A 57671-nucleotide genomic window follows, 5' to 3' on the forward strand; every position below is an offset into this window, starting at 1 on the left:
TATTTATAATATCTTCAATAAAATTTTCTAAATCTACTATTTCTGTATCAAAAGTCTTTTTGTATGTGTCTATTCCTCTAGCTAATGTTATACTGTCTAATCCATAAAAGTTTGATATATTATTTATATCGCTTGCTTCTTTTTCGCTAAATCCGTATCCTTTTATTTTGCTCAAAGATGTATTTTTACAATTTAGACAACATCCATAACAAGTATTATTCTCATCATACCAATTAATATTTGACTTATTAGTTATTTTTCTAGCTATAGAATCATTATATTTTTTTAATGTTGATATATCGTATGGTATTAAATTTTCTTGTTTCTTTAGTACTATAGCTTTTATATTTTTATCTGCCATTAATTTTCCTAATCCATTTTTTCCACAAGATTTATTATTTCTAAATATTATTTTAGAGAAATCTATTTTTTTAACTGATGCCAATCCTATTGATGCTATTTCTAATTCATTAGTACTTAATTCTTCTTTTATAGACTCAACAACTTTATCATAATCTTTATCTATTAGGTGACTTGCTTCTTTTATTTTTACACTTTCCTTATCTATATATAAATATATAGGTGTATCACTTTCTCCTTCAAACACTAAAAAATCATACCCATTACATTTCATAAAATGTGCAAAATGACCTCCAGTTTGAGATAAAGAATTTTTATCATATACCTTAAGTTTGTTAAGTCCTACTACACCATAACCTGCTAAAGATGGAGCTTCAAATACTAAATTATTATTACTTAAATTTATTTTGTGTTCGTCATACTGATGCACTGACTTTACCTTTTCGTTTTTTAAGTTTATGTATAGAATTTTTCTCATCAGTTACCCCCTCCCCTAATGTTAATTATATCACTGTAGAATTAAATATTATGTCATTTTTTAGACTATATATTGTAAAATTCTATGTTTTATAAAAAAATATGGGTAAATATGATATTATATATAAATAGAGATTATTATAATTTCCTCTAGATTGGAGAACTAAAATGAAAGATAAATACATTATTTATTTTATTAGTAGAACAAAAGCTAATATGATAAAATTCATAGAAAATAAATTAAAAGAAAATGACTTAAATGACTTAATACCAACTCATGGCAATATACTAACTGCGCTTTATGAAAGTGATAAAAAGCTTACTATGAAAGAAATTTCAAAGAAAATTGGTAAAGATAAATCTACAGTTACTTCTTTAGTTAATAAACTTATAGATTTAGGATATGTAAAAAAAGAAAAATGTACTAAGGATAAGCGTGTTACTTATATAAGCTTGACTCAAAAAGCAAGAAATATTGAAGATAAATTTAACTTTATATCATCTCAAGTCAAAGAAACGGCTTATAAAAACTTTACTAAAGAAGAAAAGGAAGAATTTCTTAGATTGCTTAGAAAACTTAGCTCTAATTTTAAAATTGAAAATGATAAGTATATATAAAAAGTGCCTCTATAAGAGACACTTTTTTTAACTAGTCTATAAATGTAACTACTTCTTCAAGTGGTTTACGAGGTGGCTTAGGAGGTGTATTTTCTTCAGCTACACCTAAAGATATCATAGACATTAATTCAAATCCTGGTTTATCAAATCCTATTAACTTTTCTATTTCAGTTTTTGCATGAGTAGGTCCTGTCATATAGCAAGTTCCATATCCCATTTCTGTTGCTGCTAGTAAAAAGTTTTCAACTGCTGCACCTATTCCTTGAGCTGCTGATTGAGGAGATACTAAAACATCTAACACTTCTTGAGGTGCGTTATTTTCTTTTAATATCTTATATTCTATCATTTTGTATTCTGATCCATATACCATTATTACTACTGGAGCATTTTTAAAACATGTATAATATTTAATTACACTCATATGTATTTTTCTATCTTTTTCAGTTTTTGCTAATTCACCTATTTTTTCATGGCTTTTAGTTACTATATCGGCCATTTCATTTATTACTTCACGGTTAGTAAGTACTACAAAGTGCCAATTTTGTTGATGCTTTGGAGATGGGGCTTCTGTTGCTGCTTCTAGCATTTTTAATATATCTTCTTTTGGTACTTCTTCATCTTTGAATTTTCTTACACTCTTACGATTGTATATAAGGTCTAAATTTGCCATTTTACTTCTCCTTTTGATGTTTTATATAATTATACTATATACATATGCTATAGTATTATCACTAATTTAAATGTAATTGCTTATTATTCACAAATAGTTTGTCATCAAACTAATTGTATACTAAAAAATAGTTTTATGTCAAACTTTTTTATATTTTATATAAAAATATCCTATAAAATGAATTTTTTTAATTCAATTTACAGGATATTTTTTTCATTATTTAATTTTAATGATTATATTTACAAATACTTAAGCTAATATGTTTTATCCATTTCTATAATATTATATTCTCCATATAATAAGTCTATAAAAAGTACTTTGTTTCTTAATATTTCACCTTTGTTAAGTAGCACCTTTATAGTTTCACTAACTTGTATAGATGCCACTAGACCTGGAGTAAAAGAAGGATTACCTAATTTATTATCTATTTCTTTTTTATATTTATATATATCCTCTAGATTATTATCTCCTGGGTATATGGTGCTAACTTGACCGTACCATCCACTTATAGCACCATGAATTAGCGGTATATTTAAAGTTTCACAATACTTTTGAAGTACAAACCTAGTTTTTATATTATCTAATGCATCTATAACTACATGACAATTATTTATAATCTTTTCACAGTTATTACTATCTAGATGCTCACTAACTATATCTATGTTTACATTATTATTAATTAATTTGATTCTTTCTTTAGCCTCTATAACCTTATTTTGCCCAATATTATTTTCATTACACAATATTTGCCTATTTAAATTACTTACATCAAATATATCTTCATCTACTAATTTTAAATAACCTATACCTATTCTTGATAGCATTTCTATTACATATCCGCCTAACCCACCACATCCTACTATACAAACTTTAAAGTCTTTTAATTTATCATTTTCAGACTTAGTTAAAGTTCCTATATTTCTTTCATATCTTTTATCCATCATCCACCACCAACTGGTGGGAATATAGATAAAATATCTCCGTCCTTAATCTTTCTATCAAATCCTCCCTCCATACCATTTAGCAAAAGTATAGCGACTTCTTCTTTATTTATATTAAGGATTTTTAATATGCCAATTATATTTATATCTTCTGTAATTTCTAGTATTTGTTTTTTCTCTCTTCCCTCTCTAAAGGTTGCAAATAATCTTATTTCTATTTTCATACTATCTCCTTAGTAAATTTATATATTAATTTCTTGCAAATATATTTCCTATATACTCTTCAAGACCTAATGTTTTTAATGTTTCATCTAATGGTATTCCATCTTCATCCCAACCTCTAACTTCATAATATTTAGGAAGTAGTTCATCTAGTCTATGAACATGACCTTTAGTTGGTCCATTTGGAATTGGGTCATATATCAGTCTATCTGGTAAAGTATCTTGGCTACTATCTATTCCTGCTTTTAAATTAAATATTTTTTCTAAAGTCCATATTCTATCGCCTGCTTGAAGTAATGTTTCAGGTGTATATATCTCTCCACATACTGCATTATACATATCTACATAATCATTAAGTCCTAGCCCAAAAGTAGTAAATACACAAATTCCTAGGGAGTCTATAACAGCAGTCAAGTCATGAAATACTTTTGCATAAGCTGGTTTACCTTCTACTTCTAGTTTATCTAATTTTTCAGGTACTCCTAGTATTTCTGGATTTATCATATATCCTTTTATATGACACCCTCCTCTGTTATTAACTGCATAAGTTATACCGTGACCTTGTATTCCTCTTGGGTCATATGCTGGCAATTCTTGTTTTTTAACAGTCATAGAGTACTGTGTTGCATCATACTTTTCACACAATCTATATGAACCATCTGCTAATAAATCTCCAAACCCTTCTCTTTTAGCCATTTTTTCAGTCCACTTAACTACTGCTTCAACATCTCCCCAATTAAGAGATAATTTATCATCTTCAATATCTTCATCTTTTATATATCCTCTTTGATAAAGTTCCATAGCCGTTGCAATAGTTGCTCCTGCTGATATAGTATCTAGACCATATTCATTACAAAGCATATTTGCTTCATTTATAGCATGTAAATCATATACATCGCAATCTGATCCATAAGACCAAAGAGTTTCATATTCAGGCCCTCCTACCTCTTTTCCATTTCTTAACTTAACTACTCTACCACAAGCTATAGGACATCTATAACACGCATGCTTTTTAACTAAAGTATTTTCAGTCATTGTCTCTCCACTAATTAAATCTGCTTTATCAGTATACGACTCTTGGAAATTTTTAACTGGGTGTACTCCATTTTCATTTATTATATTAACTAAAACTGCGGTACCATAAGTTGGTAATCCACCTCCAGCAACTGGATCATTTCTAAGTATATTTACCTTTTCAGCATTTACTCTATTAGCTAATTCCTCATTAGCTACATTTACCTTTTTACTACCTTTTACAACAATAGCCTTTAAATTTTTAGAACCCATTACAGCTCCTACTCCACCTCTACCTGCTGCTCTATCTACATCGTTCATAATTGCTGATATAAGAGATAAATTTTCTCCCGCTGGTCCTATGCAAAGTACATTAGCTTTACTATGTTCTTTAGATAATTCCTCAGTTATTTCACTAGATACCATTCCCCAATAGTCACTAGCATCTTTTATCTCTACTTTATCATCTTCTATATATAAATATACTTTATCATCAGATTTACCTTCTATTATTAACATGTCATATCCTGCATTTTTAAGCTTAGTTCCCCACTTCCCACCTGAGTTTGATATAGCTATTGTTCCTGTAAGTGGAGATTTTGTTACTACCATATACCTTCCACTTGTAGGCATTTTGGATGCTGTTAATGGACCTGTAGCTATTATAAGCTTATTTTCAGAACTTAATGGTTCTACCATAGGATCTACTTCATCAATAAAAGTTTTTACTCCAAGACCTCTAGCTCCTATATATTTTTGAGCTAATTTTAAATCTAAGTTTTCTACACCTATAGTCTTTTCACTTAAATTTACCCTTAATACTTTTCCATTATATCCATACATAAATTTCTCCTCCTATTTTTACTTATAGTAACCAAAAAGCCTATCTAAAAGTAACCATACTTTTAGATAGGCTAAAAATCCACATAAAAAGGAAAGGTTACTACACTTTTCTCCTTTCCAACAGGAGGCATAAACATTTCTATTTATACCCTACCGTTTTATTAACCATAGCATAGCCTTAGGTTAATAAAATCGGAGAATTTATATTTAATTAAATAGTAGTATTTAAATTGGTAAATGTCAAATACAATCATATGCTAAACCATTTTTTTATTCCTTTTTCAACTGGCTTATAATATTGTTTTATTCCGCCTTCTAGTATCTTAGTATCTATACCTAAACACCTTGAATAAAAAGCTACTATTGGGCTTCTAAGTCTTCCTTGTGAACATCCTATAACTATTGTTTTTTCTTTATTATTAGATAACCTAAGTAAATCTTCTCTAATAATTCTTCTATTTTTTATAAGCCCTATTAATATTATAGGAAAAGCTATCATAATATATTTTTTTAATAACCTATGCTCTTTTTCATCTATAACAGGTATATTATATTTAAATAATGGCATTTTTTCAAATTCTTCTTTAGACCTAACATCAATTGTTACTTCATCTTTTATATTTTCTAATTTGATATACATTCCACCTCAACCACTTTTTTAAATTTTTCTGTATTATACCATAATAATATAGTTTAATCTTTATTATATACTATTATCTATTATAGACTATAGTGATTTTTTATTACACAAAAAAGCCGTAAAAATACTTTTTACGGCCTTTGTATTACCTATTTTTCATAAGCATACTTCATATTACTTGCTTCATATTTATTTAAGTTAGTTGAACTCATTTTTCTGTATATTATAATTAATATAGCACCTATTATTATCGTTCCTATAGCTAAAGTTATTATATTTGACAAATTAAATCCTACTGTAAATAATGTTCCTACTTGATATACATAAAATCCTCCTATCCACGCTACAAAGAATTGGTATAAAAATGATATTAAAGTCATCTTACCCCCATATTCTTTTTGCATAGTAGCAAGAGCTGCTATACAAGGAGTATATAATGATGTAAATACTAAGAATCCATATGCTGTTACTGATGTAAATAATGTTGGTAAAACTGTATTAACATCACCATATAGTATTTCCATAGTAGATACAACAACTTCTTTAGCCGTTAGCCCTGTTAATATAGATACGCCTGCTCTCCAATCTCCAAGACCAAGTGGTTCAAATATAGGAGATACTATATGTCCAAGAGATGATAAGAAACTTTCATTTATTTCAGGAGTAAATCCACTAAAGCTAAATGATGATAATACCCATATAACAACAGACATAGCAAACATTATAGTTGTTACTCTTACTAAAAATCCTTTTGACTTTTGCCATGTGTTTTTAAATAATTGGCCTATTGTTGGCAATGAATATCTTGGTAATTCCATTACAAATGGATAATCTTCTTGAGTTTTTTGAGTTTTGTTTATAAATAGTGCTACTAATATAGACACTATAATTCCTAAAATATATAATGAAGTAGTTACTAATGCTTCATTTTGTGTAAAAAATATTGATACAAACATTGCATATATAGGTAACTTCGCTCCACAAGTCATAAGAGGTGCTATAAGTGCTGTTATTTTTCTATCCTTTTCACTTTCTAATGTTCTAGTTGCCATTATTGCTGGAGATGAACACCCTATCCCCATAACCATTGGTATAAATGACTTTCCTGAAAGTCCAACTTTTTTCATAAGTGAATCCATTAAAAATGCAATTCTTGCCATATATCCGCTATCTTCAAATACTGACATTCCAAATGATAAAACAAATATTAACGGGAAAAATGATAATGCTCCCCCTAAACTATTTATAATACCATCTACTATTAATGATTTAAACCATTCGCTTGAATTAACTAACATATTAGATGCTGGATTTGCTATATTATTTTCTATAAATCCTCCTGTAAATTCCTGTAGTGGTCCACCAACCCAATTAAATGTAAACTTAAACAAAATATATAATAATCCTATAAATATTGGATATGCTAAAAATTTATTAAGTGCTATTGAATCTATTCTATCGCTAATACTTTGAGATTTTTTATTTTCACCTATAATACACTTATTTACTATTTTTTCTAGCTCTTTGTATGTACTAGATTCATCATACCAGTTATCTTCATATATTACTGGAGACTTGTGTACTTTTTCTATCTCATTTGCAATTAAATTTGTATCTATCTTTTTCTTAGCTACCATAGGTATTACACTTATACCTAGTTCTTTTGATAATTTATAACAATCTATCTCTACCCCCATATTTTTAGCTGTATCTATCATATTAACTACTAATATTATAGGCTTTTTATATTTCATAAGTTGAGTTGTTAAATAAAGATTTCTAGATAAATTCGATGCATCTACTATATTTACTATTACATTTGCATTATCATTTTCTAAATACTCTTTTGAAATGTTCTCTTCATTAGAAAATGTATCCATTGCATAAATTCCAGGTAAGTCAACAATTTTTATATTATCATTTATATTACCTTCTTTTTTTTCTATAGTTACTCCTGGCCAGTTACCTACACGTTGCTTAAGACCTGTTAAGCCATTAAATAAAGTAGTCTTACCAACATTAGGATTTCCTAATAATGCCACACTAATCATAATTTTCCCCCTAAATACACCTTGTTATTTTGATACGAATATAGATTTAGCATCCTCTATTCTTATAGCTAAATCAAATCCTCTAAAGTTTATTACTATTGTGTCTTTAAATGGTGAAATCTTCTTAACACATATCTCTGTACCTTTAGTACATCCCAATGCTAACAATCGTTTGCCTAAAACATCTTGGTATTTAACATTTTTAATATAGGCTTTCTCTCCTATATTTAACATTGCTACATTCATATGTTTCCCCCTTTATTGATTTTAATATTTATTATCATTTAATTAATATTATTTAATACTTAAAGTTATTAATTTATAATATATAATTAAAATTACCTAAGTTTTATTTTGTTTTAGTAACTTATTACACTTACATTCATTACAGTTTCCTAAGCATTCATCAACCATCTCTAAACATTCTAAAAATGCACACTTACTACTATTTTTATGCCTAATTATAGGTATATTTTTCTTTTTGGCATGCTTTTGCACTACATCTATCATTTTATGAGATACTACTGATGTAAATATCACAAGAGCATCTGGGCTTCCTATTGATTTATTTAACTTGCTTGACATGTTCAAGTAAACTTTAGTTTTATGCCCTTTTTCTTTTGCTAAATTTATGTAATCTTTTTTTAACTTTTCATTACCTCCAACTATTACTAAGTTCACAATATTTCACCTCTCATACTTCTATATTTAAATAATAGTACTTTAGTTATTGATAGTCAATACTTATTGATATTTATTTTCATTTATTAAATATTTTTTTTGACTTAAACTATATAACAACTATTTAATTAAATATAATAAGAAAAGCTATAAAATATAGACTTAAATCTATATTTTATAGCTTTCTTATTAATGCTTATTTCTAGAACTTTATTATTATAAAATACTACCTATTTTTTTATACTGTCCTTTACTGCTTTACCTACATTCTTTCCAGTATTTAATGTTTCTTTTCCTACATTATATCCTGTTTTAATAGCTTCTTTTCCTACATTTAAAGTTCCACCAACAGCTTCTTTAGCAACATTTCCTACACCATTTATAACTTCTTTACCTATATCTCCAACTGGCTTTGTTACTTTCTTTACGGTCTTATCTAATTTATTTGCCAATCTTCTCAACTCCATAAAATATATTAAGGGAATTCCCTTAATATATTTTATGACTTATATTTGCACATTGTTACAACCCTATATTAGGGTATAATATAAAATTTCCATTTGATTATTTAAAATATATAGTTACTTAAATTATATAAATTTTAAATAAAATATAATTGCTTTTATCAAATGTAAGTACAATTAAACCTATAAATACTACTATAGCTAATAAGCTCATATTATCAACTTTGTTCAATTACCCTTATCACTAACATTATTATAAGTATTGCACTAAATTCAACCATATACATGAAGTTTTTAATAACCAATCCAACTATGTAATATAAACCATTTGAATAAGTTTTTGCTACTACTCAAAAAGTTACTAGTACTGCTGATACTTTTATATCCATCCTTATTTTTTAGTTTTAAAAAGGTATTTTTTTATATTTCTATATTTTAAATAAAAATACCTTGTATTTAATAAATACAAGGTATTTTTATTTAAATTTTTATAAATAGCTTACTTCTCATATTTTATATATTTTCATATTAAAAATTAGAATTTATCTTTTCTATTATCTGCTCTTTTGGCATAAAACCTACCATCTTATCAACTGGCTTTCCATCTTTAAATATCATAACTGTAGGTACAGTACTTACACTATATTTTCTTGCAAGTTCTAAGCTTTGATCTATATCTACTTTACTAAAACTAGCTTTATCTCCTATATCTTTTGCAGCTTCTTCAAAAACTGGTGCTAGCATCTTGCATGGCCCACACCAAGTGGCAAAAAAATCAACTACAGCTATACCTGATCCATTTTCTATTTTAGAGTTAAATTCTTCATCATTTATTATTTTCACTAATTCTTCCATATTGATTTATACCTAACTTAATTAAGTATATCTCCTTTCTATTTTTATTATAATTTTATTTAAATTTTGTATTATATGGTTGCATTTCATCATATGTCAAAGCTTTAGGCTTTTGTTTATAATGTATTTTCTTACTAACTGATTCATTTTCATTTTCTATAGCATTTCTTATATCTGTATATGTTTGTGCATGATTAACTAAATCAGTTAACTGTGGATTTTCATCTAATATTCTTTTGCTATTATTTACTTTTCTCATATAAACATCCCTTTCTTTTCTTTTTATTAGATTTCCACCTATGTTTTTTTTAATACATACTTTAAGCTAATTATAACTTAGCAATAAATGTATTAAAAAAACGCATAAATCTAAATGAATAGATTTATGCGTTTTAATTTTTTATATCCCAAAATTATTGATATCTATTGTATACATAAGTTATCAGTAATTTTATACTTACTATAAGATTCATATATAAAAAAACATCTAGTATATAGATGTTTTACTGGTGCCCAGAGGCGGAATCGAACCACCGACACGGGGATTTTCAGTCCCCTGCTCTACCGACTGAGCTATCTGGGCATTTGGCGGAGAGGGTGGGATTCGAACCCACGGTGCCGTTAAGCATCACTGGTTTTCAAGACCAGCTCCTTAAACCACTCGGACACCTCTCCAACAATTTTTTCCTTTTCACATTTATTAATATACCATGTTTTTTTACATTTTTCAATAGTTTTATATATTTTTTCTCTGTATTACAAAATTATGTAAAATAGAAATAATCATTTCAAATGCTTATTTCTATTTTACATAATAATTTTTTAATAATATTATTTTATACATAATATGGTATATTATAAACTAAAAATCTTTCATTAACATCTTTCTTGTATAACTTATCTAACTTTACTTCTTCTTTTAATATAAATGGAGTTTCATTTTCTAGATAATATATATAATCATCACTAGGATAATAAAGTATTAACTCAACATACCTTTCATGTTTATACACTGAGTCTAATATATTTTCTACTATCTTTCTAAATATTTGTACTGAAAATGGATTAAAAAAGTAAAATTTATTATCTTTACTATTTATTTCATAATCTTGTGCATAACAACATTTAAAATCTATTTTTTCTTTACCTCTCTTATGTTTGCTTATGTATGATTCTTTATTTTTAATACATTTATTATAGTAAGTTTCATCCATTTCTATTCCAACTACATTAGAATTAAATCTATAATTTATATAAAAGTTTAGACGACCTTTCCCACACCCAAAATCAACTATAAAATCTTCTTCATTTAAGCTGTATATTTTAAATAACTCATCTAAGCATTCATATGATGTAGCTTGATATGGATGATAATGCCTTATTTTTTCACTCCATAACTCTTCTCCTAAGGTATCTATATTTAATAATTTTTCATATTCTTTTTCTGTCATTTAATTCATTTCCTATCTAAACATGTTATTTTGTAAAAACCCTATTCAAATTAGTAATTCCATCTAGATATAACCTTTATACTTTCCTTTGATGGATAAAAATATTTATCTTTTCCCTTTTTTCCTACTGCAAATACAGAAAATCCTTTTATATAGTTTTTATCTTCAAATACAATTTTATAGGCTTCAAAACATCTAGCTTGTTCTTTTGTATTTTCTACATTGGATACTTCACTATTCCATGGATGTGTTGCTGCGTTATCTTTTCTTGGAAATCCTAATTCAGCGAAGTAAATCTGCTTATTATATTTTTCATAGAATTTATGTATTTCTTCTACCACATTTTGATTTCTATTATATATAGTAGTAGAGTTTAATGCCTTTACTAATTCTTTTACTGTATTTTCTTTTTTATCACTAAGTTCAAAGTAGGCTGCTATGGATATAAAATCTACTTTAGAAAATACTTTATTATTTAATTTTTTATAATAATCCTCATTGCTTTTTTTATCCCAACTAGCTGTATACCACCATGTAGTCTTATATGTTACCTCCCCCCTAAATCTTTCTCTAACAAAATTAACTATATCACACCAGTTATCCTCATATATTTCTAACTTTGAGAAATTTGATGCTATAATCATTATATCTACACCGTACTTATTTGCTATATCCTCAATTAAGATATTTAATATATTTTTCCAATCTTTAAAGAATTTTTCCTTATTTTCTGGATTATAATCGGTTTCATATTTACTTCCATTAGCTATCCATGGGTATGCTTCTAGTATAACATTTATATCTTTTGATTTTAGTGTTTTTATTAATCTTATGGCCTTTTCTTTACTATAATTATTTATTTTCATATTATTTGAGTTTAAATCTGGTATTTCTATAACTATAGGTACATTAACAGTATTCACTTTCAAATCATCTATGTCTTTTAAAGCTTGTTCTATTTCATAATCAGTTGATAAGTTAACAGATTTTATCTTTTCAGTTATAGTGTTGTTTTTATTAGTATTTTTCATAACAAAAAAAATGCTTAATATTACTAATAAAGTAATTATTATTAATATATTTTTTTTCATAGTTCTCCTATCTTTTTTAATATAAAATACTAAGCATTAGTTCTAAAGCTTAGTATCTTATATTTATATATTATTTTTTATATTTTAAAGCTAATAAAATTGTTGCTGCTATAACCATTAAAAGTAATACTGCTGCAACTATTAGAAACTGTTTGCTTTCATTATCTAATTCATTTACTTCTTTTAGCTCTTTATTTTCATCTACATCATCTAACTTATAATTTAAATCTTTTATATTTCCTTCTCTATCAATTACTATAGTATCACCTTTTAATGACTTTATAAGATCTAAATCACTTAAATATTTAGTACTTAATGCTAAATCCTTCATTTCTGTTGATGCAATAACCATCATAGCCTTATCTTTATTATATGGTGATTTTGTAAGTTGTATAGATGATAGTTGTTTTGAATACTCTCCTATAAATTTTATCTTTTCATTGCTTTCAAATCCTACATAATCTTTATTAAATTTTAAATTTAGATATTTATTAACATCTTTTATAGTTAAATTATTAGTTGGGGTTCCTATTATTATTAAATTTCTTTTTCTATCATCTGATTTTAAATCACTTGATTTTATAAATCTTATATCCCCATTATTATATTTAATACTATGACTTATATAAGATATTATACTACCTATTTGCGTTAATTCTGTTGAATCTAATTTATCTGGTACTACAACTGATATATCATTAAATTTATCATCCTTAACAAATGGATAAGGATAATTTTTCATAGTTAAATTATCAGTATCCTTATAATCAAATTCTATAAATGATTCATTTGATATATATGCAAATGGGTTATCAGTATCTCTAGTTACACAAGCTAAATCTAATAGTTCTAAATTAAATACAATTTTGATTTGATAATAATTTTGATTTAAAGTTTCTTTTGGAAGATTAAGCTCTACAGTATCATTATTAGCATTTTCTTTTGTTAGTTTCTTACTTCCTATAGGTATATTATTTACATATACAGTTACTAAAGATCTTTCAAAGTCTAAATTTTGACCATATCTAATATTTAAATTAATTTTACTACCTTCTTTTACTTCTTTACTTTTAGGTATACTTACATCTATTGTTGATTCTTGTGTAAATGGTCCTTTCAATATAATATTTTCATAACCTAAATTTTTAAAATTCAATCTATTTTCATTTTTATAATTATCTATATCATCTACCTCTGTATTTTCACTTATAATTATGCTATCTTTATTCAATTCATTTACTAAATCTTTGCTATTTATAAGTTTGCTAGCTTTTTTAAGTAATCCTTCATTATTTGATATTATAATAAGCATTTTTTTATTTTTATCAAATATTGAGTTTGTATTTTTTATAACACAATTTTTATCTAAATTTTCCTTTTCTTTTGATGTTAATAAATTAAGTATCTCACTTGAAGTATTCCTTTCACTACCTATATATATAACATTTTTATCCTTATTTTTAAATTGAGAGTATAGATTTATATCAAAATTTACATTATCATTTGTTATTTTTTCTCCAAAACCACTACTAAATATCATAGCAGAAGTTAGTTCTTCACTTGAATAATTATCTGGTATTAATATGCTAGTTTCTAATTCATTTCTTCCATTTTCATTTATATAAGTGTCTTTATACTCACTTATTAAATTAGATGCTATCTTATAATTGTAAGATACACTTATATTTGATTCCTTATGTACTACTAACCAGTTAGCTGTATTTGAATCATCCCTACAAATCTTATCAGAAATGGTTTTATAGGCTTTTATCTCTACTTTATTATATCCTGACTTTATTAAATCTTTTGGTATGTCTATATTTATTTCTTTTTTATATTCTTTATTTCCATTTAATCGCTCTGAATGGATTGGCACATCATTTACAATTATTGTTATTGTAGAATAATTTACATCTAATAGTTCACTCTTTGTAAATACTAAGTTAATCTTCGCATTTTCAACTAAAGCATTTTTAGAAACTTCAAAATATTTATTAGTACTACTAATAACTCCACTCATAGTTATATCATTTTTAAATTTAAAATTGTTTACATTTGGCTGTGCAAAAACTATATCACAGCTTGTAAAACTAATAATTAGTGATATCATTATTGCTATTAATCTCATTTTATTTTCTCCTAAAATCGTTCTGTCTTATACCACTTAACTTCCCTTTTGTGTATGGCGTCAGAGAAGTAGCCAATCATTCCTTTTATAGCTACAAATAGCCACATTTGAGAGTATGTAAAATACATAAGTCCAACTAAAAATATATTGCTTAAATTACTCTCTCCTTTTTCCATACTAAGCGTTATAGATACCTGTATTATAAATAGTATGTATGATAATATCCATATAGTAAGAAAATCAAATGGAATATTTATAGTTACTATTTTAAATATTCCTAGAATAAATATTATATCTGATAATACAACAGATGTTAAAAATAGAAAGTATACTGAAAAGAAGTATAGTATATCAAATAGCACTCTATTTTGTTTACCCTTAAATAAATTAGTAATATACTTGACTAATACATATATATTTCCCTTTACCCATCTTGTTCGTTGCTTCACCCACACATTTACAGTTTCTGGTTCTTGCTCCCAGGTTACTGCTTGAGGAACATATGTTATTCTTTGTCCCATTTTATAAATCCTAAAACTTATTTCTGTATCCTCTGCTATTGCTTTTGTATCCCATCCCCCTAATTTTTCCATAGTACTTTTTCTAAGTACAAAATTAGTTCCTGGTATAGTACAAAGACCTAATAGTTGCTTTCTACCTGCCTGTGCTATCCATTGAAAGCTTAGAGTTTCTATGTTTATAAACTTAGTTAATATGTTTTTATGCTTGTTTCTAGTTCTAAATTTTCCTATAACAGCCCCTAACTCTTCATCTTTAACAATAGTCTGTATCAAATATCTTAGTGCAGTTTTTTCTGGTGTATTGTCAGCATCATATATTGCAATATATTCTCCCTTAGATATTTGATATCCTATATTTAGTGCATTTGATTTTCCTTTACCACCTGTTATATTATCTGTATTTATGATTGTAAAATTATAATTTCTATATCTATTCTTTATGCTTTCTAATATTTCCTTGGAATTATCACTAGAATTATCATTTATAACTATAAGTTCCATTTTATCTATAGGATAATCTAGTAATAATAAAGATTCTACGGTTTTACCAATTACCTTCCCTTCATTATGTGCTGGTACTAATATTGATACAAATGGATAATCTTTTAATCTTTCATCTTTAAATTTAAGGCTCCTTAAATAATATGTATATCCACTTATAGCTAATATTATGTTTATTAGGAGTATCCCCCATATAGATGCTAAAGAAATTAAAAATATATAATCTACTAAACCTATCATCATTATCTCCTTGTAAAATTTCGTCTATTTATAATCTTAAATACTATAAATATTAATATAAATATTAACAATACTACAACAACAAACTCTATAACTATATCATTTAACTTATTTATAGACTTGTTAAATACTAAATTATTGTTATTTTTGCTTATGGATTTAGACTTATCATAACTTGTTATTATATTCTTGTTATTTGATTCTATTTTTATATCATCTATATTTATATAGTTGTTCTCTTTTTTTAAATCTAAAAAGCTTACATTTTTAGATTTAAAGTATTCTATACATTCTTTTAAATAGTTTGTGTCTACATTAGTATGGAAAAAAAATCCTCCACTATGACCTCTTACCATAGATAGTTTATAATAATTATATTTTATTTTATCTACTGCTAATTTGTCATCTTTAGCTATATATCCTAAATTTTCCGGTATTAGTGTATTAAAATTTTTGCTATCTTTTATTACATATGGAAATGTACTCATCTTAAAAACTTCACTATTGTTTTGATATCTACCTATATATGTAGATATATATTTTTTAATTTCTTTATAACCATCTTGAGTTATAGCATATTTTTGTGGTTCAAACCCTAGTGGATATATATCATTTTCTATACATAATCTTAATCCACTTAATAATCTATTTTTTATATATATGTTTACATCTTCATTTTTGCTGTTTAATATTTCTTTATTGAAAAATTCATACTCATCTTCATTTGATTTTTCTTTTCTACTATGAGAGTACCCATTTAATATAACGCTCCCACCTTTTTCTTGCATATACTTCATTGTATTTATAATATTTTCGTCTAAAGTTTTAGTACTTTTACCTAAATAAGCAGGCGTTAAAGATACTATAAATGGTACATTTTCTTTATATAAATAATTAGCTAAATCCTTTAACTTTTTTGTATCACTAAGAGGATTTACATCATCTATCTTTACAAATATTTTACTTTCATCAAAAGAAATTCTTTTAAAGAAATCATTTAAAGTATCTTCAAATATATAGGATTCATACATATCCCAATTAGATATATAATACAAATTTTTATCTTGCAATATATATGGGTATGTATTGTATCCATCACTCATAGTAGAGATAATTTTACTTTTATTATTTGGTTGTATTATGTTATAATCGCTTTCATTTTCTAATATTATATCGTCACCTTTATAGTTTAAGCTTGTTATATTATTATTTTTAGATATATACTTTATTGAATATTTATTATTATGTTCTAATAAATTTTCAATTTTATCTCCTATCCAATATATACTTTTATTGTAATTATTAATATCTTCTAAAAACACTTTATTCCCTATATCATTGTTTATATTTATAACAAATATATAGTCATAATTATTTAAGTATCCTTTTTTATAATCATCTATATTAATATTGTCTACTTTGTTATTGAATACATATAACAACTCACTAAGGTGATTTACTTTATCAATATTAGACTTAAAGTTTTTTCTAGTTTCATAAACTATAAGGGATTTTTTATTACTATTATCATCAGCATAAACTCTATTTGAACTTACTAAAATTATGTTAATTATAATAGTTATTCCTATTATAAGTTTTTTTTTAAACATCATATTGTAATTCCTCTTGTACACATGTTTTATATTCAATAGGAGACTTTATATTTTTTTTATACTCTACTACTGCTATTTTTGTATCTATATTTATGTAATTTTTATTATCTCTCAAGCTTAAACTAAGTTCATCTATGCCTGCTTTTATTCTTTCTTTTACTATATTAGCACCAAACTCATCTGTATTTGGCATTATGATAGCTATAGTGTCATTTTCTATTGCATATCTTTCATCTTCTATTCTTGTTGACTTTATAACTACATTGCTTATATCTTTCATCAATTTGTTAGTTTTAACTTCCCCAAGTATGTTCTTGATTTCTTTATAGTATGGTAGGTTTATAAGCATTAAAGTCAGTGCATTTTCATGCCTTTTAGCCTTACTCATCTCTCTTTCTAGATTCATGTAAAATGCTTTTATATTAAATAATCCCGTATCCTCATGTATAGTAACTAAATTTCTATATTCATTTTCTAGCTTAAGATTGGATTGTTGAAGATTGTTTACACTATTTGTAAACTTTCCTGTTGTATAAGATATTATTGGCATAAATATCATCCATATATAAGACATATATGTTATTTCTATATTGTTCATTAGATTCATATAAAATATATACGCTGCATATATAAATATAGATACAGATGTTGCTATAAGCCCTACTATGATTCCCCCTGTATAAGTCATGATTATAGTAAAAAATGTTATACAAAACATTATAAAGCTTAAACTTTGTGTTTGAAATTTAACATCAAACACAAATAACATGGTAATTATAAACAATTCTAATATTAGTCCTAAAAAATACCCATCTATCTTTTTAGAAATTCTATTCATATTTTCACTACTTTCTTTTATTCATTTTGCTACTTTGATTTAATTTTGATGTAGTTTTTTTCAATAGCATCAACGATATATTTGCTTGCAAGCCCGTCTCCATAAGGATTTGAAGCCTTCGACATCTCATTGTATAGCTTTTTATTAGTTAATAATTCCTTTGTGTATTTATATATATCATCTTCATTTGTACCTACTAATTTTAAAGTTTTAGCCTTAATCCCTTCTGGCCTTTCAGTAGTTTTTCTTAATACAAGAACTGGTTTGCCAAGAGATGGAGCTTCTTCTTGTATTCCTCCGCTATCTGTTAGTATTAAATATGACTTATTTAATAAATTATGAAATTCAACCACACTTAAAGGATCTATTATATGTACTTTTTTATTTCCTTTGAATTCTTCTTTGACTAAATCTCTTATTTGAGGATTTAAATGTATTGGATATACTATTTCTACATCATCAAACTCCATAGATATTTTATTTACTACTTTAAATATATTCTTCATGTTGTCACCTAGATTTTCTCTTCTGTGACATGTTAGAAGTATCATTCTGTTTTTTCCTATTTTATCAGTTATTTCACTTTTATATTCCTTATCTATAGTGATTTTTAATGCATCTATTGCAGTATTTCCAGTTATATATATAGTTTTAGGGTCTTTTCCTTCTTTTATCAAATTTTCCTTTGACTTTTCTGTTGGTGCAAAATGTATATCAGCTATAACAGATGTTAACTGTCTATTTAACTCTTCCGGAAAAGGAGAATATTTATTATAAGTTCTTAAACCTGCCTCAACATGTCCTACTTTAACTTGATTATAAAAAGCAACTAAAGATGATATAAACGTTGTAGTTGTATCTCCATGTACAAGTATTAGATCTGGTTTTACTTCTTTTATAACCTTGTCTAAACCCTTCATTATATTCATGCTTATTTGAGATAGAGATTGATTTGACTTCATAATATTTAGATCATAACTTGGCTTTATATTAAATGTGTCTAGAACTTGATCTAGCATTTCTCTATGCTGTGCTGTTACACAAACTATAGACTCTATATTGTCTCTAGATTCCAACTCTTTAACTAAAGGTGCCATTTTTATAGCTTCAGGCCTAGTTCCAAATATAGTCATTACTTTCATTTATTTCACCCCTTTATATTAGTAATAACTTGTCTTTACATTATTAGTATCTCTACTATATTACATTAACCATAATATTATGTCAAAGTTTACCGTTATTTATTATTTTTATAACATACTATTTATTTAATTTTTATACTTCTAAATTTTTTATCTATTATAAATTAAGCATACCCTTAAATTATTGATACATAAAAGAGTATGCTTATCTTATTTTTGTGATTCATATAGCTAAAATCATCTATCTACATAAATAAGTATTCCCATCAACCGATTGTATAGCACCTAATCTATTTGATTGATCAATTACGTATATAGTATATATTCTATCTGGGTTTAATTTAACCCTTAATGGAAGAACTACGTTTTTACTTTCACCTATTGCTATTTTTACATTATAAGTTCCTGGGCTTACATCTACATAACTAGTTCCTTCTCTAAATCCAATATCTTCAAAGAAAGTCTCTCCATTTACTAATAAATCTACCGCTGGTGTATTTGGTGATAAATGTATAACTCTAAATGTAGAATATTCGCTTGATGGTTGTTTTTCTGCATAGTCTTTTATAACTAATAAAGATAAATCATTTAAGTCTCCTGTCGCTGACACTGTATACATCTGTCCTTCATCTACTTCAAACATTTGATTTATAACTGGATTTTCACTAGTTCCAACTAAGTATATACCTACCGTATGTTCTCCTTCTTCTAACTCTACATACTCTGTAAATTCCATAAAATCTAAACCGCTAAATACAAGTGTTCCGTCAACATAAACATCTACTTCTCCTATTTGTGGAGCTGCATGAAGTACTCTAACTAAAGACTTTCCTTCTTTTATTTGTAAACAATCCATTTTAAATCCCCCTTGATGACAATATTCATTCTTTATATAATATGTGTCCATTATTTTATTTGTTACTGTATAAGTTGATTTCATATCTTCTCATTTTTTTAATGCAATATTTTTATAGATAAACTATTATTAAAATATAAAGATGCTACATTAAAACTTAATTAAATTGAGGTGATTGTTATAAAAACTTTAGTTATACAAATAGATGTTAATTCTAATAAGTTAAAGAATATATCTAATATAGAGAGATATATAAATTTAGCTATTAATAAATCTAAGATAGACTTGGTTATACTTCCTGAAATGTTTTGCTGTCCTTATGATAATGATAATTTCCCTGTTTATTGTGAAGTAGAAGGAGGAAATCTTTATAATATTTTATCTAATATAGCAAAAAAATATAATATATATTTGGTAGCTGGGTCCATTCCCGAAAAGGATAATAGTAAAATATATAATACCTCTTATGTTTTTGATCGATTTGGAAATAAGATAGCAAAACATAGAAAAATACATCTATTTGATATTTCTATAGATAAAGGTCAAAAATTTTTAGAATCCGATACATTATCCTCTGGAAATGATGTCACAGTATTTGATACTGAATTTGGAAAAATTGGTCTTTGTATTTGTTATGATTTTAGATTTTTTGAGATATGCAAAATAATGGTTGATAAAGGCGCTAAAGCTATAATAGTTCCTGCATCATTTAACATGACTACAGGACCTATTCATTGGGAACTGCTGTTTAAATCTAGAGCTGTTGATAATCAGGTTTACACAATAGGATGTTCTTCTTCTCGAAACAATAATTCTTCTTATATTTCTTACGGAAACTCTATTTTGGTTTCCCCATTTGGAGAAGTTTTAAATAGATTAGATGAAAAAGAAGGCTACTTTATAGCAGATATTGACTTTTCATATGTTGAAAAAATAAGAAATGAACTACCTTTATTAAAGCACCGTAGGAATGATTTGTATAATATATCATATAAAGATAATTCTAAATCATAAATTTATTTTAATATATTACCTTAATTAATCTTACCTATAATTATTATACTAAGCTTCTATCTTTGTAAAAATCTAATATATAGTTAATAATAGCTATCAACTTACTTCCTACTTCTATATCTTCATCACTTGCTAACCTTATATATATTCTTAACGCTTCCCAAAGCTTTTCTTTATCTAGATCTTCATTGCTTATATTATGAAGATCTCTTATTACTTCTATAAGATTTATTTTTTTACTTTTATCTATTGTGTCATGATTTTTAATATAATCTATTGAAGATCCTATTAATTTAGTTAATTTATTTTTATATTCTCTTATACTTAATTCTTTTTTGTATCCTACTAACTCTTTCATTAATTTTTCTAAATCAGATTTTGAGTAATTCCATACTCTCCCGTCATATTTTTTTATATTTTCTATATATGAATCATATTTATCTATTAGTTCTTCTAATCCTATAACTATTTCTAAATAGTTATTTTCTTCAATTAAGTTTTTACATCTATTTATATCCTTATCAATCTCTCTTATTGTTTTATTCACATTTAGTCCTCTTTTCTATTTTAATTATAATTTTTATTATTTATATAATATATCAATTTACTTAGTTAATAAACATCTTTTATTTTACTGTGATCACTTACCATTATAACTTTTTAATGTTTTAGTTTATATAATCTATTAATATACAAAAAAAATTACTTTTAACAAAAATAGCGTAGATAAAATATCTACGCTATTAAAAATATTTTGTACTTTAATTTTTTTCTTTATATTTATAAATATTATATAAATTATATATATTTATAATAATTATAAGTGCATTAGATATAGCTACTGGGTATGCTTTTACATATAATCCATAAACTACAAATAAAAAACATCCTATAGAATTTATAATTCTAAGCTTTACTATAGATGTCATCGTTAATGATATAACTATAAATAAAGATGCTGAATATCCAATCCATTCAATAGGGTCAAAGCTAATCATAAAATTATCTCCTTTTTATTTCTTATAATTATTATTTGATATTTATATTTTTATATAACTATTTTATTATTATAGTAGTGTTAGTAGGTATATTATCATACATCCATTTAGCATTTTCTGTAGCTAATCTTATGCATCCCATACTTATAGCTACTCCAAGCCTATCATCTATTACATAAAGTCCCTTAGGATCATATAGTATTGAGTGGTAATAGTAATCATCTACTATATTCATTGCATATTTTGCTGAACTTTTTCCTACAGTACTACTCCAAGTGTACAGTATCTTAAATCTATCATTCTCTTTTTTCAATATATAGGTAAGTTTATCCTTAGTAGATGTAATTATAATATAATCTGTATCGCTAGTTATATTATTCTCATTTACAAACTCTTCCATATTTATATCAAACTTGCTGTAATCTATTTGTCTATAGTATCTATTCATAAATAATATTTCACCTTCTCATAATAATATTTATTATAAATATGATAATTCTAAGCTTTATGTGATATTTCAGTAAGTATTCAAATAAAAAAGTGAAGCTTTAAACTTCACTTTTAAGTATTATTATGTTTCATATACTTATATGTTTTAACTATACATCTAGCTTGATTTATAGTATATACTGATATTTCATAGGATGATGTTATTATAAAAGTCGATACTACTCCTACTAAGAAATCATAGTCTCCTAATGCCATAATCTCCTCCAGTACTGCTTTTATTATATTATATGAAACTATAATTTTATAGTTACATTAAGCTGCTTCTTTTTTCCTTTTATTAGCTTTATTTAAGTTTGGTACACCAAATGTTATAGCTATTATTCCACAAGCTAACATTAACCAAGGATAATGTAGATATTTAATTAGTTCAACAGGAGATATTCCTACCATTCCTGCAGCTGTTAATACTTGTGCACCATATGGAACTATACCTTGCCAACAAGATGAGAATATATCTAGTATACTTGCAGTTTTTCTATTATCTATCTCAAACTTTGTAGCTATATCTTTTGCAAGTGGCCCTGCTGTTACTATTGCTATAGTGTTGTTTGCTGTACATAAATCCACTATACTTACTAATGCTGCTATACCAAACTCTGCACCTTTTTTAGTTTTTATTTTACTGCTTATAAAATTAAGTATAAAGTCTATTCCTCCATTTAATTTGATAAGCTCTACAAGTCCTCCAATGATTATAACAAGTAAACATAATTCATACATTCCTGCTATACCACCTGATATAGCTTCTATAAATCCAAATAATCCAAATGAATTTGTAAACACTCCTATACCACCTGCAAATACTACTCCAAAACTAAGTAAAACAAATACATTTACTCCACATAAAGCTCCTACTAAAACTCCTAAATATGGTAAAACTTTTATGAAATCATAACTATAATTTTCTCTACCACCTAAACTATACCCTGATGTTATAACAGCTAGTAATATAGCAGTTATAATAGCTGCTGGTAAAACTATTAAGAAATTTACTCTAAATTTATCTTTTAATTCACATCCTTGAGTTTTGGTTGCTGCTATTGTAGTGTCTGATATCATAGATAAATTATCTCCAAACATAGCTCCACCTACAACAGCTCCTATTACTAAGGGTGCTGGTATTCCTGTTTTAGCTGCAATTCCTATACCTATTGGCCCAAGTGCTGCTATTGTTCCCATTGATGTTCCCATAGATATAGATATAAAGCATCCTATTACAAATAACCCTGATACTAAAAGATTAGGAGGAAGAATTGATAAACTTAAATTAACAGTTGAGTCAACACCTCCCATTGCCTTAGCTACACTTGAAAAAGAACCTGCAAGTATAAATATCATAATCATAGATATTATATCTATATTACCTGCGCCTTTACAAAATACTTCTATCTTTTCTCCTAAGCTAACTTTTCTATTAAGAGAAAATCCTACTATAGTTGCTATTATAAATGCTACTATTGCTGGCATTTTATAAAAATCCCCAGTTATTACTCCGCTACCTAAAAATACTACTAAAAATACACCCAGTGGTAATAATCCTAATACACTACCTTTTTTTACTTCTTCTTTCATAACATACCTCCCTTTATATTAAAACTTCTAAAGAGTATAATTTTAATTAATTTAAATATAACTGATATTTTTTAATAAAAAAAACCTGAGATAACTCAGGCTTTGACAGCAAAAATTATACTCTCATCTTTCAGCTTACGCTGCAGGATTTAGCACCCGTATAATAATACTGGTTGCTGGGCTTCATCGGGCCAGTCCCTCCGCCACTCTTGATAAGAATTATTTAATTATTTATATAATAGTTAATTTTCACAATTTTGTCAATATTATTTTTAATTATTTTAATAAACTTTATTATAAATTATATATATTAATTTTTTATACATTTTAGTTTTCTATTATATGTTAGTAAATAAAAAAGTCATAATTAAATTATGATTTAATTATGACTTTTATGACTATTTATTAATAAATACAGATTTTAATATATTTAATATTTCGGTAAATATTTCAACATTAGATTTTACATTTTCTTTAGCTACTATTATATCTGCTGTTACATCTGTTGCAACTTCAGAAACGTCTTTTACATTTTCACTAATATCGCTGATATTATCAACTAAATTAGGTAATTTACCTACTACTGTATGTATGTTATCAGAATTTATTGATACTACTTTATTAATATTTTTAATAAATTCATTAATATTTTTTAAAGTTATTATTAAAAATATTAATGCCCCTATACCTAGTAATGCTAGTATTATATATATTACATTTAAATCTATGTACATAATGTTATTCTCCATAGCAATTATTCTTTATCCTTAGATTCTTCTGGAGCTTGTAATAATTCTACAACCTTTGTATCCACTACGTCTTCATTATCTTTCTTTTTATTATCTAAATACTCTTTTATTCTTCTCTTAGATTCATTTACATTTGTAGTAAACTTTTCTTTTGTTTTAGCAGCCTTTTCACTTACATTTTTATTTATATCTTTGGCTGTATTTTTTATATCTTCTCTAGTTTCTTTTCCTGACTTAGGAGCTAATAAAACTCCACCTAGTATTCCTGTTATAGCACCTGTTGCAACACCTAGTGTAGCTATTTTTACTTTTTTATTTCTTTCTTGTATTTTCTTAGCTCTCTTCTTTTCTTCTATCTTCTTTGCTAAACTCATGATCATCACTCCTATTGTTAATTTATTATATTGTAACATTTCTTACCATTTTTTTGAAGATACGATTTTTTTCAACAAAATATTGTTATCTTATAATACATATATACCTAAATTAGTAAACTTTAAAACAAAATAATTTATTTTTCTATTTATTTTTTAATATTTTATCTAAATTAAATTTTATAAATTAAATTTACATTTTATTTATACATATGCACATAATAATATAATAATTATGGAAGGTAGGAATTGCTATGAAATACAAAAATATTAAGAAATTTAATATATTACTTTACATTATTTATGTTTTCTCTATAATATTTTTTCTATTTAGCAAAGAATATGGAAAAAGCGGAATTAGCTTAATTTCACTTATAATTACTTTCGTACTTACTAAAGCTTATTTAAAAAACTTAGCTATACTTGATTACTCATTGTACATAATTGGAAACATTTTTATATTATCTTCTTTTTTGCTAGGTTCATGTTATAGACTTTATGATATAATCCCATTTTATGATGATTTTCTTCATTTTTGGTCTGGATTTATATCTGTTAAAATTGGTTTTAATATATTAAAAAATACTAGTTGTAAAATTAATAAATTTTTAATATGCATGATTCTGTTCTTCTTTGCTATGGGTATATCAGCAATTTGTGAAATATGTGAATACTTATTAGATGTTTTATTTAAGATGAGTACGCAATCTGGTGGTTTAAAAGATACCATGATGGATTTGATAGATGCTTCATGTGGTGCTTTTTTTATGATTATATATTATTATAGAAAATATTTAAGGTAATATATTATATTAAACCAAATACTCTCATCTAAAATAACAAAGCTACTTAACATATGTTAAGTAGCTTTGTTTATATTTAATATATCTTTTTGCAATAATCATTGTTGACTGTAAATAAACGATGAATTAATAGATATTATACTATAAAAAGCAAATTGCTTAACCTAGACTTTTAATAACTTCTTGGTTTACTTAAAAATTCTTGAACACGTAAATTTTCTTTTACAACTTTAGCTTCTTGTTCTTCTTGTTCTTGTTTTAATGCGTCTTCATATTTAATGTATTCTATTCCTGCTTCTTCAAATAGCTGTTGTCCTAAGCCTGTAGGATACTCCCCTTTAAATATTACTTTTTTTATTCCTGCTTGAATGATAGCTATTGAGCAAAATACACAAGGTTGAGTTGTAGCATACAGCGTGGCTCCTTCACAGCTTATTCCATGTTTAGCACATTGTATTATAGCATTTGCTTCAGCATGTCCAGCTCGACATAGTTCTAAGCCTTGCCCCGAAGGTATACCTCTTTTTTTTCTCTCACAATAGCCGATATCTGAACAGTGAATAGTTCCAGCAGGGCTTCCATTATAGCCTGTAGCTATAATTTGCTTTCCTTTTATAATTACAGCTCCTACTTGCCTTGAAACACACGTACTTCTAACTTTACTGTCTTCAGCTATATCCATTGCCCACTCTGTAAATAATTTTCTCATATGATATGCTCCTTTTGTTCATTTATTATTTATAAATACCTTTATGTGTCAAAAAATCCTATAACCTTAATTAAATCTAATAATTGTACCCGCATCTATGAAATTTTTTTATTTTCTTAAAATCATCTTAACTCACATGTCATTATTTTTTCAAGAGTTATTATAAATTTGTAATATTTAACTACTTATTTAACATAAATGTATATAATATATTTTTTTAGTAATAATATTACTATCCCTTTAATCATACTCCTTAGTCATTAATTTTATATAGCTTTATTTTTCAGTTTATTATCTAAAAAAGACAGAAATAAATTCTGTCTTTTTTAATGTAAAAATAGCCCTTAAGCATCTACTTAAAGGCATAATATATATTTATATAACATAAAGTTTTGAGATTATCTTATCGTATTTACCTCTAGCTAAGCAAATACCACCTGCATACTTTATATATTCTTCTTCGCTAAGTTTTCCTTCTTCAACTTCACTAAATCTATCAATAATATTAGAATTATCTAAAAGGTCTTCTACACTTTCTAATATACAAATTAGATTTATCTTAAACCCATCTGAGTTTAGCTTTCTTTCTTGTTTTTCTTCTTTTAAATACACTACTTCATGTTCTTTATCTAACGTAACTTTTACGAAATCTGAAAGTCTCTTTTCTGTTGGTAATAATACTGAATATTTTTCCATATCTAAAAATATTTCATACAATTCTTTTAGCCTTGCTAACTCTGAACTCATCCTTAATCTCCTTTATATAGCCTACCTATTGATCGTGGTTATACTTTGTAATTTCATTATAATTTCATCTACTTAATTCGTCAACTTTTTACACTAAAATGGTTTTAATTACTAAAAAAAGCATTGAGTTATTTACTGACTTTCAACTCAATGCCTATTAATTATTTATTTTTTTTATTATATTCTCTTAGTAATTGTTCTTCACCAATTTCTACTAATCTTCTACTCATTATACCACCTAAGTTTCCACCTATACGTCCATTTTTATATGATGTATCATTAGATCCATCTATATTACTACTTGATATTCCTAACTCATTTGCAACTTCTAATTTCATTTGATTTAAAGCCTGCTTAGCATTACTTATTACTGGTTTTTTAGACATTTTAATACCTCCTTAAACTTTCTTATATATTTTTATCAAATTTAATTGATATTATTATGTATTTTTTGATTTATAAGATTATTAAAATGCTCTTATCTAATATAAAAACATTGAACTAAAAAATCACTTGGTTTTATCCAAGTGATTTTTTTGCGCTTAAGGAAATTATGATACTTTAAAGATTGTGGATAATTATTGAAGTTAAGTAATACCAAGCAGTTTGCAAAGCTTAAAAAAGATATTTTGAAGTGCTTCGCCAACACGTCGCTCAAGCAACGGATGAAGTCGTTGGCGGCATGAAGTGTAGCGCCCACGCAGTGGCTTGAGTGAAGAAAATTTTTTATATTAAGAAATCTTCATCTTCTAACTCTTCATATACACCTTTTTGATATCCATTACCTTTAGTTGAGAAAAAGTCGTGATTTTTAGTTTCTGTGCTTAGCCCATTTAATACTATTGGGTTTATTTCACTTACTTTATAATATTCATTAAATCCTAAATTTTCTAACGCCCTATTAGCATTGTATTTTAAGAAATTTATAACTTCACCTTCAAGACCACTATCTTTATATATAGTATTTGTATAGTTTATTTCATTTTCCATTAAATCTGCAAGTATTTTATACATTCTATCTTTTAATTCTTCTTTTTTGACTTCATCAAACTTTTCATATATTTCTTGAGAAAGAAGCCCTATATACTTTCCATGTAATGATTCATCTCTAAGTATAAGAGATATTATTTCCCCACTTGCAACCATTTTACCTTGGCCTGCTAGATATAGTGGATAGAAAAATCCTGAGTAAAATAAAAAGCTTTCTAAAAATACACTTGTTACCATAGATAAATATAAACTTTCTTCATCTTTTGTATTTTCATATTGAGCTAGTACTAAGTCCGCCTTTTTCTGAAGTGTTTCTTCACTTTCTATCCATTTAAATAATTCTTCTATCTCTTCATTAGAAAGCAGCGTCATAAATATAGATGAGTAACTTTTAGCATGTATTTCTTCCATAGTTCCCATAAAAGATAATACTGCTTTTCTTTGAAGGTTATCTGTAAGACTCATCATAGATGGAACCCCATCATTTCCTTGTTTAGTATCTAGTAATGTAAGTCCACCTAATACTTTTTTATATAATTCTTTTTCTTTTTCATTTAGTTCATTAAATACTTTTAAATCTTTTGAAACTGATATTTCTTCTGGTAACCAAAATTGTTTTACATTTTGTTCCCAAAAGGCCTGAGTAAATCCATCATCTTCTTTATTCCAGTTTACTGCTTTGTGTATTTTTTCTAATTTAAATGTCATAATACTCCCCCTTATACTGAACACATAAGACACTCATTATTGTCTCTAGTCATTTTAGTTCTTGTATAGTAAAGACTTTTTAGTCCTTTTTTGTAAGCATATATATATAATCTAGCTATATCTCTAGTTGTTTTATCATCTGTTACGAATAATGTTGTTGATATACCTTGATCAACATGATTTTGAACTGTTGAAACTATATCTATAACTTTTCTCATATCCATTCTATATGCAGATTGATAATAAAGTATGTTTTCATTAGTTAAAAATGGCATAGGATATATAGTTGTAGAATCTCCATATGTTCTAACTTCAACTGGCTCTGTAATTGGCATTATGCTTGATGTTGCATTTTGAACATAACTAATACTTTGAGTTGGTGCTATTGCTGTTAAATATGCATTATATAATCCATATACTTTTACTTCATCTAATAAGGCTTCCCATTCTTTAGTTGTAGGTATATGTATACCTTCAAACAATTTTTTTACTTTATCTGTATTAGGTAAGTATGAATTTTTGTAGTATTTTTTTAATATATTACTATCTTTTCCTTTTGCATATTCTGATTTTTCAAACCCAATAAATGTTTTATTTCTTTCTTTAGCTATATTCATAGATGCTTTTATAGCAAAATATCTAACCATTGCAAAAAATACATTACAAAAGTCTATTGCTTCTTCTGATGTATATAGTATATTTTCTCTTACTAAGTATCCATGTAAATTCATAGCACCAAGACCTACTGCATGTGAAGAATCATTTCCATTTTTTATTGTTGGAACTTCATTTATACTAGTGTTATCAGAAACAAAAGTTAATGCTCTTATTGCAGTATCAATTGTACTTTCTATATCTTTATTGTCCATTACATTAGCAATATTTAAAGAACCTAAATTACAACTTATATCTTGGCCCCATATATTTTCACCAGCATATCCTTTTATATTTGATGGTGTTTGGTATTGGAATATTTCACAACATAAATTAGACATTTTAATTTTACCAACGTCTTTTAATATATGTTCTCTATTTGCAGTATCTAAAAATACAACATATGGGTATCCACTTTCTTGTTGCATCTGTGCTATCTTTGTTAACATCTTTCTAGGATTTATTTCTTTTTTTCGTATATCTTCATCATTTTTTAAAATATCGTACCATTTTTCCATATCCATCTCATCAAGATGTATATTATATTTTTTATAAACAGAATGAGGATAAAATGCATACGCTACCTCATTTTTTTCTGCTAATTCCATAAACTTATCTGGTATTAATGCCCCTAAGGATAATGATGCTAGTCTTATTTTTTCATCTGCATTTATCTTTTTGGTATCCATAAGTAATTCAAAATCTGGATGAAATACACTTAAATATACAGCCCCTGCACCTTGCCTTGCTCCCATCTGGTTAAAGTAGGTAAATGACTGTTCTAGCATTTTTGCAACCCCTACCACACCACCAGCTGCACCTTCTATATCCTTAATAGGGTCTCCCGAAGCTCTTAATCTTGATAAGTTAAGCGCTACTCCACCACCTATTTTTGATAGATGATTTGATGATGATATTGCATATGATATACCTTCTGTACTATCTTCTATAGATATCAAAAAGCACGATACCATTTCTCCTGCCCTAGCTCTACCTGCATTTAAAAATGTAGGTGTTGCTGGTTGAAATTCTTGTTTTATTAGCTTTTCTGCTAATTTTTTTACTAAGTTTTTATCACCATTTCCAAGTGCTAAAGATACTATTAGTACTTTATCATTATAGCTTTCTAATATTTCCTTATTATCATTTGTTTTAAGTGCATAGTTTTGATAAAACTTATTTGCACTCATATATGAGTTAAATTTAAATCCATAGTTTTTTATAATTCTTTCTATTTCTTTTATAAAGTCTATATCATATTTTTCTATTACTTCTTTAGAATAGTAATTATTTTCTATTAAATATTCTAACCGTTCTTCAAGACTATTAAATATCTTTGTTCTAGGTTTTATATATTCATTTATATAACTGTATAATGCTTCTTTATCTTTTTCTAATTGATATTTTCCTTCTTTATTTTTTATTATGACTTGATTATTTAGTTCTATCCAGTTCATTTTTCCCACCTTTTATTTAATGTTTTTCTAATCATTATCTACCACTTATAGATATAATATTTAAACCTAATACTATATATTGTATATACACCAATAAAAGTATTCTTAATCTATTATTATATTTTATTTTTTTTATTCTTTTTAATATATAGTTTTTTCAACACATATGGCATTGATTTTTTTATAATTACTATATATATTTACAAATAATATTTATTATGGTATTCTTAAATTAAGTGGGAACTTATATTTTATATAAGTATTACGCTAGCCCAAATAAAGGCACCTATCTTTTGATAGGTGCCTTTCCGTTTTTATAAGTATAAAAAATTTCTTTACAATACATAAATAAAGAACTACAATGTTTTTGAAAAGATATCTAACTAACTAGGGGTGCCTTTTGGGCTGAGAAATGATAAATTCATTAACCCTTCGAACCTGATGTAGTTTATACTACCGTAGGAAAGTTACTTTTGTGTTTATTAATAGCTATAAAACAAATATAGTCTATTTATTAATACATATTTTAAGAAGCTTTGCCTTATGGTAAGGCTTTTTTTATTTATTAAAATATAATAAGGGGGATTTTAATATTATGTATACTACTCAAATGGATGCTGCTAAAAAGGGGATAATTACTAAAGAAATGGAAATAGTAGCAAAAAAAGAAAATATGGATGTTAATATTTTGAGAGAGCTAATATCTAAAGGTAAAGTAGCAATACCTGCTAATAAAAATCATAAATCTTTAAATCCTGAAGGTGTAGGCGAAAAACTAAGAACTAAAATAAATGTAAATTTGGGTATATCAAAAGATTGTTGTGATATTGATGAAGAAATGAAAAAGGTTAATTTAGCATTAGATATGAAAGCTGAAGCTATAATGGACTTAAGTTCTTTTGGTAAAACCAAAGAATTTAGAAAAAAACTTATATCATCTTCTAATGCTATGATAGGAACTGTTCCTATATACGATGCTGTTGGTTTTTACGATAAAGAATTAAAAGATATAACTGCTAAAGAATTTTTAGATGTAGTAAGAAATCATGCAAATGATGGTGCAGACTTCGTTACTGTACATGCTGGTATAAACAAAGAAACTGCATCTGTTTTTAAAAGAAACAAAAGACTTACTAATATAGTATCTAGAGGTGGTTCTTTAATGTATGCTTGGATGGAGCTTAATCAACGTGAGAACCCTTTTTATGAATACTTTGATGAATTACTTGATATATGCGAAGAATATGACTTAACATTAAGCCTTGGAGATGCTCTAAGACCTGGGTCTATAAATGACTCTTCAGATGCTTGTCAAATAAAAGAATTGATGATATTAGGTGAACTTACTCTAAGAGCATGGAAACGAAATGTTCAAGTAATAATAGAAGGTCCTGGACATATGTCATTAGATGAAATCGAGGCTAATATGTTACTTGAAAAGAAACTTTGTCATGGTGCACCATTTTATGTGCTAGGTCCTATAGTTACAGATATAGCTCCTGGATATGATCATATAACAAGTGCTATTGGAGGTGCCTTAGCTGCTAGTTATGGAGCTGACTTTTTATGTTATGTAACTCCAGCAGAACATTTAAGGCTACCTAACTTAGATGATGTTAAAGAAGGTATTATAGCTACTAAAATAGCTGCTCATGCTGCAGATATCGCAAAGAAAATTCCTAAATCTAGAGATATAGATAATCAAATGAGTAAAGCTAGGCAAGAGCTTAATTGGGAGAAAATGTTTGAACTTGCTATTGACCCACAAAAAGCTAGAAGATATAGAAACGAGTCAACTCCTAAACATGATGATAGCTGTACAATGTGCGGTAAGATGTGTTCTATGAGAAATATGAATAAAATAATGAGTGGTAAAGACTTAAATTTATTAAGAGAAGATAATTAGTTACATACTTAATTTAATATTATAAATATCTATTATATTCTTTGCATAACTAAGTTTCATCATATTTTAATGATTTACAAAAGAATACATAAAGTGGTATACTGTCCTTTATAAATATATATTTTGGGAGGAATATTAATGGCATTTATAATATTAATATTAGGTTTTATTTTCCTTATAAAGGGTGCTGACATATTTGTCGATGGTGCTGCTTCAATTGCTAGAAAATTTAATGTTCCAGCTATGGTTATAGGTCTTACTATAGTAGCTATGGGTACATCTGCACCTGAAGCCGCAGTAAGTATTACATCATCATTAGCAGGACAAAATGATATGAGTGTTGCTAACATCGTAGGCTCTAACTTTTTTAACATACTTGTAGTGTTAGGTGTATCTGCAGTAATTGCAAAGTTACCAGTTCAAAAAGATACTATAAAAAAAGATACTCCATTTTTAATAGGTATAAGCTTTATGTTGTTACTATTTTCACTTGATTTACATATAAATAGATTTGAAGGTATTTTTTTCTTAATAGTATTTGCCTACTTCTTAATAAATACTGTAAAAAGTGCTAAAAACTCTAATAATGAAGAAGACTTATCTGGTGGTGAAAGTGCTATAGCTATAGAAGCTGAAGTAAGTGAAGATGTTCCTATGTTTAAAACAATTATATTAAGTTTAATTGGTATAGCAGGAATTATCGTTGGTGGAGATATGGTTGTTGACTCTGCTACAACGATTGCAACATCATTTGGTATGAGTGCAAACTTAGTTGGACTTACAATAGTTGCAGTTGGTACTTCACTTCCTGAATTTGTTACTTCTATTATGGCTATAAAAAAGGGTGAAACTGAAATAGCTATAGGTAATGTAATAGGCTCAAACGTATTTAATATACTTTTAGTTTTAGGTTTAGCTACAACTATAAGTCCGATATCTATAAGTACATTTGCTCTTATAGATATAATATTTATGACATTTATAACAGTTTTACTTTATATCTTTATGAAAAAAGATAATTGTCTTGTAAAAAAACAAGGTTTTATATTAATAGCTTTATACATAGTATATATGATATATACTATAGTTAGGTAAGCTAAAAAAGGGAAGAACATAATCATGTTCTTCCTTTTTATTCGCTTATTATATTTGTATTATTTATATTTTCATATTCTAATTTATTTATTGCAAATATAATTCCAAAACTTATAATAGAAATTATTATTGAGCATATAAATATAGCTTTCATTCCATATAAGTCTATTATATTTCCATATATAAGTTTTATAACTGATGACCCAATTCCTATACAAAAAGTGTATATAGTCATGGCTGTAGTATATAATTTTTTTTCTACTACGTTTCCTATAAAGTCAAAAACAGTTATAGTCATTATAGCTATTGCTACACCATGAGAAGCTGATGCTAATATAAATAATGCTATATTATTTGTAAATGTATATATTATCCATCTAATAAAAAGTGCAATTGCACTTACAGTAATCATTTTTGTGTTTCCATATTTTTGTAAAAGATCTTTTGTCTTAACCATAAAATAAAGTTCTGGAGCTACCATAAATACAGTCAACATTCCTACAAGTTCCTTACCTGCTCCTAAGTTTAATAAATGTATACCTTGGTAAGCACTTACCCCATCACTTAAAGCAACAATACTTATACTTGCTAAAAGTATTAACACATATTGTTTATTAGTAAATAATTTTTTTATATCTACTTTTAAATTTAGCTTTTCTTTAGACTCCATTTCTTTAGGTGTATTTAAATATGGAGTTATAAATAAACATAGAAGCATACTAAACATAAACATATAGAAAAATGCCAAATCATTTCCTGTTAAATTCATTATATGACCACAAATAAAAGCAGATAGTGCATATCCTATAGAACCTAATACTCTTACTTTTCCATAATTTTTATTTTGTTCTTTACAATATGAAGTTGTTATAGTATCTGCAAGTGGCAATAATGAATTTCTAAACATTTCAAAAAATATCGCTACTATAAATATCGGTATAAAAGACGTTGTTTTTGAATATAAATACCCTAGTAAAAATGCTACTAATACATTTATCCATAATATAAGCTTTTGTTTTTTTATAATATCACTTATAATCCCCCATATAGGTACAAGTGCTATACCAATTATAGATGGTATTGATACTATAATCCCTATTTGCGATGGACTAAAGTTTAATGTTTTTTCTAAGTATACAGGTAAATAAGTCATAAATGACCCTAATCCTATAAACATACATAAGTATTTTATATAAAATTTAGACATAATATTCCTCCTCTTATAAGACTATACCATAATATTGTTAGTTTTTGTATAATCAAATTTTTTATATTTTTTAGTAAATTTAGGTATATTTATTATCATTTAAGGTAATTATTTAAATAAATAAAAAAAGTGTGTACATTTACTTAAATAAGTGTTACACTTAAATTACAGTAAATCAAGAAGTAATCTTGATGTAGGTTTATAGGAGAATTGAAAATGATTCAAGGAATAGTAAAATGGTTCAATAGCGAAAAAGGATTTGGATTTATATCTGTAGAAGGTGGAGATGATGTATTCGCTCATTTCTCAGCTATACAAGTTGATGGATTCAAAACTTTAGAAGAAGGTCAAAAAGTAAGCTTTAATATAGTTGAAGGTGCTAGAGGTCCTCAAGCTGAAAACATAACTATATTATAATCATATAGATACGTTTTAAAGACTCAAATTTATTTGGGTCTTTTCTTATGTTTAAAAATAATATTTTTTATTTATTAGCTTTAATAATTATAAATTATATAAATATAGGATTAATAAAAAATGTCTATGTGTTTTTTACATAGACATTTTTAGAAATACAAAAATATTTATATATACGATGTTTTATAAGATATAATTTTAAGTATCTTTTTTATCTCTAGTTACGTCATTTATCCAATTACCACTTTTAACTCTTATAAACCCAACTATACCTTTTAATATTTCATCGCTTTTTAATAGAAAAAATACAATAGGTATTGGTAAATTAAATACAAATGCACTTATAAATCCAAGTGGTATAGATAATCCCCACATAAATATCATTTCATATTTAAATACATACTTATTATCTCCTCCGCCTCTTAAAACACCCATCATAAGATTTGAAGATAAAGACCTAAACAATGCTACTATAGCTGTTGCTGTCATTATTTCTTTTGATATTAATTTCGTTTCTTGTGATATGTTATAAAATCCTAATATTACATCTTTACAAAAATAAATTATTAAAGCTGATATAATCCCAACTATTATACTTAGTATACTTATTGTATTTGCATATTCTTTTACTTTGTTATAATTTCCCATACCTATAGTATTACCTATTATAACTGATGACGCACTAGATAATCCTTGTATAAATAAAGTTGCAAATTGATTTACTACATTATTTATGCTATTTGCTGCAACTACACTAGTCCCCATCCTTCCAACTATTATAGATATCATAGATGATCCTACTGACCAGCATAGCTCATTAAAAAATATGGGAGATGTTACTTTTATATAATCATTAAATATTAATTTATCTATTTTCAAAACATAATTTAATCTATATTTTACTTTACTTTCTTTAAAAATTATATATATAAATATTATAAAAAATTCTATTATCCTAGATATAACAGTTGCAATAGCTGCTCCTTTAATTCCTAATGGACTTATCCCAAACCTTCCAAATATTAATATATAATTTAAAAATATATTTATAAATAAAGATATACTATGTATAATCATAGGTATCTTAACAGTTTTAACCGACCTAAGCAATCCAACAGTAGAAACTGTTAATGAATAAAATACATAACTTATACTAACTATCCTTATATACTTCTCTCCCATTGATATAACAGCTACATCATCTGTAAACAACTTCATAAATGCACCTGGCATAACCATAGCTACTAATACAAATAATATTGATAATGCTATACTTAGCCAGTATGTAATAGTAACTATCTTATGTATTGATTTTATATCTTTTTTTCCATAATATTGAGAACACATAACGTTAGAGCCTCCAGAAATCCCAAACATTAATACCATCAATATAAAAAAAAGATGATTAGCTATAGCTGCTGCTGATAGCTCTACTTCACCTAATCTACCTAACATAACAGTGTCTGCCATATTAACAGATACTGTTATTAGATTTTGTATAGCTATTGGTATTGATATATCTATTATACTTTTATAAAACAATTTATCTTTTGTCATATACACTTATATTCATTCCTTTCACAAATACATATATATCTTTTGTATTATTTAAAAGTTAATACATGTACTTATTTACTTATTTAGGTATATAAAAAAGACTAAGATTTAATCCTAGCCTTTTTATTATTAATCACATCTATATGTAGTTTTTCGTATTTTTGATTTTATATTCTAATTTTTAGCCAAACATTATATCTATTATATCATCTACTGACATTTTACTAAGAATATTTCCACCATCTATATTGCTATCTATAAGTTCTTTTACTAATTCTTTTTTCATTTCTTGTAATCCTATAATTTTTTCTTCTACTGTGTCTTTAGATATTAGTTTTATAACATTAACAATATTTTTTTGCCCTATTCTATGAGCTCTATCACTTGCTTGATTCTCTACTGCAGGATTAAACCATGGGTCAAAGTGTATAACGATGGATGCACTAGTTAAATTTAAACCTGTACCTCCTGCTTTTAACGATATTAAAAATACATTATCATCATTTTTATTAAAGTCATTAACTAGCTTAACTCTATCTTTTGGATTAGTTTTTCCATCCAAATAGCTATAGCTTATATTTTCGTAGTCTAATCTATCTTTTATTTTCTCTAATACTTTTGTAAACTGTGAAAATACCAATATTTTTTTATCTTTATTTTCTTTTAATAATTTTACAAGTACCTCTAATTTAGAGTTTTTTATTTCATAGTTTCTAACCATTAGTTCAGGGGCTATTGCTAGCTGTCTAAGCTTAGTTAAGTAAGATAATACAGACATATTATCATTTATTTGAATTTTATTTTTAGCTAAATTAAGTAAACCTAAGTATGCCTTTTTATGTTCTTTGTTAAGCTCTACATAATACTTTTGCTCGATCTTTTCTGGCAATTCATTTATAACTTCTTTTTTTGTTCTTCTTAATAAAAATGGTTTTATAAGCTTTTTTAAATCATCTATATTATCTTTATTTAAAAATATTTTTTTAAACTTTGATTTATCATATAAATATCCTGGCATTACAAAATCAAATATAGACCATAACTCTATTAAGTTATTTTCTATTGGAGTTCCAGTTAATGCAAACTTAACTTTTGCATTAATTTTTTTTACAGACTTAGCTATTATAGAATCTGGATTTTTTATATTCTGGGCTTCATCTATTATACAGTAATCAAATTTTATATTTTTATATTTTTCTATATCATTTTTATAGGTTGTATAGGTTGTAAGTATTACATCATAACTATCTATATTGTTTATAACATCATCTCTTTTAGATTTATAGGCTACACCTATTTTTAGATTAGGAGAAAATTTTTTAAATTCCTCAAGCCAATTATAAATAAGAGATGTTGGTGTTAAAACAATGGCTTTTTTATTTTTATTAGATTGTAAAAAAGCTATTGTTTGTATTGTTTTACCTAAACCCATCTCATCTGCTAAAATTCCTCCAAATTCATATCTAGACAAAGTTTTTAAAAATTCATATCCTTTAATCTGATAATCTCTAAGTGCTGCATTTATATCAGGTAAATCAATTTTCAAATTTTCTATTTTTTTTAGTTTATCAACTATATTGTCTATATGATGACTCCCTTTTATAATAAAATTATCATTATCTTCTATATATTTTTTTAGATATAGTGATTTATTATTGTCTATTTTCATAGAAGTAAGATTTTCATACATCCCCAAAGTATCTATCAGTTCTAATGATTCTTTTAAGCTTTTCTCACTTAAATCCAAGTAATTTCCACTTTTAAGTCTATATAGTTTATTGTTTTCTTTATATGCATTATATATATTTTTATACTCACATTCACTTATTCCATCTATTTCTAGCCTTGCATTCATATAACCATCTTTTGATGATAATATATTAAAGGTTATGTTTGGGTTTAACTTTGTACCTTCTTTAATTTCATATTCTTTGTCGTTAATTAAATCTTCTATCCCCTTTAGTACTATAGCTACTATATGAGAGCATAAATTATTAGGTTTTATACTTTGTAACTCTGAAAAGCAATCACAACTTACATTTGATATTTCTCTAGTTTTAGTATTTATACTTATCATTGATGTATAATCTCTTCTTCTTTGTTCATCTAGCACAGTTCCATAAAATATATATTTACTACCATTTTGTTTAGCATAATTATTTAAAATTACTCCGTTTTTATATATGTAATGTCCTAAATTGTATTTGTTTCTATCTGTATATGTTTTTAATATTTCTTCTATATTTATATTCATTTTATCCACCTTGTTTAATTTTTGTAAGTTTAATTTATCACTATAAAAAAGGAAAAGCTACCCTTTTTTATAAAAAATAAGTGCAGGGCGTATCCTACACTTATTTTTTACTTAATATATACTTAAAACTGATGTTAAACTAGGATCATTTAATAAATAATCAAAGTAACTATGAGCTGAAGTATATCCAATTCCATACTTTTCATTTTTATCATCTACATTTTTATATTCTTCTAAAGCACTCTTTACTGTATTATAATCTTTCATATTATTAACTTTATATATATCTCTTTTATCTTCAGGTATATTTGATACATAGTTAGGCTTCATAAAATATCTTGCGTCATCTACTTTATGTTCATCACTAAGCTTTTTTAATACTTGACCATTTTTTCTGTGCATTATATGATCATCATATTTATAGTGATGTGCTATATGTGTAACACTTCCTAACTTTTTTTCAAAGTTTAGTATGGTTTTTTCCATCAGATCATAATGAATTCCTGGTTTTTTAGCTTCATCTGCTAGTATTATTACATTATCTTTTTTTACTCCTAGTTTATTTAGGCATGCTTTAAATTCATTATTTCTTAATCTTTCTTTTTCTTTTCTATCTATTCCCTTAAATTTTGGGTTATTTTTAAACACATTAACTCCCGACCCATCTGATACTAAAGTTACATATACATTGTCCGTTCCACATTCTTTAATAGCATCTACTATGGCAGTTCCTCCCCATAAAACCTCATCATCTTGATGTTGTGGGTAAAATACCACATGATCTTTAAATCTTTTAATATTGCCATTATTATACTGAGAATATGCTGTATGTACACCAAATATTACTAACACAACTATTATTATCCCCATTATTTTTTTGTCTTTTTTATCTTTCATTTTCACACCACCTACTATTTTTATTTTTTATGTCGAAAATAGTCGCTTTTAAGTTTATTTTATCTTAGCATACTTTACATCTAAATTATATGAACTTTAATATATTGAAATTTTTTTGTTACCTTTTTGAAATTTTTTTGTTACTTTTTAAATGTTTTTATATAAATTAAGCTTTATATTCTTAATAATTTTAATAATTGAAAAGAAATAGGGGATAATTAGCCATAGCACTATTTATCCCCTATTTCTTTTACTCTATTTAATAAAAACTTATATTTTTTATTACTTTGCATCAAAATCTATATGAAACTTTCCTTCTGGTGAATTTATATCTAAATAAGATAAATTGAAATTTTCATCCATTACGTCTATTTTATATTCAAATAAAACATCATCCTCTTTCTTAGACATAAATATGTAGCTACCATTATCTTTATCTTCTATTTCATCACATATTTCTTCATATATTTCTTCACCACTTACACTTCTTTTGTATCCAGAATTTTTTATTTTCTCTTCTATTAATCTGTATATTTCTTCCATATTAAACTTCCTTTCTAGTTAAACTACTATATATTATGTTTTTGCATAGTATTTATTAATTTATAATTATATCACTTTAATATATAACATAACAATATTTATAAAGTTATTTTCTCTAATATAAGTTTATTTAATCTTATATATTATTGCTAAATTATACTATATATAATATGCTTATCTAAGGGGTGATAATATGAATATATTAGAAAATGATAAACTTATAATAGAATCTAAAAATAGCGGTGCTGAACTAACTAGAATATACTCTAAGGATCTAAAAAAAGAAATACTATGGAATGGAGATAGCACTCATTGGTCAAGACACTCTCCTATATTATTTCCTATAGTCGGCAGATTAAAAGACAACAAAACTTATATAGAAGATAAGTTCTATAGTATGAGTCAACATGGATTTGCTAGAGATATGGATTTTGAAATTATTTATAATGATAATACCTCAATAACTTATAAATTAATATCTAATGATGAAACTAAAAAACTATATCCTTATTCTTTTGAACTTCTAATAAAGTATACTATTGTTAATAATAGCATAAATATTAATTGGAATGTTTTAAACAAAGATACAAGAGATATGTATTTTTCAATAGGAGCACATCCTGCATTTAATATATATGATGATTTGTGCAATTACTATCTAGAATTTAATTCTAGAGATATAGTAAAAAAAATAAACTTAGATGGTCCTTATTTTAATAGTTTAAAAGAAGTTTATAATTTAAACAATTTAAGATTAGAACCTAAGATTTTTGAAAAAGATGCATTAATATATACTAATATAGATAGCATTAACTTAAAATCTAATAAATCTAAAGATTACATAAACATTAATTTTAAAGATTTTCCACTAGTTGGAATATGGACACCTTACTACAAAGATACAAACTCTACTGCTCCATTTGTATGTATTGAACCATGGTTTGGGATAGCTGACAGTGTAAATTCGGATAAAATATATACTAACAAGGCTTATATAAATAAACTTAAACCTTTAGAGTCATTTAATAGTTTATATACTATAACTATAGAAAAAGAGTAAGAATTAACTTACTCTTTTTCTATATATTAATTATGTTTATTAATTAATTTTTTATATGGTTTTTGTATAATTATATCTACAACTTCTCCTATTGCTATATAAATTAATATTTTTGGTTCTGTAAAAGTTATATAAATAAATATACCTATTATAATGACTATTAATCCTATAATTTTTATTAAAATCTTTTTATTGTCTTCATCATAGTCTAAATCGTCTAAGCATCTGTCAAAATCTTCTTTAGCTCCTAGGCTATAAAGTCTTTCACATACAAAAGCTACCCAAAATAGTTGCATATTTACTCCATAAAACAATTTATATGCAACTAGAGCTAATATAGAAAATAATAAAGATGAAATAACTACATTATCCTTACTCTTAGCTTTCACTTAAATCATCCTTTCCATATATAAAATATCATACAATATTACTTTTTTCTACATAATTTCTAATTTATATTAGAAAAATAAAGAGCTGCCTTATAAAGCAGCTCTTTATTTTTATCCAATTATAGCATCTTTAATTTTTCTATTTATGTTGTCCATATACTTTTCTCGTTTTATTTTGTATTCACTATAAGAGTCTATATTTCTACATATACTATTTATTTCATTTCTAACTACATTATTTATACTATCTAAACTTTGTTCATATAATATCTCTATTGAATCTATTTGTATTAATGTACTTGCTACTTCCATATATATATCATGTAATATATATTTGCTATCTGATTTAAAATTAAGCTCTAGCTTACCTTGATGTTTTATAGGAACTATTTTTTCTTTTATAAATAATATAAAGTTTTCAAAATCCTTTTTATTATTAAGAGGTTCTACTTCAAATAATATCCTAAAGAATAAGTTCCATATAAATTCACAGTTTAGCTTACTCATTATAAAATTACCTAGTTTTTCACAAAATTCATCTTCAAATTCAGGACTTTTCCCAAATTTTATTTTAGAATTAAAGTCTATATCCTTCTTTGCAATCTCATTTAGTCTCATAAGACCTTGTATTGTTGCATCTTCACTTATATCTAAACCATCTTTATTCTTGTTAAATGAGTAATTTATAATAGTTTCACAAGGCTTTTTAAAATCTACTATAAATCCTATGTCTTTTTCCATTTTTTCAGCAAAAGTATCATATGCAATTTTAGCTAAAAACTTTTCCATAGACTTTTGCTTTAAGGTTTTATCTTTTGAAGTATTTTCATTAAAAGATTTATAAACAGATAAAAGCTGATTGTCTATCATTGCTAGATTATTTTTTATTGATGCCATAACATCACTTAAAAATTTATCTACCATTACATAAGTATTATTTTTATATATAACTTGATGTTCTATATCACTCCAAAATATATTTACCATGGATTTTATTTGTATTTCAAAATTTATTTTGTTTTTTCCATATATAAATAAACCATTTATTCTATATATTTCAAATCCATTTTTTTGTTTTCGTGGCTGCTCTTTATCTAACCTTATCTTAACCTTGTCATTACTTTTATTATAAAAATATATATTATCATCTGTAGTATCAAAATAAGATTTTAATACTTTATATATTAATTTCTCTTCTTCTATAAATCTACACTCTAGTCTTACACCTATTAAGTCTGATAGATTATGTATAAGCTCTTGTGGTTTCTCATATCTTTTTAAATATCTATTTCTTATTATTTTTTCTCTTAAACTATATTCTGTTTTTACTCTTGAGTTAACATTTAAATATTCTTGATCACTAGATTCAAGTATATTTTCAAAATAAGTCTCTAGTTCTTTTGATAGCATATTTAATGTAGGTGTTAAGGAGTTTAATAAATCAATTGACTCGTCTATAAATTCAAATTCTTTAAGGCTCATAATATTCTCCTATTTCTTTTTAGTACTTAAATTTTACACAAAAAAGGGACATTTATCAAATGTCCTTTTTAAATTTTGCTCTATATTCATACCAAAATGGGTATTTTCAATATATTTAGTAAATACTCATTTTAGTATACATTATTTATTATTTTTCCCTTAAGTATTTTAAATTCACCTTCATCTATTACACCTAAGTCGTATAAATTTTTTATCTTTAACAATTTATTTTCTACATCATAAGATAAAATTTTATTAGAATCATTAGTTTTATAATTTTCTTTTAAATTATTATCAGCAATTGGCTCTACATTATTACTTATAAATGTATTTTCATTTGTAAATATTTCTTTACTACTTATTATGTCTTCTACTTCTATAGTATTTATATCTCTTTGTAATATATTATTGTCATATACTCTTACACTTTGAACTCTTACTAATTTTTCTATATAATTTTTTATCATAAGACTATTTCTAAGTTTTAAATTATCACTTTCGTAAAGACTATAGATTACTTCTTTTAAGCTATCTTTTGATTCTTTACTTAATATAAATCCTTTATTAGTTAGTATATCTAGGCATATTTCATACAATTCAATATTTGTATAGTCCTCAAAGTCTAACCATATAGGGAATCTATAATTTAAAGATTCATTTAATAAAACTAGTTCTTTCATTTTATCTTTTTGGCCAGATAAAACTATTTTTATTTTACTTTTATTATTGTCTATAAATTTTAAAAGTATAGAAATTATTTCTTTGTAATTATTAATATCCAATAATAGGTGAGCCTTATCTATTAATACTATTTTACCTAAAGATTTATTTAATATATCTTCTAATTTTAATCCACTATTTATTTCGCCTATTATTTCTCTTATATCAATTTCTACTATATTCTTAGACTTTATCATATCCCTTGAGTAATACATTTCTGCTAGTATGTTTAAAATAGATTTTTTACCTGTTCCTACATTTCCTGTAAATACTATATTACTATATTTGTTTATATTATTTTTTTTGCCTAGTTTTACTCTCTTTTCTTGTATTTTAATAAGTTTGTATTCATTTCTTAAAAATTCTTTTGCTTTTTCGTTTCCTTTAAGAGATTTAAGTTTTTCTTCTAAATCAAACTCATATTCTGATACTTTAATTTTTTCTATATCTTTAGTTGTAATTAGATTCATTTCATAAGTACTTATATTTTCTTCTGCTATTCTTATACTTTGGTTTCTTATTAGATTTTCTACATAGTTTCTAACCATTCTACCATTTCCTGATGTAGAATCTGATTCTTCATATATATCTTCAAAACTCTTTTTAAGAGATACATATGCATTTTTAGATAATTTAAATCCTGTTGAGTCTATTAAATTAATAGCCATTTCTAATAGTTCATTTGGGTTGTAATCTTCAAAAGTTGTCCAAATTGGAAATCTTGATTTTAATCCTATATTAACATCAAAGAAATCTTCCATTTCTTCTTCATATCCTGCAAGTATTACTACAACATCTTTAGAATAGTCTTCTATAAGCTTAAGAAGCGTTTCTGTAGCCTCTCTGCCTAATGAATCATTAGCTAATGTATAAGCCTCATCTATAAATAAAACTCCTCCTATAGCCTCTTTAAACTTTGCTTCAGTTTTTTTACTAGTTTCACCTGGTATCTCTGATATAAAACTTGATCTATCAGTTTCTATCATCTGACCTACCTTTAAAAGACCCATGCTATTTAGCATTTCTGATACTAATCTTGCTATACTAGTTTTACCTGTTCCTGGATTACCTACAAACACCATATTTAAGTTTTGCTCTATTTTAGTATCTATTCCTGCTGCTTTTCTCTTTTCTTGTGCAACTATAAGCTTATATTGACTTCTAAGTAGGCTTTTAACTTCATTTAAACCTACTATGTGGCTTAATCTTTCTTCTAAATTAAATTTTGCTTTTGCTTTAAAGTTGAAATTGTCTCTTTCTAGTAAATCTATTTCCTTAGTTTTATCATTTATATATTTTTTAGATGAGTCTAATATAGCATTTTCAACTATATTTCTTACAAACCTTGCATTACCTAAATCGTTCTTACCGCTTATTTGATTTTTTGCAAATAAATCTATTAATTCATTTTTTACGTTTTTTGCAATTCTATATCCTTTTGATTTTGCAATATTTAAAGCTATTTCATACATTTCATAAGGAGTATAGTCTTCAAAATGTATAGTATTTAAAAACCTAGATTTAAGACCTGGATTAAATGATAAAAATTCATCCATATCCTTTTCATATCCTGCAAGTATTACAACTAAATCATCTCTATTGTCTTCTATACCTTTTAATAATGCATCTACTATTTCTTTTCCTACTTTATCATCATCACTCTCACATAATGAGTATGCTTCATCTATAAATAATACTCCTCCTATAGCAGAATTTATTATATCTATAGTTCTTTTAGCTGTTTCTGCTGGATTTTCTGTTACAAAATCAGCTTTACTAACTTCTCTATATATTCCCTTAGATAATATATTAAGTGCATTTAAATATTCAAAAGTCACTCTAGCTGCATTAGTTTTCCCTGTGCCTGCATTTCCTGCAAATATCATATTTAACGATATATTAGATGTTTTTAGTCCAAGTCTCTCTCTAATTTTTTGTACTTTATAGTTATTTTTAACGCTTATTAAAAACTCTTTTAAATCCTTCATTCCTATAATAGAATTTAATTTATATTCAGCTTCTTCTAGTGTAGGTGTTGAATAATCACTAAGTGAGAATATTTCATTTTTTATATTGCAATATATTTCGTTATTATCTACATATATTAATATTGTACTATTTTCAGTTATATTTTCTTTTATAATCAAGTTCGTTAACGGTTTACATAGCTTATAAGATACATATTCACTAATACCAAAATTTGAATCCTTTTTATATGTTTCCTGTAAGTATTTGCAAATTCCAAAGTATTCTTCGTTTTGATCATCTTCTTTTACATCTAATACTATTTTTACGTTGTGATTTTCTTCTTTTATTTTTATAGTTTCTAGAACTTCTCTTTTTACTATTTTATTTCTTTCCTCTTTGTTAAGAGGCTTAGTATATAATACTTTATCTATGTTATTGCTAAATGACTTAGTAAAGTGTTCTTCTATATTAAATTTATCATCATTAGTTGTATATACTAAGAACTTATTATGACAAACTATATTGTTTATAGTGTCCTCATCTTCATCATTTGCTTGTATTAAAAATTTATTTTTTATTATGTAATTATTGTCTAAGTTTAAGCAAGTATTTGGATATACATTTGATAATACATTTAACATATCTTCACTAGCTTTTTCACTATTTTTAAATAGTATACAAGAAGAATCACTACTTAATTTTTCATATAAATCTGTTAAAAATGCACTGTATCCTAAATTAAAATTATATGATGCTAAATCTATTTCTTGTATCTGTGTATTATCTGTAAAATCCGAATTATTTAAGTATTCAAATATCCTTCTTACACTAGTTTTTTTAGCAGTTTCTTTATCCCCTATTAAAAATAATATTCCTTTTTCTTTGTTTATAAATTTTTCTTCAAAATACTCACATATTTCCTTAATAAATTTTTTTTGACCTATAAGCTCTCTGTTTAATTTTCTTTCTATATAATTAAATTTTTGTTTTATAACATCTTGTTCATTTTCCATATGCTTCACCCTTTAATGTTTTATTATGTATTTATAAAATTTGTATATAAAACTTACAAAAATAATCCATAAATTAATTTTTTAATATAAGTTATCTTTTATGTCCTTAAGATATTCTTACCCCAAAATTTAGGTTTTATATATAAAAATATAATTTTTTACAAAAAAATCCTCATAGATATCTATGAGGATTTAAAACTGGTGACCCATCCGCGACTCGAACGCGGGACACCCTGATTAAAAGTCAGGTGCTCTACCGACTGAGCTAATGGGTCTTATATAATTTAATTGTATAAGTCTAGTATGTAACTTGTATACTAAAAACTATCTAATCTATAGTATAACAAATTATAAAATTTGGTGGGATTAACAGGGCTCGAACCTGTGACCCCCTGCTTGTAAGGCAGGTGCTCTCCCAGCTGAGCTATAATCCCAAAATGGTGACCCATCCGCGACTCGAACGCGGGACACCCTGATTAAAAGTCAGGTGCTCTACCGACTGAGCTAATGGGTCATTTGTTTTGTTGACTTCTCTCAACCACAAATATTATTATATTCGCTTTTTTTTATTTCGTCAACACTTTTTGTATATTTTTTCAAATTATATTTTATTTTTTTCTATATCTGTTGATTTTTCTGCTTTTTTATCATAAATTTAAATTTAAAAATTAAAAAGAGTAGTAACCTACTCTTTTATTATTTGTTTAATACTATTTTTTTATGTTTAGAATTTATTACCTTTGAAAATAAAGTTACTCCTAAAAGCTCTAATACACTTATTATAACAATAGTTCCTCCTGGTGCTATATCTAAATAAAAAGATATTAATACTCCACTTATTATAGCTATCTCACCAAATAATACTGAATAAAATATTGATTGTTTAAAACTTTTTGCTACTTTTAAGCTTGTAGCTACTGGTATTGAAATAAGGGATGATACTAATAATACCCCAACTATTCTAAGTGTTATTGTTATGCTTGCTGCAACTAATATCATAAATATTGTGTTAATAAGTTTTACAGGTATTTTAGAAAATTTAGCATTTTCCTCATCAAATGTTATATATAATAACTCTTTAAATAATAAACTTACAAATAAAATAATTATAATTGCTACCATAATGATTATTTTTATATCTTCACTGCTTACTGTAGCTATACTTCCATACATAAATGAGAATAAGTCAAAGTTTGTATTTGATATACTTATAAGTATACCTGATATCCCAACTCCTAAAGCCATTATTATAGCTATTGACAAATCAGCATATTCTTTTAAATAGGTTCTTAATCTATCTATTATTATAGCTGCTATACTTGATGCTACTAAAGATCCTATTAAAGGATTTACACCTACTATAGTAGCTGATGCTATACCTGATAGTGCTATATGTGATAGACTATCTCCTATTAGAGATAATTTTTTAAATACTATAAACATTCCCATTAATGGACATATAAGCCCAACTATTAAGGAAGCTGTAAGTGCCCTTACCATAAAATCATATTGAAAAATTTCCAAAATATTGCCTCCCCACTTTAACTACTAAATAAATTAAGCATTATAGATTCATCTATATCTTTTTTGCTATTTTCTATTAATTCTATTTTTTTATTTTTTATTAATGCTAATTTTTTAACTTCTTCTTTTACTATAAATAAATCATGAGATACTATTATTATAGTTAAATTTAATTTTTCATTTAACTCTTTTAGTATTTTATAAAATTCTTTTTGTCCATTTACATCTATTCCAACTGTTGGTTCATCTAAAAATAGTATTTCAGGTGATTTTACAAGTTCTCTAGCTATAAATACTTTTTGTTGTTGACCTCCTGATAAGCTTCCTATTAATCTATCTTTATACTCATACATTCCTACTAGTTTTAAAACTTCATCAACTTCTTTTTTGTATTTTTTATTTATTCTTTTAAACAAACCTACTTTAGATACTAAACTTAATGATACTACTTCTTCTACTGTTATAGGAAATGAACTAGAAAATGAATTTGATTTTTGGTCTACATAGCCAATTTTATTCCATTCATCAAAGTTATTTATATTTTTATTAAGTAAGTCAATACTTCCTTTAACTGGTCTTAATTTGTTTATCATAAGTTTAAGCAAAGTACTTTTACCAACACCATTTTGCCCTATAATACCTATGTAATCACCTTTGTTTATATTTAAGTTTATATTATCTAAAATAACTTTATCTTCATATCCAAAGCTTACATCGTTAAATTTAATTACTTTATCCATATTTATCCCTACTTTAAAACTAAATTTAGTGTTTCTAAGTTTTTATTCATTAAAGATATGTAATCTTTATTATTGTCAAAATCCTTTTTACTTATATTGTCTATTGAATATAGTACTGTTGTTTTTATATTAGCCTCATCTGCTATAGTTTTTGCTACATTTGGATTTACAAGACCATCAAATAGTATGTATTTTATATTATTCTTTTTTGCATAGTTAGCTATTTCACTTATTTTGCTAAGAGATGGTTCTTGATTTGGACTAATTCCTGTTATAGATATTTGATTTATGTTATATTCATCACATAAATATTCATAAGCACCATGAGATACTATTATACTCTTATTCTTTTTATCTTTTAAATTTTCATCATAATTGCTTTTTAGCTTTTTTAATTTTTCTATATATTCATTGTAATTTTTTTCATAAAAGTCTTTATTTTTTTCATCTGCTTTAATTAAAGCATTTTTTATGTTTTCACATTCTTTCATAGCTAAATCTACATTTAACCATACATGAGGATCATACTGACCGTGATTATGAGATTCATGACTCTCTTTTTCGTGATTTTGTTCTTCATCATAAGTAAGTGGTTTTATACCTTCACTTGCATCTACTATCTGTAGTTTATTTTCACTTTTTATTTTATCTGCAAAGCTATCTAAGCCTAATCCATTTTTTATAAGTAAATCAGCATTTTGAATATCTTTCATAAGCTTTGGCGTTATTTCATAGTCATGAGGTTCTACTCCTGGTGGAACTACATAATTTATATTTATCTTATCTTTCCCTATATTTCTTGTAAAATCGTATATAGGAAATACTGTCGTATAAACATTTATCTTCCCATTGTCTTTAGCTGTATTATTGCCACTAGAACAAGCTACAGCACTTATCATTGTTATTACTGATAAAAATACTAGTAATATTTTTTTCATATATTTCTCCTTCCATATGTAAATCTTTATAATTATATCCAAAATTTATTTATTTAATCTATACTATTTTTAATTGAAAATAAATATCATTACCAAATATTTTATACTTTATTACTCATTTAGTCAATATATTACATTTTATGTTATTTATAATAACAATAATAGATGTTTATATCAACTGATTTTATATATATTTAAAATTTTAAACTCTTTCTATATATACTTTATTCAGATGTTTTATAATCTATTATAATTTATATTAATTTAATTTATATATAAGAAATCCATACAAAAAAAAGCTATAAACTATGGTTTTTAATTCCTATAGTTTATAGCTTTTTTATATCTTGTGCTAATTAAATAGCTTATATTTTATTGTTTATATTAAAATTATAAACGAGTATCCCAAGAATCACAGAATGCATCAACTGAACTTACACCTTTAAATTCAGATTTACCCATTATCTTTTGTATTACTTGATGTATAGTATTTTCGTTATCTGTATATGCATTTATATATGTTGGTACCATTGGTACATCTATTAAGTGGAATGGGTTATTTACAGATACACATACTGTAGGTAGTTCTGTAACATACCAAGGAATATCTGGACCCATTGGCATAGCCCATGTTATACGACGTACATTACTTTGAGAGAATCCTTGTACATTTACAAACAGCATTACTGCATCAAACTTATCAACAAAATCTTTTATTGGAGTCATAGCTAATAATTGCTTTCCATTTAAAGATGTATTTGGATCAAATACTTCTACCTCAAATCCTTGTGCTTCTAACTCATTTTTTACTTTATCTTGTAAGCTACCTGTTCCTGCCATTGATACTTTAGATGCAAACCCTGTTGAGTCTACAGTGTATAGCATTATTCTTTTGTGAGTTTCTGGCGTTATTGGTAGTTGATTTTTAGTGTTTTTAACTAAAGTTATAGCTTTATCTGCTACATCTTTTGCTACTTCTAAGTGTTTTTCACATCCTATAACAGATAAATTTTCTTTTGGTGGCATTAATGTATTTGATTCTTTTTTCTTATGTAATTTTAACATAGCTTTAAATGCAAGTACACGAGTAACAGCTTCATCTAAACGCTCATGAGTTAATATTCCATTTTCAAGTCCTTTTTTCATAGCTTCAACATCTTCATCTTTATCTCTATAATAAAGTATCATATCACATCCTGATGCTATTGTTGTAGGTATCATATCTTCTCTTCTTATCATAGAAGTAAGCCCTACCATATGAGTTGCATCAGTAAGTATTAATCCGTTAAATCCTAATTGCTCACGAAGTAATCCTTGTAATAATTCAGGTGCTATAGTAGCTGGCATTATCTCGTTATCCTTTATGCCTGGCTTTAACTTTCTTGAGTATTCTGGAAGTCTTATATGTCCTATCATTACAGATTCAACACCTGCATCTATCATTCCCTTATATACTTTACCAAATTCATTATCCCACTCTTCACAACTCATCATATTATTAGTTGTAACTATGTGTTGATCACGCTCATCTAATCCATCTCCTGGGAAATGTTTCATACAACAAGCAAGACCTGCATCATTTGCACCTCTTAAATATTCTTTTGACATTTCAAGTACAACATCTGCATCACTTGAGAAACAACGGCTAGATACAACACAGTTTCTCCAGTTTTTATTTATATCAACTATAGGTGCATAAGTCCAGTTACATCCTATAGCAGCAGCTTCCTTACATCCATAATATCCTAATTTGTATGCATTTTCTTTATCTTGTGTAGCCCCTATTGTTACATGGTATCCTATATGTGTTCCACCACCAATACCACCATCTCCTCCAGCTTCTATATTAGCTGCTATAAGTGCTGGTATTTTACTAGTATTTTGTATAGTCATATTTTGTTCATATAACTTATCTGCTGGCATATTAGAATATCTAAATCCTCCCATGCCATATTTATTAATACGTTCTTTTATCTCTTCTTCATTGTTATTCCAAAGCATATCTACAAATACTTGTCCTATCTTTTCATCTAAAGACAATCCCGCTAATGTATCTTCTACCCACTTGATATCCTCATCTTCTAAGTAAAATGGTTTTGCTTTTAAATCTATTTTCATTTTAATCCCCCTTTTGATAAATGTCCTTTTAGATTTATAATAATAAGGTATATAAAATTTATATACCTTATTTAATTACTATTTTTTGATATTAACTAATTCTGAATTTAATACGTATATAAATTTATCACTTATCTGGCCACCTGCTAATTCTGCTAATTGATCAATTGTCATACCTTCTAACATACCTACAGTTGGGCCCTCTAGCATTTGTCCAAAATATTTTTCAATTATAGATTTAGTTTCTTCATTAGCCATTAATTCTTTAAATTTACATTTTGTTGAATATACATCATCTGTAATATTAAGTTCTTTAATTTCAACATCATCAAACTTGTTTTTATCGTCATTAAACCAATTTGTAACTACTCCACCTTTATCTTCTGGACAGTCATAAATAGAATTTCTTTCATCTACTTTATTAAATATAGCAAAATCTGTGTAAACCTTACCTTCACTCTCTGCCACTACTTTTACTTCATTTTGTCCATCTACTAACTCTATATTTTCAAAGTTAAACGTATAATTTCCACTTAATGTAGCTACTTCTTTATCGTTTACAAATAAAGTTAATTCATTTAAGTTAGAGTATACTTTAACATTTATAAATTTATTTTCTCTATCAATATATCTTTTACTATTTATATGAATAAATTTTTCATCTGACCAAAGTGATTTATACATATAAAATGCGTCTTTTTTAACTTTTCTATCAAATGTTATTAAACCTTTATTATTTCTTCCTTTAACTCCACCTTCATCTCTAAAATCAGAACCAAAGTCAAAGAAGTTCCATACGTATGTACCCCATACAAATTTTCTTTCATTAAATATCTTCATTACTTTTTCATGATATAGTGCATGATACTCTTCTGTATAATCCTTTACTTGTGGATTATCTGTATGATATTTAATTATTCCTTCTGCACCATATTCTGATATACCTATACAAGTATCTGGATTTACCTTATTAAAATCATCTAACCATGGAGCAAATTCTTCAACCTCACCTTGATACCATCCATAATATTTGTTATAAGCCATTATGTCTGTATAATTATGAAACTCATCTTCATTTTCAACCATCATAACTTGTGCTTGAGTAGTTAAACGAGTACTATCTTCTTTTTTAGCTAATTGGTGAAGTTCTTTAACTAAAGTTCTAAGTTCGTCAGTTATACCACCTATTTGTATTTCATTTTGTACTCCCCACATAACTATACTTGAATGGTTATAGTTTTGACGTATTAATTCAACTAATTGACTCTTAGCATTTTCGCCTTTTAAATCAGTCTTTGACATAACTGATATAAATGGTATTTCTGCCCATATTATCATACCCTCTCTATCACATAAATCATAGAAATATTGATCGTGTTGATAATGAGCCAAACGTATTGAATTAGCACCTACTTCTTTTATAAGTTTCATGTCTTCTTCATGATCTTTTTTGCTTATTGCCCAACCTTTACCTTTTCTATCTTGATGTCTAGAAACACCATTTAACTTCATATGTTCTCCATTTAAGAAGAATCCTTCTTTAGCATCAAATCTATAGTATCTAAACCCTGTTGGTATTATTAATTCATCTAACACATCATTATCTTTCATTATGTATGCTTTTACATTATATAAATATGGATTTTTTACACCATGCCATAGTATAGGATTTTCTATATTTATTGGTAGCGATATTTCCATAGATTCATTTGGATTTAATAATATATCTTTTGCATTGTATTTTACAACATTTCCTTCTTTATCTAATACATCTATCCATAATTTTATAGCTTCTTCTTTTTCACAATCATTTTTTATTATTGATTTTACAGTTATACTTGCACTTTCTTTAGTTATATTATCTTGAGATACATATACTCCTAAAGAACCTTCGTTCATTAATTCAAAATGAGTTTTTTCTGTAACAACTAGATTAACATCTCTGTATATACCACCATAGAATGTAAAATCTGCCCATATAGGATATACATCATCAACTATAGAGTTATCTACTTTAATTGCTATTGTATTGACTTTTCCATACTCTAATACATCACTTATATCAAATCTAAAAGTAGAATATCCTCCTTTATGCTCTCCTAAATGTTTTTCATTTAAGTATACATTTGTTATACTATTTGATCCATTTAATTCTATATATATTTTCTTATTTTCATATTCTTTATTTATAAATATTTCTTTTCTATACCAGCAAGCGCCCTTATAAAAATCATTGCCGCCGTCTATTCCATCTATAGCATTCCAAGTATGGGGAATGCTTATGTTTTCCCAAGTGCTTAAATTAATGTCTTTTGTATAGGCTTCTTTAATATCTTCTTTTACAAATTTCCAATTATCATTGATGTTAATAATTTTTCTCATAATTTCTCCCCTTTGTAAAACATTTTCCTAAATTTAATACTAGTATACCACAAATTCCAGTTTATTGGTATACTAGTATTAAATTTATTTTACAAGTCAACTTAACGACTTTTCAAAAGCTATTATTAAACCTTCTTTTTTATTAATAAATAAAATTACAAAGAATCTCATATATTGCTACATGAGATTCTTATGATTAAAATACTTTACTTTAAACTTAAATTAATATGTTTACAAAACACTCAAATAAAATTTAACTTTAAGCACCTTGTTTTTCTTTTATACTATTTAATCCACTTTGAACCTCAACCATTTTAGCTGCATCTAGTGGGTAGAATTTCATAGCTATTATAGATGCTATATGTCCAAATATTGGTACTATATACATACAAGTCATTATTAACCAGAAAAACTTAGTATCTGCTGGAGTATTTGGAACTATTACTGCATTTGCCATACCGATCATAGCAAGTCCTATACCAAGTAATGTTGAACTAAATGATGATATTAGCTTATCTATAAACGAGAATAATGTACCCATCATACCTGGAACAAATTTTCCTGTTCTATATGTTTCATAGTCTGCACAATCTGCTATCATTGGTATAACTATATTTCCTGATATTCCTGCAAATGCACCTTGAAGTATTGTTATAGATAAGAATAATATAGTATTTAAATTTATATTAGTCATAGATACATTATCAAATGGTTGTATTATAATCATTGCAAATAACATTGCCATACTTAACCAAGTCCCTGCAACAAAAGCTTTCTTTTGTCCAAGTTTTGATGCATATCTAACTCCAATTATTGTTATAATTATTGTTACTGGAGTTGTTATAATAGTCATCTCACCTTGTAAACTAATATTCATTAATACGTTACCAAATAAATACATCTTAGTTGCATTAGCAAGGGTACTTGCTAACTTATCAGTTGAAGCTGCTATAACTAGCATTTGTATAGCTCTATTTGATTTTATTATTGGCCAGTAATCTTTAAACTTAACTTGATTTGATGCATTTTTAACTCCGTAGAATTCTTTTTTATCTCTCCCTGATATACCTATAATTGCAAGTATTGTCATTACAAATGAAGTTGCTCCAAATAATATTGCTGCCATTTTCCACATTTCAGGATTTAATAAACCATTATCATATCCATCAGCAAACATTGGAGGTAATATAGAAGTTATTACTAATGCTGATACTGAAAATAATATAGCGTTATATATTGAATCAAATATTGTAAATAATGGTCTTTGCTTAGGGTCATTAGTTAATGAAGCTTGTGCTGCTTTTGTACAAGCTGTTTGGAATGTATATCCTATTATATATATTACATATATTCCTAAAAGTACTGGAAATCTCATTGGTTTACTAAGATTTGGTACTACCCCAAATATTAAGTAAACAGTTACTAATAATATAATATTTCCAATTAGCATAAATGGTCTATATTTACCAAACTTAGTTTCAGTCTTGTCAATCATATATCCTATTATTGGATCTGTTATACCGTCAAATATTCTCATAGATGTTATAACTATACCTATAGTTACTGCAGCTATACCTAATATATTTTGACTAAATATTGCCAAGTAAGTCATTATAGACATTATTACATTTGTAGCAGTATTATTTAAAGCGAAAAGTCCTATTTGCCATAATTTAGCGCTATTGTATTGTTGTGTTGATACGTTAGACATCTATTATTCCCCTCTCGATTATCAATTCTTTGAAATTGTTTTCCCAATTTGTAAAAAAAATTACTAACTAAAATCTATCTTCGTATCCTAATGCTCTTAAATTTCTTGCACTTATTTCTAAGCTTTCAAATGGATCTTTTCCATATGTATCATCTTGTTCTATAAATATATGCTCAACCCCTGTTTCTCCAGCTAAATCTATTATAGCTTTCATATCTAAGTTTCCTTCGCCTATTTCAGCAAATTGA

General features: G+C 26.0%; 54 protein-coding genes, 5 tRNA genes and 3 riboswitches (2 of these 62 running past the window's edge). Of the genes, 7 read left to right on the forward strand and 52 right to left on the reverse strand.

The window, feature by feature from the left end; all coding sequences use genetic code 11:
- Positions 1–838, reverse strand: partial view of an aldehyde ferredoxin oxidoreductase N-terminal domain-containing protein gene (locus I4U89_RS11015; protein ID WP_195238241.1) — the 5' portion only. It extends 179 nt beyond the left edge of the window; 838 of the gene's 1017 nt are visible here — the first part of the coding sequence; it begins with the start codon at positions 836–838; its stop codon lies beyond the left edge, outside the window.
- A 167-nt stretch (positions 839–1005) separates the two neighbouring features.
- On the opposite strand from I4U89_RS11015, the gene I4U89_RS11020 reads away from it, so the two are divergent.
- Complete coding sequence (locus tag I4U89_RS11020) at positions 1006–1455, forward strand: MarR family winged helix-turn-helix transcriptional regulator (protein ID WP_195940419.1); 450 nt, start codon at positions 1006–1008, stop codon at positions 1453–1455.
- Between the two features lie 31 nt (positions 1456–1486).
- On the opposite strand, the gene I4U89_RS11025 is transcribed toward I4U89_RS11020, so the two are convergent.
- From I4U89_RS11025 to I4U89_RS11125, 21 genes are all read right to left on the reverse strand, one after another.
- On the reverse strand, positions 1487–2125 hold the full coding sequence (locus I4U89_RS11025; RefSeq protein ID WP_092925236.1) for a nitroreductase family protein: 639 nt from the start codon (positions 2123–2125) through the stop codon (positions 1487–1489).
- Between the two features lie 254 nt (positions 2126–2379).
- Entirely contained in the window at positions 2380–3066 is a 687-nt protein-coding gene (locus I4U89_RS11030) for a HesA/MoeB/ThiF family protein (protein WP_243279199.1), read from the reverse strand.
- Positions 3066–3290 (reverse strand): MoaD/ThiS family protein, encoded by a 225-nt coding sequence (locus I4U89_RS11035; protein WP_195940421.1) that lies wholly within the window; start codon positions 3288–3290, stop codon positions 3066–3068. The genes I4U89_RS11030 and I4U89_RS11035 overlap by 1 nt, the downstream gene beginning before the upstream one ends.
- A gap of 25 nt (positions 3291–3315) precedes the next feature.
- Positions 3316–5145 (reverse strand): aldehyde ferredoxin oxidoreductase family protein, encoded by a 1830-nt coding sequence (locus tag I4U89_RS11040; RefSeq protein WP_195940422.1) that lies wholly within the window; start codon positions 5143–5145, stop codon positions 3316–3318.
- A gap of 94 nt (positions 5146–5239) precedes the next feature.
- A riboswitch (molybdenum cofactor riboswitch) is annotated at positions 5240–5355 on the reverse strand.
- 40 nt (positions 5356–5395) lie between these two features.
- Positions 5396–5785 (reverse strand): rhodanese-like domain-containing protein, encoded by a 390-nt coding sequence (locus I4U89_RS11045; protein WP_195940423.1) that lies wholly within the window; start codon positions 5783–5785, stop codon positions 5396–5398.
- A 149-nt stretch (positions 5786–5934) separates the two neighbouring features.
- Entirely contained in the window at positions 5935–7836 is a 1902-nt protein-coding gene (gene feoB, locus I4U89_RS11050; RefSeq protein WP_195940424.1) for a ferrous iron transport protein B, read from the reverse strand.
- Positions 7837–7860: 24 nt separating this feature from the next.
- A complete protein-coding gene (locus I4U89_RS11055; protein ID WP_195940425.1) occupies positions 7861–8082 on the reverse strand; it encodes a FeoA family protein in 222 nt (73 codons plus the stop codon).
- Between the two features lie 96 nt (positions 8083–8178).
- Complete coding sequence (locus I4U89_RS11060; protein ID WP_195940426.1) at positions 8179–8517, reverse strand: DUF2325 domain-containing protein; 339 nt, start codon at positions 8515–8517, stop codon at positions 8179–8181.
- A gap of 230 nt (positions 8518–8747) precedes the next feature.
- Positions 8748–8969 (reverse strand): hypothetical protein, encoded by a 222-nt coding sequence (locus I4U89_RS11065; protein WP_243279200.1) that lies wholly within the window; start codon positions 8967–8969, stop codon positions 8748–8750.
- 540 nt (positions 8970–9509) lie between these two features.
- The gene (trxA, locus tag I4U89_RS11070; RefSeq protein ID WP_195940428.1) at positions 9510–9836 is read right to left on the reverse strand and encodes a thioredoxin; all 327 of its coding nucleotides are present in this window, start codon (positions 9834–9836) and stop codon (positions 9510–9512) included.
- Positions 9837–9891: 55 nt separating this feature from the next.
- Complete coding sequence (locus I4U89_RS11075; RefSeq protein ID WP_195940429.1) at positions 9892–10095, reverse strand: hypothetical protein; 204 nt, start codon at positions 10093–10095, stop codon at positions 9892–9894.
- Between the two features lie 248 nt (positions 10096–10343).
- Positions 10344–10419, reverse strand: a tRNA-Phe gene (locus I4U89_RS11080).
- Positions 10420–10422: 3 nt separating this feature from the next.
- A tRNA-Ser gene (locus I4U89_RS11085) sits at positions 10423–10511 on the reverse strand.
- A gap of 161 nt (positions 10512–10672) precedes the next feature.
- On the reverse strand, positions 10673–11287 hold the full coding sequence (locus I4U89_RS11090; RefSeq protein WP_195940430.1) for a methyltransferase: 615 nt from the start codon (positions 11285–11287) through the stop codon (positions 10673–10675).
- A gap of 50 nt (positions 11288–11337) precedes the next feature.
- On the reverse strand, positions 11338–12378 hold the full coding sequence (locus I4U89_RS11095) for a glycoside hydrolase family 113 (RefSeq protein ID WP_195940431.1): 1041 nt from the start codon (positions 12376–12378) through the stop codon (positions 11338–11340).
- Between the two features lie 70 nt (positions 12379–12448).
- Positions 12449–14506 (reverse strand): cellulose biosynthesis cyclic di-GMP-binding regulatory protein BcsB, encoded by a 2058-nt coding sequence (locus tag I4U89_RS11100; protein WP_195940432.1) that lies wholly within the window; start codon positions 14504–14506, stop codon positions 12449–12451.
- 11 nt (positions 14507–14517) lie between these two features.
- Entirely contained in the window at positions 14518–15768 is a 1251-nt protein-coding gene (locus I4U89_RS11105) for a glycosyltransferase (protein ID WP_330615562.1), read from the reverse strand.
- A gap of 2 nt (positions 15769–15770) precedes the next feature.
- A complete protein-coding gene (locus tag I4U89_RS11110) occupies positions 15771–17381 on the reverse strand; it encodes a DUF2334 domain-containing protein (RefSeq protein ID WP_195940434.1) in 1611 nt (536 codons plus the stop codon).
- Positions 17371–18219, reverse strand: coding sequence for a diguanylate cyclase domain-containing protein (locus I4U89_RS11115; RefSeq protein ID WP_195940435.1), 849 nt, complete (start codon positions 18217–18219; stop codon positions 17371–17373). Before I4U89_RS11115 ends, I4U89_RS11110 begins: the two co-directional genes overlap by 11 nt.
- Before the next feature lie 29 nt (positions 18220–18248).
- Complete coding sequence (gene wecB, locus I4U89_RS11120; RefSeq protein WP_195940436.1) at positions 18249–19361, reverse strand: non-hydrolyzing UDP-N-acetylglucosamine 2-epimerase; 1113 nt, start codon at positions 19359–19361, stop codon at positions 18249–18251.
- Between the two features lie 241 nt (positions 19362–19602).
- Complete coding sequence (locus tag I4U89_RS11125; RefSeq protein ID WP_195940437.1) at positions 19603–20217, reverse strand: DUF4397 domain-containing protein; 615 nt, start codon at positions 20215–20217, stop codon at positions 19603–19605.
- A 171-nt stretch (positions 20218–20388) separates the two neighbouring features.
- Between I4U89_RS11125 and I4U89_RS11130 the strand changes: the two genes are divergently transcribed.
- On the forward strand, positions 20389–21231 hold the full coding sequence (locus I4U89_RS11130) for a carbon-nitrogen hydrolase family protein (protein ID WP_195940438.1): 843 nt from the start codon (positions 20389–20391) through the stop codon (positions 21229–21231).
- Between the two features lie 43 nt (positions 21232–21274).
- Here the strand turns inward: I4U89_RS11130 and I4U89_RS11135 are convergent, their stop codons facing one another.
- The 7 genes from I4U89_RS11135 to I4U89_RS11165 form a co-directional block, all read right to left on the reverse strand.
- Complete coding sequence (locus I4U89_RS11135) at positions 21275–21778, reverse strand: hypothetical protein (RefSeq protein ID WP_195940439.1); 504 nt, start codon at positions 21776–21778, stop codon at positions 21275–21277.
- Positions 21779–21992: 214 nt separating this feature from the next.
- Positions 21993–22229, reverse strand: coding sequence for a YgjV family protein (locus I4U89_RS11140; protein WP_166505631.1), 237 nt, complete (start codon positions 22227–22229; stop codon positions 21993–21995).
- Between the two features lie 58 nt (positions 22230–22287).
- Positions 22288–22677 (reverse strand): L,D-transpeptidase family protein, encoded by a 390-nt coding sequence (locus I4U89_RS11145; protein ID WP_195940440.1) that lies wholly within the window; start codon positions 22675–22677, stop codon positions 22288–22290.
- 113 nt (positions 22678–22790) lie between these two features.
- Complete coding sequence (locus tag I4U89_RS11150; protein ID WP_195940441.1) at positions 22791–22934, reverse strand: hypothetical protein; 144 nt, start codon at positions 22932–22934, stop codon at positions 22791–22793.
- 57 nt (positions 22935–22991) lie between these two features.
- Entirely contained in the window at positions 22992–24311 is a 1320-nt protein-coding gene (locus I4U89_RS11155) for a Na+/H+ antiporter NhaC family protein (RefSeq protein WP_195940442.1), read from the reverse strand.
- Between the two features lie 120 nt (positions 24312–24431).
- Positions 24432–24530, reverse strand: a riboswitch (SAM riboswitch).
- A 179-nt stretch (positions 24531–24709) separates the two neighbouring features.
- A complete protein-coding gene (locus I4U89_RS11160; RefSeq protein WP_195940443.1) occupies positions 24710–25045 on the reverse strand; it encodes a hypothetical protein in 336 nt (111 codons plus the stop codon).
- Between the two features lie 20 nt (positions 25046–25065).
- Positions 25066–25434 (reverse strand): YtxH domain-containing protein, encoded by a 369-nt coding sequence (locus I4U89_RS11165; RefSeq protein WP_243279201.1) that lies wholly within the window; start codon positions 25432–25434, stop codon positions 25066–25068.
- Positions 25435–25688: 254 nt separating this feature from the next.
- Between I4U89_RS11165 and I4U89_RS11170 the strand changes: the two genes are divergently transcribed.
- Entirely contained in the window at positions 25689–26237 is a 549-nt protein-coding gene (locus I4U89_RS11170) for a hypothetical protein (RefSeq protein ID WP_195940444.1), read from the forward strand.
- A 172-nt stretch (positions 26238–26409) separates the two neighbouring features.
- Here I4U89_RS11170 and I4U89_RS11175 read toward each other — a convergent pair whose 3' ends face one another.
- The 5 genes from I4U89_RS11175 to nrdE all read right to left on the reverse strand — a co-directional run bounded on the left by I4U89_RS11175 (position 26410) and on the right by nrdE (position 31502).
- Complete coding sequence (locus I4U89_RS11175; protein WP_195940445.1) at positions 26410–26946, reverse strand: deoxycytidylate deaminase; 537 nt, start codon at positions 26944–26946, stop codon at positions 26410–26412.
- Between the two features lie 375 nt (positions 26947–27321).
- Positions 27322–27693: a hypothetical protein gene (locus tag I4U89_RS11180; RefSeq protein WP_195940446.1), complete on the reverse strand. Its 372-nt coding sequence runs from the start codon at positions 27691–27693 to the stop codon at positions 27322–27324.
- Between the two features lie 161 nt (positions 27694–27854).
- Positions 27855–28079 carry an alpha/beta-type small acid-soluble spore protein gene (locus I4U89_RS11185; protein WP_195940447.1) on the reverse strand — a complete coding sequence of 75 codons (225 nt, stop codon included), beginning with the start codon at positions 28077–28079 and terminating at the stop codon, positions 27855–27857.
- A gap of 340 nt (positions 28080–28419) precedes the next feature.
- Complete coding sequence (gene nrdF, locus I4U89_RS11190; protein WP_195940448.1) at positions 28420–29391, reverse strand: class 1b ribonucleoside-diphosphate reductase subunit beta; 972 nt, start codon at positions 29389–29391, stop codon at positions 28420–28422.
- An 11-nt stretch (positions 29392–29402) separates the two neighbouring features.
- The gene (gene nrdE, locus I4U89_RS11195; protein ID WP_195940449.1) at positions 29403–31502 is read right to left on the reverse strand and encodes a class 1b ribonucleoside-diphosphate reductase subunit alpha; all 2100 of its coding nucleotides are present in this window, start codon (positions 31500–31502) and stop codon (positions 29403–29405) included.
- Between the two features lie 379 nt (positions 31503–31881).
- A riboswitch (TPP riboswitch) is annotated at positions 31882–31984 on the forward strand.
- Between the two features lie 110 nt (positions 31985–32094).
- On the opposite strand from nrdE, the gene thiC reads away from it, so the two are divergent.
- The gene (gene thiC / locus I4U89_RS11200; RefSeq protein ID WP_195940483.1) at positions 32095–33408 is read left to right on the forward strand and encodes a phosphomethylpyrimidine synthase ThiC; all 1314 of its coding nucleotides are present in this window, start codon (positions 32095–32097) and stop codon (positions 33406–33408) included.
- Between the two features lie 138 nt (positions 33409–33546).
- Positions 33547–34503, forward strand: coding sequence for a calcium/sodium antiporter (locus tag I4U89_RS11205; protein ID WP_195940450.1), 957 nt, complete (start codon positions 33547–33549; stop codon positions 34501–34503).
- Between the two features lie 37 nt (positions 34504–34540).
- Here I4U89_RS11205 and I4U89_RS11210 read toward each other — a convergent pair whose 3' ends face one another.
- Positions 34541–35710 carry an MFS transporter gene (locus tag I4U89_RS11210; protein ID WP_195940451.1) on the reverse strand — a complete coding sequence of 390 codons (1170 nt, stop codon included), beginning with the start codon at positions 35708–35710 and terminating at the stop codon, positions 34541–34543.
- A 216-nt stretch (positions 35711–35926) separates the two neighbouring features.
- On the opposite strand from I4U89_RS11210, the gene I4U89_RS11215 reads away from it, so the two are divergent.
- Complete coding sequence (locus I4U89_RS11215; protein ID WP_092925171.1) at positions 35927–36127, forward strand: cold-shock protein; 201 nt, start codon at positions 35927–35929, stop codon at positions 36125–36127.
- A gap of 198 nt (positions 36128–36325) precedes the next feature.
- Here I4U89_RS11215 and I4U89_RS11220 read toward each other — a convergent pair whose 3' ends face one another.
- The 4 genes from I4U89_RS11220 to I4U89_RS11235 all read right to left on the reverse strand — a co-directional run bounded on the left by I4U89_RS11220 (position 36326) and on the right by I4U89_RS11235 (position 41378).
- Positions 36326–37684: an MATE family efflux transporter gene (locus I4U89_RS11220; RefSeq protein ID WP_207744177.1), complete on the reverse strand. Its 1359-nt coding sequence runs from the start codon at positions 37682–37684 to the stop codon at positions 36326–36328.
- A gap of 181 nt (positions 37685–37865) precedes the next feature.
- On the reverse strand, positions 37866–39938 hold the full coding sequence (locus tag I4U89_RS11225) for a DEAD/DEAH box helicase (RefSeq protein WP_195940453.1): 2073 nt from the start codon (positions 39936–39938) through the stop codon (positions 37866–37868).
- A gap of 111 nt (positions 39939–40049) precedes the next feature.
- The gene (locus tag I4U89_RS11230) at positions 40050–40835 is read right to left on the reverse strand and encodes a PIG-L family deacetylase (RefSeq protein WP_195940454.1); all 786 of its coding nucleotides are present in this window, start codon (positions 40833–40835) and stop codon (positions 40050–40052) included.
- A gap of 282 nt (positions 40836–41117) precedes the next feature.
- Entirely contained in the window at positions 41118–41378 is a 261-nt protein-coding gene (locus I4U89_RS11235) for a hypothetical protein (RefSeq protein ID WP_195940455.1), read from the reverse strand.
- Between the two features lie 193 nt (positions 41379–41571).
- Here I4U89_RS11235 and I4U89_RS11240 point away from each other — a divergent pair, with 193 nt between their 5' ends.
- Positions 41572–42438, forward strand: coding sequence for an aldose 1-epimerase family protein (locus I4U89_RS11240; RefSeq protein WP_195940456.1), 867 nt, complete (start codon positions 41572–41574; stop codon positions 42436–42438).
- A 26-nt stretch (positions 42439–42464) separates the two neighbouring features.
- On the opposite strand, the gene I4U89_RS11245 is transcribed toward I4U89_RS11240, so the two are convergent.
- From I4U89_RS11245 to I4U89_RS11305, 13 genes are all read right to left on the reverse strand, one after another.
- Positions 42465–42827: a hypothetical protein gene (locus I4U89_RS11245; protein WP_195940457.1), complete on the reverse strand. Its 363-nt coding sequence runs from the start codon at positions 42825–42827 to the stop codon at positions 42465–42467.
- Between the two features lie 111 nt (positions 42828–42938).
- The gene (locus I4U89_RS11250; RefSeq protein WP_195940458.1) at positions 42939–44309 is read right to left on the reverse strand and encodes a GTP pyrophosphokinase; all 1371 of its coding nucleotides are present in this window, start codon (positions 44307–44309) and stop codon (positions 42939–42941) included.
- A gap of 131 nt (positions 44310–44440) precedes the next feature.
- Complete coding sequence (locus I4U89_RS11255) at positions 44441–48010, reverse strand: AAA family ATPase (RefSeq protein ID WP_195940459.1); 3570 nt, start codon at positions 48008–48010, stop codon at positions 44441–44443.
- 199 nt (positions 48011–48209) lie between these two features.
- Positions 48210–48285 (reverse strand) — tRNA-Lys (locus I4U89_RS11260).
- An 83-nt stretch (positions 48286–48368) separates the two neighbouring features.
- Positions 48369–48444, reverse strand: a tRNA-Val gene (locus tag I4U89_RS11265).
- Positions 48445–48448: 4 nt separating this feature from the next.
- A tRNA-Lys gene (locus I4U89_RS11270) sits at positions 48449–48524 on the reverse strand.
- Positions 48525–48706: 182 nt separating this feature from the next.
- Positions 48707–49534 (reverse strand): metal ABC transporter permease, encoded by an 828-nt coding sequence (locus tag I4U89_RS11275; protein ID WP_195940460.1) that lies wholly within the window; start codon positions 49532–49534, stop codon positions 48707–48709.
- 17 nt (positions 49535–49551) lie between these two features.
- Positions 49552–50274 carry a metal ABC transporter ATP-binding protein gene (locus I4U89_RS11280; RefSeq protein WP_195940461.1) on the reverse strand — a complete coding sequence of 241 codons (723 nt, stop codon included), beginning with the start codon at positions 50272–50274 and terminating at the stop codon, positions 49552–49554.
- Between the two features lie 8 nt (positions 50275–50282).
- Complete coding sequence (locus I4U89_RS11285) at positions 50283–51212, reverse strand: metal ABC transporter solute-binding protein, Zn/Mn family (protein ID WP_195940462.1); 930 nt, start codon at positions 51210–51212, stop codon at positions 50283–50285.
- A gap of 390 nt (positions 51213–51602) precedes the next feature.
- Positions 51603–53330: a glycoside hydrolase family 3 protein gene (locus I4U89_RS11290; protein WP_195940463.1), complete on the reverse strand. Its 1728-nt coding sequence runs from the start codon at positions 53328–53330 to the stop codon at positions 51603–51605.
- 78 nt (positions 53331–53408) lie between these two features.
- The gene (locus I4U89_RS11295) at positions 53409–55712 is read right to left on the reverse strand and encodes a glycoside hydrolase family 2 protein (protein WP_195940464.1); all 2304 of its coding nucleotides are present in this window, start codon (positions 55710–55712) and stop codon (positions 53409–53411) included.
- 259 nt (positions 55713–55971) lie between these two features.
- On the reverse strand, positions 55972–57423 hold the full coding sequence (locus I4U89_RS11300; protein WP_195940465.1) for an MFS transporter: 1452 nt from the start codon (positions 57421–57423) through the stop codon (positions 55972–55974).
- Between the two features lie 67 nt (positions 57424–57490).
- Positions 57491–57671, reverse strand: the 3' portion of a protein-coding gene (locus I4U89_RS11305) for a sugar phosphate isomerase/epimerase family protein (RefSeq protein WP_195940466.1). Its footprint extends 677 nt past the window's final position; 181 of the gene's 858 nt are visible here — the last part of the coding sequence; its start codon lies off the right edge, out of view — the gene reads right to left on this strand; the stop codon is at positions 57491–57493.

Origin of the sequence: Romboutsia sp. 1001713B170131_170501_G6 (assembly GCF_015668195.1) — a bacterium.
Classification (GTDB): domain Bacteria; phylum Bacillota; class Clostridia; order Peptostreptococcales; family Peptostreptococcaceae; genus Romboutsia_C.

What these genes read in the sequence shown, in the direction of transcription:
- I4U89_RS11020 (WP_195940419.1), top strand. Translation starts at nt 1,006, where the DNA reads ATGAAAGATAAATACATTATTTATTTTATTAGTAGAACAAAAGCTAAT.
- I4U89_RS11025 (WP_092925236.1), bottom strand. Translation starts at nt 2,125, where the DNA reads ATGGCAAATTTAGACCTTATATACAATCGTAAGAGTGTAAGAAAATTC.
- I4U89_RS11030 (WP_243279199.1), bottom strand. Translation starts at nt 3,066, where the DNA reads ATGGATAAAAGATATGAAAGAAATATAGGAACTTTAACTAAGTCTGAA.
- I4U89_RS11035 (WP_195940421.1), bottom strand. Translation starts at nt 3,290, where the DNA reads ATGAAAATAGAAATAAGATTATTTGCAACCTTTAGAGAGGGAAGAGAG.
- I4U89_RS11040 (WP_195940422.1), bottom strand. Translation starts at nt 5,145, where the DNA reads ATGTATGGATATAATGGAAAAGTATTAAGGGTAAATTTAAGTGAAAAG.
- I4U89_RS11045 (WP_195940423.1), bottom strand. Translation starts at nt 5,785, where the DNA reads ATGTATATCAAATTAGAAAATATAAAAGATGAAGTAACAATTGATGTT.
- feoB (WP_195940424.1), bottom strand. Translation starts at nt 7,836, where the DNA reads ATGATTAGTGTGGCATTATTAGGAAATCCTAATGTTGGTAAGACTACT.
- I4U89_RS11055 (WP_195940425.1), bottom strand. Translation starts at nt 8,082, where the DNA reads ATGAATGTAGCAATGTTAAATATAGGAGAGAAAGCCTATATTAAAAAT.
- trxA (WP_195940428.1), bottom strand. Translation starts at nt 9,836, where the DNA reads ATGGAAGAATTAGTGAAAATAATAAATGATGAAGAATTTAACTCTAAA.
- I4U89_RS11075 (WP_195940429.1), bottom strand. Translation starts at nt 10,095, where the DNA reads ATGAGAAAAGTAAATAATAGCAAAAGAATATTAGATGAAAATCCACAG.
- I4U89_RS11090 (WP_195940430.1), bottom strand. Translation starts at nt 11,287, where the DNA reads ATGACAGAAAAAGAATATGAAAAATTATTAAATATAGATACCTTAGGA.
- I4U89_RS11095 (WP_195940431.1), bottom strand. Translation starts at nt 12,378, where the DNA reads ATGAAAAAAAATATATTAATAATAATTACTTTATTAGTAATATTAAGC.
- I4U89_RS11100 (WP_195940432.1), bottom strand. Translation starts at nt 14,506, where the DNA reads ATGAGATTAATAGCAATAATGATATCACTAATTATTAGTTTTACAAGC.
- I4U89_RS11105 (WP_330615562.1), bottom strand. Translation starts at nt 15,768, where the DNA reads ATGATAGGTTTAGTAGATTATATATTTTTAATTTCTTTAGCATCTATA.
- I4U89_RS11110 (WP_195940434.1), bottom strand. Translation starts at nt 17,381, where the DNA reads ATGATGTTTAAAAAAAAACTTATAATAGGAATAACTATTATAATTAAC.
- I4U89_RS11115 (WP_195940435.1), bottom strand. Translation starts at nt 18,219, where the DNA reads ATGAATAGAATTTCTAAAAAGATAGATGGGTATTTTTTAGGACTAATA.
- wecB (WP_195940436.1), bottom strand. Translation starts at nt 19,361, where the DNA reads ATGAAAGTAATGACTATATTTGGAACTAGGCCTGAAGCTATAAAAATG.
- I4U89_RS11125 (WP_195940437.1), bottom strand. Translation starts at nt 20,217, where the DNA reads ATGGATTGTTTACAAATAAAAGAAGGAAAGTCTTTAGTTAGAGTACTT.
- I4U89_RS11140 (WP_166505631.1), bottom strand. Translation starts at nt 22,229, where the DNA reads ATGATTAGCTTTGACCCTATTGAATGGATTGGATATTCAGCATCTTTA.
- I4U89_RS11145 (WP_195940440.1), bottom strand. Translation starts at nt 22,677, where the DNA reads ATGAATAGATACTATAGACAAATAGATTACAGCAAGTTTGATATAAAT.
- I4U89_RS11150 (WP_195940441.1), bottom strand. Translation starts at nt 22,934, where the DNA reads ATGGCATTAGGAGACTATGATTTCTTAGTAGGAGTAGTATCGACTTTT.
- I4U89_RS11155 (WP_195940442.1), bottom strand. Translation starts at nt 24,311, where the DNA reads ATGAAAGAAGAAGTAAAAAAAGGTAGTGTATTAGGATTATTACCACTG.
- I4U89_RS11160 (WP_195940443.1), bottom strand. Translation starts at nt 25,045, where the DNA reads ATGTACATAGATTTAAATGTAATATATATAATACTAGCATTACTAGGT.
- I4U89_RS11165 (WP_243279201.1), bottom strand. Translation starts at nt 25,434, where the DNA reads ATGAGTTTAGCAAAGAAGATAGAAGAAAAGAAGAGAGCTAAGAAAATA.
- I4U89_RS11170 (WP_195940444.1), top strand. Translation starts at nt 25,689, where the DNA reads ATGAAATACAAAAATATTAAGAAATTTAATATATTACTTTACATTATT.
- I4U89_RS11175 (WP_195940445.1), bottom strand. Translation starts at nt 26,946, where the DNA reads ATGAGAAAATTATTTACAGAGTGGGCAATGGATATAGCTGAAGACAGT.
- I4U89_RS11180 (WP_195940446.1), bottom strand. Translation starts at nt 27,693, where the DNA reads ATGAGTTCAGAGTTAGCAAGGCTAAAAGAATTGTATGAAATATTTTTA.
- I4U89_RS11185 (WP_195940447.1), bottom strand. Translation starts at nt 28,079, where the DNA reads ATGTCTAAAAAACCAGTAATAAGTAATGCTAAGCAGGCTTTAAATCAA.
- nrdF (WP_195940448.1), bottom strand. Translation starts at nt 29,391, where the DNA reads ATGACATTTAAATTAGAAAAAATACACAAAGCAGTAAACTGGAATAAA.
- nrdE (WP_195940449.1), bottom strand. Translation starts at nt 31,502, where the DNA reads ATGAACTGGATAGAACTAAATAATCAAGTCATAATAAAAAATAAAGAA.
- I4U89_RS11205 (WP_195940450.1), top strand. Translation starts at nt 33,547, where the DNA reads ATGGCATTTATAATATTAATATTAGGTTTTATTTTCCTTATAAAGGGT.
- I4U89_RS11210 (WP_195940451.1), bottom strand. Translation starts at nt 35,710, where the DNA reads ATGTCTAAATTTTATATAAAATACTTATGTATGTTTATAGGATTAGGG.
- I4U89_RS11215 (WP_092925171.1), top strand. Translation starts at nt 35,927, where the DNA reads ATGATTCAAGGAATAGTAAAATGGTTCAATAGCGAAAAAGGATTTGGA.
- I4U89_RS11220 (WP_207744177.1), bottom strand. Translation starts at nt 37,684, where the DNA reads ATGACAAAAGATAAATTGTTTTATAAAAGTATAATAGATATATCAATA.
- I4U89_RS11225 (WP_195940453.1), bottom strand. Translation starts at nt 39,938, where the DNA reads ATGAATATAAATATAGAAGAAATATTAAAAACATATACAGATAGAAAC.
- I4U89_RS11230 (WP_195940454.1), bottom strand. Translation starts at nt 40,835, where the DNA reads ATGAAAGATAAAAAAGACAAAAAAATAATGGGGATAATAATAGTTGTG.
- I4U89_RS11235 (WP_195940455.1), bottom strand. Translation starts at nt 41,378, where the DNA reads ATGGAAGAAATATACAGATTAATAGAAGAGAAAATAAAAAATTCTGGA.
- I4U89_RS11240 (WP_195940456.1), top strand. Translation starts at nt 41,572, where the DNA reads ATGAATATATTAGAAAATGATAAACTTATAATAGAATCTAAAAATAGC.
- I4U89_RS11250 (WP_195940458.1), bottom strand. Translation starts at nt 44,309, where the DNA reads ATGAGCCTTAAAGAATTTGAATTTATAGACGAGTCAATTGATTTATTA.
- I4U89_RS11255 (WP_195940459.1), bottom strand. Translation starts at nt 48,010, where the DNA reads ATGGAAAATGAACAAGATGTTATAAAACAAAAATTTAATTATATAGAA.
- I4U89_RS11280 (WP_195940461.1), bottom strand. Translation starts at nt 50,274, where the DNA reads ATGGATAAAGTAATTAAATTTAACGATGTAAGCTTTGGATATGAAGAT.
- I4U89_RS11285 (WP_195940462.1), bottom strand. Translation starts at nt 51,212, where the DNA reads ATGAAAAAAATATTACTAGTATTTTTATCAGTAATAACAATGATAAGT.
- I4U89_RS11290 (WP_195940463.1), bottom strand. Translation starts at nt 53,330, where the DNA reads ATGAAAATAGATTTAAAAGCAAAACCATTTTACTTAGAAGATGAGGAT.
- I4U89_RS11295 (WP_195940464.1), bottom strand. Translation starts at nt 55,712, where the DNA reads ATGAGAAAAATTATTAACATCAATGATAATTGGAAATTTGTAAAAGAA.
- I4U89_RS11300 (WP_195940465.1), bottom strand. Translation starts at nt 57,423, where the DNA reads ATGTCTAACGTATCAACACAACAATACAATAGCGCTAAATTATGGCAA.